The organism is Streptomyces sp. NPDC019443 (genome assembly GCF_044389785.1).
Taxonomy (GTDB): Bacteria; Actinomycetota; Actinomycetes; order Streptomycetales; family Streptomycetaceae; genus Streptomyces.
The window spans coordinates 512,109-569,779 of record NZ_JBIRYJ010000003.1 but is presented as its reverse complement, the minus strand read 5'-3'; the positions used below and the strand labels follow the sequence as shown (position 1 = coordinate 569,779).

The 57,671-nt window shown below is 69.0% G+C and carries 43 protein-coding genes and 1 pseudogene (2 of these 44 cut by a window edge); 22 read left to right on the top strand and 22 right to left on the bottom strand.

The genetic code is table 11. The features are described from left to right. Both ACH492_RS12955 and ACH492_RS12950 read right to left on the bottom strand, forming a co-directional pair. A protein-coding gene (locus ACH492_RS12955; RefSeq protein ID WP_398985710.1) for a TAXI family TRAP transporter solute-binding subunit crosses the window boundary here: on the bottom strand, positions 1-123 show its 5' end (the start). The gene continues 882 nt to the left of window position 1, outside the view; 123 of the gene's 1,005 nt are visible here — the first part of the coding sequence; its start codon is at positions 121-123; the stop codon falls past the left edge of the window. Then, on the bottom strand, positions 120-2,222 hold the full coding sequence (locus tag ACH492_RS12950) for a TRAP transporter permease (protein ID WP_398985708.1): 2,103 nt from the start codon (positions 2,220-2,222) through the stop codon (positions 120-122). The genes ACH492_RS12955 and ACH492_RS12950 overlap by 4 nt, the downstream gene beginning before the upstream one ends. Positions 2,223-2,436: 214 nt before the next feature. Here ACH492_RS12950 and ACH492_RS12945 point away from each other — a divergent pair, with 214 nt between their 5' ends. Continuing rightward, positions 2,437-3,117, top strand: a complete 681-nt coding sequence (locus ACH492_RS12945) for a response regulator transcription factor (protein WP_398985706.1) — start codon at positions 2,437-2,439, stop codon at positions 3,115-3,117. 9 nt (positions 3,118-3,126) lie between these two features. Beyond that, complete coding sequence (locus ACH492_RS12940) at positions 3,127-4,563, top strand: ATP-binding protein (protein ID WP_398985704.1); 1,437 nt, start codon at positions 3,127-3,129, stop codon at positions 4,561-4,563. A 5-nt stretch (positions 4,564-4,568) separates the two neighbouring features. Here the strand turns inward: ACH492_RS12940 and ACH492_RS12935 are convergent, their stop codons facing one another. Continuing rightward, positions 4,569-5,528, bottom strand: coding sequence for a TAXI family TRAP transporter solute-binding subunit (locus ACH492_RS12935; RefSeq protein WP_398985702.1), 960 nt, complete (start codon positions 5,526-5,528; stop codon positions 4,569-4,571). Between the two features lie 293 nt (positions 5,529-5,821). On the opposite strand from ACH492_RS12935, the gene ACH492_RS12930 reads away from it, so the two are divergent. From ACH492_RS12930 to ACH492_RS12920, 3 genes are read left to right on the top strand one after another with little or no spacing between them, the layout of a single operon-like run. Continuing rightward, positions 5,822-6,052 carry a hypothetical protein gene (locus ACH492_RS12930; RefSeq protein WP_398986239.1) on the top strand — a complete coding sequence of 77 codons (231 nt, stop codon included), beginning with the start codon at positions 5,822-5,824 and terminating at the stop codon, positions 6,050-6,052. Next, a complete protein-coding gene (locus tag ACH492_RS12925) occupies positions 6,049-6,285 on the top strand; it encodes a DUF6186 family protein (RefSeq protein ID WP_398985700.1) in 237 nt (78 codons plus the stop codon). The genes ACH492_RS12930 and ACH492_RS12925 overlap by 4 nt, the downstream gene beginning before the upstream one ends. A gap of 24 nt (positions 6,286-6,309) precedes the next feature. Next, positions 6,310-6,669 carry a DUF6256 family protein gene (locus tag ACH492_RS12920; RefSeq protein ID WP_398985698.1) on the top strand — a complete coding sequence of 120 codons (360 nt, stop codon included), beginning with the start codon at positions 6,310-6,312 and terminating at the stop codon, positions 6,667-6,669. Between the two features lie 181 nt (positions 6,670-6,850). On the opposite strand, the gene ACH492_RS12915 is transcribed toward ACH492_RS12920, so the two are convergent. Together ACH492_RS12915 and ACH492_RS12910 are read right to left on the bottom strand one after the other, a co-directional pair. Then, on the bottom strand, positions 6,851-7,885 hold the full coding sequence (locus ACH492_RS12915) for an SAM-dependent methyltransferase (RefSeq protein WP_398985696.1): 1,035 nt from the start codon (positions 7,883-7,885) through the stop codon (positions 6,851-6,853). Positions 7,886-8,347: 462 nt separating this feature from the next. Beyond that, positions 8,348-9,701, bottom strand: a pseudogene (locus ACH492_RS12910) (L-serine ammonia-lyase). Positions 9,702-9,877: 176 nt separating this feature from the next. Between ACH492_RS12910 and ACH492_RS12905 the strand changes: the two are divergent. The 3 genes from ACH492_RS12905 to ACH492_RS12895 all read left to right on the top strand — a co-directional run bounded on the left by ACH492_RS12905 (position 9,878) and on the right by ACH492_RS12895 (position 12,661). Beyond that, positions 9,878-10,240: a bifunctional 3-phenylpropionate/cinnamic acid dioxygenase ferredoxin subunit gene (locus tag ACH492_RS12905; RefSeq protein ID WP_398985694.1), complete on the top strand. Its 363-nt coding sequence runs from the start codon at positions 9,878-9,880 to the stop codon at positions 10,238-10,240. Then, positions 10,237-11,400, top strand: a complete 1,164-nt coding sequence (locus tag ACH492_RS12900; RefSeq protein WP_398985692.1) for an NAD(P)/FAD-dependent oxidoreductase — start codon at positions 10,237-10,239, stop codon at positions 11,398-11,400. The genes ACH492_RS12905 and ACH492_RS12900 overlap by 4 nt, the downstream gene beginning before the upstream one ends. A gap of 127 nt (positions 11,401-11,527) precedes the next feature. Continuing rightward, on the top strand, positions 11,528-12,661 hold the full coding sequence (locus ACH492_RS12895) for an aromatic ring-hydroxylating dioxygenase subunit alpha (RefSeq protein ID WP_398985690.1): 1,134 nt from the start codon (positions 11,528-11,530) through the stop codon (positions 12,659-12,661). Positions 12,662-12,739: 78 nt separating this feature from the next. Here ACH492_RS12895 and ACH492_RS12890 read toward each other — a convergent pair whose 3' ends face one another. Beyond that, complete coding sequence (locus ACH492_RS12890) at positions 12,740-13,537, bottom strand: IclR family transcriptional regulator (protein ID WP_398985688.1); 798 nt, start codon at positions 13,535-13,537, stop codon at positions 12,740-12,742. Positions 13,538-13,681: 144 nt separating this feature from the next. On the opposite strand from ACH492_RS12890, the gene betA reads away from it, so the two are divergent. Then, positions 13,682-15,340, top strand: a complete 1,659-nt coding sequence (gene betA / locus ACH492_RS12885; protein ID WP_398985686.1) for a choline dehydrogenase — start codon at positions 13,682-13,684, stop codon at positions 15,338-15,340. Then, positions 15,337-16,161, top strand: a complete 825-nt coding sequence (locus ACH492_RS12880; protein WP_398985684.1) for a 5,10-methylenetetrahydrofolate reductase — start codon at positions 15,337-15,339, stop codon at positions 16,159-16,161. The genes betA and ACH492_RS12880 overlap by 4 nt, the downstream gene beginning before the upstream one ends. A 201-nt stretch (positions 16,162-16,362) precedes the next feature. Here ACH492_RS12880 and purU read toward each other — a convergent pair whose 3' ends face one another. Beyond that, complete coding sequence (gene purU, locus ACH492_RS12875) at positions 16,363-17,235, bottom strand: formyltetrahydrofolate deformylase (RefSeq protein WP_398985682.1); 873 nt, start codon at positions 17,233-17,235, stop codon at positions 16,363-16,365. 219 nt (positions 17,236-17,454) lie between these two features. Between purU and ACH492_RS12870 the strand changes: the two genes are divergently transcribed. The 10 genes from ACH492_RS12870 (at position 17,455) to ACH492_RS12825 (ending at position 33,015) form a co-directional block, all read left to right on the top strand. Next, a complete protein-coding gene (locus ACH492_RS12870) occupies positions 17,455-18,924 on the top strand; it encodes an aldehyde dehydrogenase family protein (RefSeq protein WP_398985680.1) in 1,470 nt (489 codons plus the stop codon). Positions 18,925-18,944: 20 nt separating this feature from the next. Next, positions 18,945-20,033 carry a glycine betaine/L-proline ABC transporter ATP-binding protein gene (locus tag ACH492_RS12865; protein WP_398985679.1) on the top strand — a complete coding sequence of 363 codons (1,089 nt, stop codon included), beginning with the start codon at positions 18,945-18,947 and terminating at the stop codon, positions 20,031-20,033. Then, entirely contained in the window at positions 20,033-22,024 is a 1,992-nt protein-coding gene (locus ACH492_RS12860; protein WP_398985677.1) for an ABC transporter permease, read from the top strand. The genes ACH492_RS12865 and ACH492_RS12860 overlap by 1 nt, the downstream gene beginning before the upstream one ends. Before the next feature lie 44 nt (positions 22,025-22,068). Beyond that, positions 22,069-23,067 carry an ABC transporter substrate-binding protein gene (locus tag ACH492_RS12855; RefSeq protein ID WP_398985675.1) on the top strand — a complete coding sequence of 333 codons (999 nt, stop codon included), beginning with the start codon at positions 22,069-22,071 and terminating at the stop codon, positions 23,065-23,067. A 221-nt stretch (positions 23,068-23,288) separates the two neighbouring features. Next, positions 23,289-25,727, top strand: coding sequence for an FAD-dependent oxidoreductase (locus ACH492_RS12850; RefSeq protein ID WP_398985673.1), 2,439 nt, complete (start codon positions 23,289-23,291; stop codon positions 25,725-25,727). Between the two features lie 29 nt (positions 25,728-25,756). Beyond that, positions 25,757-26,608 carry a bifunctional methylenetetrahydrofolate dehydrogenase/methenyltetrahydrofolate cyclohydrolase gene (locus ACH492_RS12845; protein WP_398985671.1) on the top strand — a complete coding sequence of 284 codons (852 nt, stop codon included), beginning with the start codon at positions 25,757-25,759 and terminating at the stop codon, positions 26,606-26,608. After that, complete coding sequence (gene glyA / locus ACH492_RS12840) at positions 26,605-27,882, top strand: serine hydroxymethyltransferase (protein WP_398985669.1); 1,278 nt, start codon at positions 26,605-26,607, stop codon at positions 27,880-27,882. Before ACH492_RS12845 ends, glyA begins: the two co-directional genes overlap by 4 nt. Then, positions 27,879-29,111 carry a sarcosine oxidase subunit beta family protein gene (locus tag ACH492_RS12835; protein WP_398985666.1) on the top strand — a complete coding sequence of 411 codons (1,233 nt, stop codon included), beginning with the start codon at positions 27,879-27,881 and terminating at the stop codon, positions 29,109-29,111. The genes glyA and ACH492_RS12835 overlap by 4 nt, the downstream gene beginning before the upstream one ends. Positions 29,112-29,123: 12 nt before the next feature. Further along, the gene (locus tag ACH492_RS12830; RefSeq protein ID WP_398985664.1) at positions 29,124-32,429 is read left to right on the top strand and encodes a sarcosine oxidase subunit delta family protein; all 3,306 of its coding nucleotides are present in this window, start codon (positions 29,124-29,126) and stop codon (positions 32,427-32,429) included. Next, positions 32,422-33,015 carry a sarcosine oxidase subunit gamma gene (locus tag ACH492_RS12825; protein WP_398985661.1) on the top strand — a complete coding sequence of 198 codons (594 nt, stop codon included), beginning with the start codon at positions 32,422-32,424 and terminating at the stop codon, positions 33,013-33,015. The genes ACH492_RS12830 and ACH492_RS12825 overlap by 8 nt, the downstream gene beginning before the upstream one ends. 239 nt (positions 33,016-33,254) lie before the next feature. On the opposite strand, the gene sbnA is transcribed toward ACH492_RS12825, so the two are convergent. The 7 genes from sbnA to ACH492_RS12790 form a co-directional block, all read right to left on the bottom strand. Further along, a complete protein-coding gene (gene sbnA, locus ACH492_RS12820) occupies positions 33,255-34,325 on the bottom strand; it encodes a 2,3-diaminopropionate biosynthesis protein SbnA (RefSeq protein ID WP_398985659.1) in 1,071 nt (356 codons plus the stop codon). A gap of 140 nt (positions 34,326-34,465) precedes the next feature. Continuing rightward, positions 34,466-35,536 (bottom strand): 2,3-diaminopropionate biosynthesis protein SbnB, encoded by a 1,071-nt coding sequence (sbnB, locus tag ACH492_RS12815; protein WP_398985657.1) that lies wholly within the window; start codon positions 35,534-35,536, stop codon positions 34,466-34,468. Continuing rightward, on the bottom strand, positions 35,533-36,537 hold the full coding sequence (locus tag ACH492_RS12810) for a TauD/TfdA family dioxygenase (protein ID WP_398985655.1): 1,005 nt from the start codon (positions 36,535-36,537) through the stop codon (positions 35,533-35,535). Before ACH492_RS12810 ends, sbnB begins: the two co-directional genes overlap by 4 nt. A 23-nt stretch (positions 36,538-36,560) precedes the next feature. Further along, the gene (locus ACH492_RS12805) at positions 36,561-39,815 is read right to left on the bottom strand and encodes an amino acid adenylation domain-containing protein (protein WP_398986215.1); all 3,255 of its coding nucleotides are present in this window, start codon (positions 39,813-39,815) and stop codon (positions 36,561-36,563) included. 2 nt (positions 39,816-39,817) lie between these two features. Beyond that, the gene (locus tag ACH492_RS12800; RefSeq protein ID WP_398985653.1) at positions 39,818-42,406 is read right to left on the bottom strand and encodes a Pls/PosA family non-ribosomal peptide synthetase; all 2,589 of its coding nucleotides are present in this window, start codon (positions 42,404-42,406) and stop codon (positions 39,818-39,820) included. Positions 42,407-42,770: 364 nt separating this feature from the next. Then, positions 42,771-44,279 carry a glutamate synthase subunit beta gene (locus ACH492_RS12795; RefSeq protein WP_398985651.1) on the bottom strand — a complete coding sequence of 503 codons (1,509 nt, stop codon included), beginning with the start codon at positions 44,277-44,279 and terminating at the stop codon, positions 42,771-42,773. A gap of 135 nt (positions 44,280-44,414) precedes the next feature. Next, positions 44,415-46,157 (bottom strand): FAD-dependent monooxygenase, encoded by a 1,743-nt coding sequence (locus ACH492_RS12790; protein WP_398985649.1) that lies wholly within the window; start codon positions 46,155-46,157, stop codon positions 44,415-44,417. A 271-nt stretch (positions 46,158-46,428) separates the two neighbouring features. Here ACH492_RS12790 and ACH492_RS12785 point away from each other — a divergent pair, with 271 nt between their 5' ends. Both ACH492_RS12785 and bla read left to right on the top strand, forming a co-directional pair. Next, entirely contained in the window at positions 46,429-46,719 is a 291-nt protein-coding gene (locus ACH492_RS12785) for a DUF1232 domain-containing protein (protein WP_398985647.1), read from the top strand. 188 nt (positions 46,720-46,907) lie between these two features. Then, positions 46,908-47,825, top strand: coding sequence for a class A beta-lactamase (gene bla, locus ACH492_RS12780; protein WP_398985645.1), 918 nt, complete (start codon positions 46,908-46,910; stop codon positions 47,823-47,825). 52 nt (positions 47,826-47,877) lie between these two features. Here bla and ACH492_RS12775 read toward each other — a convergent pair whose 3' ends face one another. The 8 genes from ACH492_RS12775 to ACH492_RS12740 all read right to left on the bottom strand — a co-directional run. After that, complete coding sequence (locus ACH492_RS12775; RefSeq protein ID WP_398985643.1) at positions 47,878-50,001, bottom strand: SpoIIE family protein phosphatase; 2,124 nt, start codon at positions 49,999-50,001, stop codon at positions 47,878-47,880. A gap of 202 nt (positions 50,002-50,203) precedes the next feature. Next, a complete protein-coding gene (locus tag ACH492_RS12770; RefSeq protein WP_398985641.1) occupies positions 50,204-51,628 on the bottom strand; it encodes an NADH-quinone oxidoreductase subunit N in 1,425 nt (474 codons plus the stop codon). Next, a complete protein-coding gene (locus ACH492_RS12765; protein WP_398985639.1) occupies positions 51,625-53,130 on the bottom strand; it encodes a NuoM family protein in 1,506 nt (501 codons plus the stop codon). Before ACH492_RS12765 ends, ACH492_RS12770 begins: the two co-directional genes overlap by 4 nt. Positions 53,131-53,134: 4 nt before the next feature. Further along, positions 53,135-54,982: an NADH-quinone oxidoreductase subunit L gene (locus ACH492_RS12760; RefSeq protein WP_398985637.1), complete on the bottom strand. Its 1,848-nt coding sequence runs from the start codon at positions 54,980-54,982 to the stop codon at positions 53,135-53,137. Further along, the gene (gene nuoK / locus ACH492_RS12755; RefSeq protein WP_398985635.1) at positions 54,979-55,284 is read right to left on the bottom strand and encodes an NADH-quinone oxidoreductase subunit NuoK; all 306 of its coding nucleotides are present in this window, start codon (positions 55,282-55,284) and stop codon (positions 54,979-54,981) included. Before nuoK ends, ACH492_RS12760 begins: the two co-directional genes overlap by 4 nt. Then, positions 55,281-55,841 (bottom strand): NADH-quinone oxidoreductase subunit J, encoded by a 561-nt coding sequence (locus ACH492_RS12750; RefSeq protein WP_398985633.1) that lies wholly within the window; start codon positions 55,839-55,841, stop codon positions 55,281-55,283. Before ACH492_RS12750 ends, nuoK begins: the two co-directional genes overlap by 4 nt. 22 nt (positions 55,842-55,863) lie before the next feature. Continuing rightward, positions 55,864-56,769: an NADH-quinone oxidoreductase subunit H gene (locus tag ACH492_RS12745; protein ID WP_398985631.1), complete on the bottom strand. Its 906-nt coding sequence runs from the start codon at positions 56,767-56,769 to the stop codon at positions 55,864-55,866. Further along, positions 56,762-57,671: the 3' portion of a hypothetical protein gene (locus ACH492_RS12740; RefSeq protein WP_398985629.1), read on the bottom strand. The gene runs 290 nt beyond the window's last position; 910 of the gene's 1,200 nt are visible here — the last part of the coding sequence; its start codon lies beyond the right edge, outside the window — the gene reads right to left on this strand; it ends in the stop codon at positions 56,762-56,764. The genes ACH492_RS12745 and ACH492_RS12740 overlap by 8 nt, the downstream gene beginning before the upstream one ends.

Sequence of the window (57,671 nt, the reverse complement as noted above, 5' to 3'; positions counted from 1 at the left end):
CTTGCCGCCGCTGGCGGCCGTGTTCTCGGTCTGCTTCCCGCCGCCGCAGGCGGTGGCGGTGGCGGAGAGAGTGACGACGAGGGCGGCGACGGCGAGGCGCACGCTGCGCATTCGGTGCTTCATGACGAGAGCTTTCCTTCCGAGATGGTTTCCACTGGGCGGTCCTCACCGGCAGCGGGGACCGTGTGGGTGTGCTGCCTGCGACGCACCAGGCGGACGCCGACGGCGAGTGCGAGTGCCGCGAAGCCCGCGGTGATCGCTGCGGGTTCGAGGTAGAGGAGGCAGAGTGCGGCGACGGCGCAGAGCGCCCGCACCGCAGGGCCTGCCGGCCCGAACAGCCGGCCCCCGGTGGCCGCGGCCAGCGCGGCGACCGCCACGGCGGAGACCGCGGTGGTCCATACGACGCCCGACAGGCTTCCCTTGCCGAGCAGTTGGGACCCGTTGTCGGTGAGTACGAAAGCGAACGGCACCAGGAACGCGGGGAGGGAGTACTTCCAGGTCGCGACCATGGTGCGCATCGGGTTGCCCCCGGTGATGGCGGCGGAGGCCGCCGCCGCCATCGCCGTCGGCGGGCTCACCTCGGAGAGCACGGCGTAGTAGAAGATGAACATGTACGCCTCGTGGGTGGCGACCCCGAGGGAGAGCAGGGCCGGCGCGATGATCACGGCGGCGATGATGAAGGAGGCGGTGACCGGGACGGCGAGCCCGAGGACGGATACCGAGACCGCCGCGAAGAGCACCGTCAGGACCAGTTCCGTGGTCGCGTTGTCACCGAACACCCCCGCCGCGTCCACGATGACCGAGGCCAGGTTCAGGCCGAGCCCGGTCTGGGAGACGACGGCGACGATGATGCCCGCCGCGGCGCAGGTGGCGACCACCGGGAGCACCGATCTGCTGCCCTCGGCGAGCGCCGCGTACAGCCGCTGCGGAGTCATCCGGTGCCGAGGGTCGAGGAACGACAGCACGAACTGCAGGGCCGTCGCATAGACCACCGCCTTGAACGGGGGCAGTCCCATCGCCATGAAGCCGACGATCATGAAGAGGGGGAGGAAGTGGTAGCCGAACCTGCCCAGCAGCCTCAGCGCCGATGTCCGCTCCTCGGCCACCACGGGCTGCGCGTGGTGCTTGCGGGCGTCGATCTCGACCGCGAGGAGGATGCCCAGGTAGTACAGGAGCGTGGGCACGAGGGCGTACAGCAGGACGGTGAGGTAACTCTCCTTGAGGTACTCGGCGATGATGAACGCCGCGGCGCCCAGGGTGGGCGGGGAGAGGATCGCGCCGATGCCCGCGGCCGCGAGCACGCCGCCGCCCTGCTCCTTGCTGTAGCCGGCCCGGCGCAGCACGGGCCAGGCGACCGACCCGAGGCTGACCGCGGTCGCGGTGCCGGAACCGGAGACCGTGCCGAGCAGGAAACCGGCAGCCGTCACCGTGCGCCCGGGGGCGCTGCGGGAACCGCGGAAGGCAGCGAACGACAGGTCGATGAAGAACTTGCCGGCACCGGAGATGTCGAGGACGGCGCCGAAGATGGTGAACAGGACGATGTAGGTGCCGGCCACATTGAGCGGTACGCCGTAGACGCCGTCGGTACCCATGAAGAAGTGGGCCGCGATGGCGTCGACGTCGAAGCCGCCGTGCGCCAGTGACCAGTCGTACGGGAGCAGCCCGCCGTAGTAGGCGTAGAGCAGGAAGGTGGCGCAGAAGGCGGGAAGGACCCAGCCGGTGGTGCGCCGGCACGCCTCCAGGACCAAAAGGATTATGACGATGCCAACTGCCGTGTCCAGGGCGGTGGGCAGCTGTCGCCGCTCGATGAAGGCGTCGAACTCCAGCAGGGGGTAGATGCACACGGCAAGCGCCGCCGCGGCGAGCAGCCAGTCGATCCACCCGGGATTGTCGTGGCGGACGGCCGTCCTCCCGGCGGCCGTGGTGCGGTCGCCGCGCCGCCACGGGAGCAGCAGCGCGGGTACGCGCACCGTTCCGCGGTGGGTCAGGAAGATCAGTGGCAGCGTCCCGGCAAGGAAGATCGCCAAGTAGTACTGGGTGCCCTTGGCCACCGGGAAGAAAATCGCGTAGAGCGCGAACACCGACAGCGAGGCGCACACGGCGGATACGGCCGCGGACACTCCAGGGGAGAGTTTGCGGGCCGGCCTTTCCTGGTCGAACTCGGCCACCAGTTCCTCGGTTGATCGCTGCCTCGGCTCGGACGGCGCCATTGCCATGCTCATCGGGGCCTCTCCTGGGACTGGGTGCTTCCTCTTGCCCCCAGACCGTGGCAGCCGTTACAAGCAGGCAACAGAGAACTCCCGAGGTCTTAACGTAGGTTTAGGGTTCAGTGACGGGGGTCACTTCCCGATCGTCGCGACGGCTGTGACCTGCGCTGCCTCGGCATACATGCCGCCGGGCCCATGGGCCCGGCGGATCCATCAACCGGGAGACCGCGTGCGGATACTTCTCGTCGAGGACGACAACCGGGTCGCCGACGCCCTGACCGGTGCCCTGCGGCGACACGGGTACGAGGTGCGCCGCGCCGCCAACGCCGCCGACGCCCTGGCCGCGCCTGCGGTCGATCTCGTCCTGCTCGACCTGGGCCTGCCGGACCGCGACGGCATCGAGGTGTGCCGGGAGCTGCGTGCCCGCGGAAGTGTTCCGGTGATCGCGGTGACCGCGCGAGGAGGCGAGCCCGACCGTGTCCGGGGACTGCGCAGCGGCGCCGACGACTACGTGGTGAAGCCGTTCGGCACGGCTGAGCTGCTCGCCCGGATCGAGGCGGTGCTCCGGCGCAGCGTGAGTCGACGCGCCCATGAGGACCGGCTCTTCGCCGTCGACGGCCTCGAGATGGACCTCGGGCGGCGCACGGTCACCGTGGACGGGCGGCCCGTGGCTCTCACCCGCAAGGAGTTCGAGGTCCTCGCTCTGCTGGCACGCGCGGGCGGGGCCGCGGTGCCCCGCGACCACATCGTGGTAGAAGTGTGGCAGACGACGTACGAGGGGATGTCACGCACCCTCGACGTCCATGTGGCCACCCTGCGCGGCAAGTTGGGGCGGGCCGGAAGCCTGGTGCAGACAATACGCGGTTTCGGCTACCGTCTCGCCGCCGCCCCGGCGGCGGCCGAAGGGTGAGGACACCGGATGCGCCGCCGACTCCTCGTCATCGTCTTCGTCCTGGTCGCGGGGCTGATCGTCGCGCTCAGCGTGCCCCTCGTACGAGCCACCGCGGAGCGTACGGTCCAGACCTCGTTCATCGGCCGGGTCGAGGACAGCGCCTGGTTCGCGGACATGGCAGCCACCGCCCTGGAGTCGGGGCGGACCGGCCGGCTGAAGGCCGCTGTCGACCGCTACGCGAGCCTCTACGACTCACGGGTCGCCGTGGTCGACGCCGACAGTGAGACCGTCGTCGCGCGGCGCCCCGTCGATCTTCAGGAACCGCAGGTGCGGTCGGCGCTGCTGCTCGCCCTGGCCGACCGGCCCCCTGAGCAGCCGAGCGTCGTGTGGCCCTGGGACGACCGCCCGTTCGTGCTGGCCGAGCCGGTCAGGCGCGACGGCCGGGTGCTGGGCGCCGTGCTGATCGTCTCGCCGACCGACCGGGCGCGTTCGGAGGTCGCCGACCATCTGACACTGGTGGCGCTGGGCAGCCTCACCGCGCTTGCCCTCGTGGTGATCGCGGTCGCGACTCCGGTGGTCCGCTGGGTGCTCCGCCCGGTCCACGATCTGGATCGCGCCACACACGAGGTCGCCCTCGGGCGCCTGAAGACCCGGGTCTCGGAGCGGGTGGGCGCACCGGAACTGCGCCGTCTCGCCAACAGCTTCAATGTGATGGCGGACAGCATGCACGCCTCCCAGGAGCAGCAGCGGGCGTTCGTGGCGCAGGCCTCCCACCAGCTGCGCAATCCGCTGACCGCGCTCCGGCTGCGGGTGGAGAACCTCGAGGATTTCGTGAACGACTCGGACGGGCTGAACGAACTGCACTGCGCGGTCGAGGAGGCCGACCGGTTCGGCGAGATTCTCGACGGGCTGCTGCGGCTGGCCAGGGCGGAGGCGTCGGTGGCGGAACGCGGACCCGTCGACGTCTCCGCCGTGGTGACGCACCGGGCCGATGCCTGGCGAACGGCCTTCGCCAGCGCCGGGGTCCGGCTCACCACAGAGGTTCCGGAAAGTGTGAGCGCGCTGTCCCTGCCCGACTGCCTCGACCACGCACTCGACACCCTGCTCGACAACGCGCTCAAGTTCGGCGGCGGCACACAGGTCGATGTCCTGGTCAGCCGCACCGCGGCCGGCGACGGCGATGAATGCGGGGACCGTGGCGGGGCGGCCGCGGGCGTGGTGGAGGTGACGGTACGGGACGCGGGCCCCGGCTTGACCGAAGAGGAACTCTCCCAGGCAGGAGGGAGGTTCTGGCGCAGCGCGCGCCACCAGAACGTCCGCGGTACGGGGCTCGGCCTCGCGCTCACCCGCACGCTGGTGGAGGCGGGCGGCGGCGAGCTGCGCCTGTCGGCCGCACAGCCCCACGGACTGGCCGCCACCGTACGGTTGCCTGCCGCCCCCGCGCTCCCCGCAGAGCGGGTGTGACGGGGTCAGGGATGTGACTCGCGATACCACCGGGCGGCGCCCGGGTGCAGCTCCAGCGGATGGGTCGCGATCGCCATACGCCGGTCGAGGCGGCGGGCCTCCGGGTGCGCGCGGATGAGCCGGGGCTGCCCCTCGAACAGCAGCCGCGTCAGCCAGTACGCCTCCGAGTCCGGCATGTCCCGCCGCACCACCAGGAAGTTCGGCACGCTCACCGTGGTCACCGCGCTCTGCGCCGCCCCGTAGACGACGGCGGGCACGGTGGTCTCGGTGTAGAGCTCGCCGTAGGACCGGGTGAGTTCCCCGACCACGTCGCCGAGGTCGACCAGGCGGACCGTGGTGCTCCGGCGGAGGTCGGTGATCGCCCCCGTCGGCAGACCACCGCTCCAGAAGAAGGCGTCGATCCGCCCCGCCGCCAGGGCGGTCGCCGATTGGCGCACGTCCAGTCGCAGCGAGGTCACGTCGTCATCGGGGGACAACCCGGCGACCTTCAGGATGCGTTCGGCGATCAGAGCGGTGCCGGAACCCTCGGCACCCACGGAGACCCGAAGGCCGCGCAGCGCCTTCGCACCGCGGACCGGGCTGTCCGCGCGGACCACCAGCTGTACGTAGTTGTCGTAGAGCGCGGCGAGTGCCACGACGGGCAGCTGACGGGAAAAGGGCGGGCGCCCGGCGACGGCGTCGGCGGCGGAATCGGCGAGCGCGAAGCCTGCCTTAGCCTGTCCGGTGTCCACCCGGCGTAGGTTGTCCACGCTGCCCCCGGTGTGCAGTACCCGCGCCGAGGCGTCGGGCAGCCGGCGCTCGATGAGGTCTGCATAGCCGGCCCCGTAGTCCGCGTAGACGCCGCCCACGTTGCCGGTGGCCAAAGTGATCCGACCGGACGGGCGGGGCGGCTCGTCGCTCCCGCCGCACCCGGCGAGCAGCAGCGCCACGGCAACAGCGGTGGCGAGTACGCGTGCCACCCGCATGCGGACCCTCCCTCGATGTGGCGAGCTGCGTACGGGCTGCCCGTGCCCGGCCGTGGGACGCGCTCCGACGGCTCGACTCGATCAGACTAACCGCCTCGGGAGACGGCGGCCGTGACCAGGAGGCCGGCGGCCGCGATCGCCGATCTCAGTGGTCGTCAGCGGCGGTGCTGCCATACGGCCAGCCAGCCAGCCAGCTCCGGCGGCCGGAAGCGGCCCCGGCACTTTCATGGTCGCCTGCGTCCGGTCCGGGTGGATGACCAGCGGAAACGCTGTGGAGCGAAGCGCGCCCGGGCATGCCGGGCGACCAGGCGCTCGGCTACACCGTCACCCTCAACCCGATGGAAGCCGCGGCCCGACCGGCCAGGCCGGACACCCGACGGCTCTACGACCGTCGGGCACCCAACCCTGCCCACACCCCTGATCTGCGGCTCGTCGTCAGCCGCTTCACCGCGGTGCCCTTCGCCTTCGCTGCCATTCTCTTCTACAGCACCTACAAGCTCCTCAAGAACTGGGAGACACAGTGACAGAGCATCCGGTGATCGGCTACCTCGTCTGGGCCCTGCTTTTCGGCGCCATCTTCGCCTGGGAAGGCATCGGCCTGCTGCGGCCGCACGACGGCTTTCCCACCCTCAGCGACGCAACCAGGGCCGTCATGAGCTACCCCGTCGGCCGCTGGGCCCTGTTCGCCCTGTGGCTGTGGTTCGGCTGGCACACCTTCGTCCGCGGCTGGCACTTCCTTCTCCAAGACCCCTCCTGAAAGCGATCACGCCAGGAGCCGGCCATGCTGCCCGTGTCCCTCAACATCACGCTCATGCTGACCGGTTATCTCCTGGTCATGGGCTACCTCGGCCTCGGCCTGCTCATCATGCGACGCCACCCGACCGGACCCTGGACCCTTGCGCGACGGCTCGCGCCAGAACCCGCCAGGCGCGGCTGGCCCGCACTGGTCCGCCAAGTCGCGGGCACCGCGCTCGGCGGATACATGATGCTTGTGGCCGTGGCGGTCGGCTACTACCACGGCGTCGCTCACCTGGGGGGCCGATTCCTCTCGAGCGCGGTCACGGGCCCAGCGCTGCTGGTCGGCATCACCCTGCCCGCGTTCTTTCTCACCTCATGGGTCGCCACACGCCGGCGCAGATGAGACCCGGCCACCGGCGTGCAGTGGTAAATCCGCGGTCTCTGTCCCACGGCCCACTGCATCGATGACCTCATCGGCTCCGCTCCAGCGTCGGGCGTGAGCGTGTGGTGGGCCGAGAGCTCGCCCCAGCGATCCAGAGCGCCGCGTGCGAACGAGCCCGGCCGCGGCAGTCGAGGAACGCGACTCACACCTTCTCGAAGACCATACGAACGACGGTGAAGCGGCCTTCGCGCATGAACCGGAGTGCGGTCTTCTGCTCCCTGATGATGTCGGACACCGCGCTCTCACCGATGAGTTCCGCGCCGCGTCTCCGGTTGGCCTCAGCCCGCTCCAACCAGCTCTCCACCGTGGACACGCCGTCGCTCGGGTCGTTTCGCGTCTCCACCATGCGGAACAGGCCGCGGCCGGCTTCGGTCAGTTCGTCCCGGGTCGGCAGGAAGCACTCGGGGAACACCTTCCGCGACGCGTGAAGACCTTCGCGTACGTTCTTGACACCGCCGTAGACGCCCTTGAGGCCGAGGCGTTCCTTGGCGACATGACTCCCGCCGTGCGGGGCCAGTTGCTGGGGAGGAAGCACCAGGGAAGCAAGCCAGCCGCGGTCGTTCCAGGCGTTGGCCTGCAACGACAGACGCCCGGCCGGCCGCAGCCAGGAATGGCAGCGCTGAAAGAACTCCCGGTATCGGGCGACACGCTTCGACCGCCACATGGTATTCCCGGCGAAATGCTCGATTGCCTCGATAGCGATGATGGCGTCATAGGACCCGCCTGGTTCATGATCGAACCAGTTCTCGAGCCGGACCTCGCAGCCCGGCCAGTGCTGGTCACGGGCCCACGCGGCCTGGGCGGGACTCATCGTGATCCCTACCGCGCGCTTGACGTGGTGGGTCTCCACCAGTCGGTGCAGGAGGCTGCCGTAGCCGCAGCCGACATCGAGCACCCGTTCCGCGCCCACGGCGTGCGCCGCTTCGGCGTGGTAGTCGAGCTTGCGCAGCTGGGCCGATTCGAGTGTGTCGCCCTCCTCCCACATGCCGTAGGAGAAGACGAGCTTGGGGCCCAGCGTCAGCCGGTAGAAGTCGCCCAGGAAATCGTACTGATGAAGGATCGCCTTCGACGACGTCCCCTTGTAAGAGGATCCCTTCTTGGCTCCGTGCGTCACGTTACCCACCAGTCCCTTTTCGGCGATGCAGGCCGGAAGGCCAGCGCAGGCCGCCCGTTCCACATAACCGTGTTCCAGGACCAAACCGGGGTCACACACCCGGCCTCGGACCTCAGCCCGCCCGATCGGATGCAAGTCTGACCAGCGGCGGCGGAACGGTGAACTGCTCCTTGCGGTCCCCGGGGTACTCAGGGCCCATGGGGATGGTCTCCCGGAATCGCACGGCTTCGTCCCCGGCCCCCGGGGCCGGTTCCATCGTCAGCGTGGCCTTGAACTTCCCCACCCATGCTCACGGGGCGTGGCCTGCAGCCCTTCCTGAGCGGCCAATTGCAGCTCCCCGCTCCGCAGGAGCTTCCGCCCTCCCTTCTCGCGCAGCGAGCGAGATCGCCGTGCAATCCGAGGCAGGGGCCTCGAACCTGCTGGTCGTCGTTCTTCCAGGGACTCTTCAGGGACGATCCGGCGTGCAGATGGAGAAGGCCGTGACAGAGATGAACGAGGAGAAATCCCTGATCAGGTGTGGTTTTCTCAGCACTCGATGACGTTGACCGCGAGGCCTCCGCGCGAGGTCTCCTTGTACTTCACCTTCATGTCGGCGCCGGTCTCGCGCATGGTCTTGATGACCTTGTCGAGCGAGACCACATGAGTGCCATCGCCGCGCAGCGCCATCCGCGCCGCATTGATCGCCTTGACCGAGGCGATGGCATTCCGCTCGATGCAGGGGATCTGGACCAGGCCCCCGACCGGGTCGCAGGTCAGTCCGAGGTTGTGCTCCATGCCGATCTCGGCCGCATTCTCGACCTGTTCCGGCGTGCCGCCGAGTGCCTCGGTAAGACCGGCCGCAGCCATGGAACAGGCCGACCCGACCTCGCCCTGGCAGCCCACCTCCGCCCCGGAGATCGAGGCGTTCTCCTTGAACAGTGCCCCCACCGCGCCGGCGGCGAGCAGAAAGCGGACGACTCCGTCCTCGTCGGCCCCGGGAACGAAGCGGGTGTAGTAGTGGAGCACCGCAGGCACGATCCCGGCGGCGCCGTTGGTGGGCGCCGTCACTATGCGGCCGCCCGAGGCGTTCTCCTCGTTCACGGCCAGGGCGAAGAGATTGACCCAGTCCATGACCTTCAGCGGGTCCGTGGACTGCGCGTCCTCGTCGAGGGTGCGCAGCAGCTGGGGAGCGCGACGTGGCACCTTCAGCCCCCCGGGCAGGGTGGTCTCGGTCCGTGAGCAGCCGCGGTCGACGCACTCCCGCATCACGGTCCAGATTCGCAGCAGGCCGGCTCGGACCTCGCTCTCGCTCCGCCAGGACAGTTCGTTGGCGAGCATCACTCCGCTGAGGGGCAGGCCGGACTCGTAGGCGCGCAGTAGGAGTTCGGACGCGGAGCGGAAGGGGAGGCGTACGGGCGTGTCGTGTCGCGCTCTCGTCGACGACGAAGCCCCCGCCCACCGAGTAGTACGTACGCGTCCTCAGCTCGCCGCCGTCGTCGTCCAGGGCCTGGAACCGCATGCCGTTGGGGTGGAAGGGAAGGGTGCGGCGGCGGTGCAGCACCAGGTGCTCGGGCTCGCTGAAGTCCACCTCCTTGACGCCCAGGAGTCGCAGCCGACCCGTCTCGCGGATCCGGTGCACGCGGTCGTCCACGGTGTCGGTGTCGACGGTTTCGGGGTCCTCGCCCTCCAGGCCCAGGAGTATCGCCTTGTCGCTGCCGTGACCGTGGCCGGTGGCGCCGAGGGATCCGAAGAGCTCTGCCCGCACCGAGACGGCGCGGGACAGCAGACCGTCCTCGTCCAGTGCGGTGACGAAGCGGCGGGCAGCCTTCATGGGCCCCACCGTGTGCGAGCTGGAGGGCCCGATACCCACTTTGAACAGGTCGAAGACGCTGATCGACACGTCGTTCCCTCCGGGTTCGAAGTTGTGTAGTACGCACAGCGTTGCGTAAAAAGAAACATGGAACAAGGGGTCGCCCGCCCGGAGGATGCCTTGACACGGGCTTTGGGGGACTTCAAACTGGCGTTGCGCTAACCGCAATCCGTTTCGCTATATGCACCCGAGTCACCCGAGGTGTCATGATGATTCCCGCGTGCCGTCTCGCGGATCTGCCGCGAGGCGAGGCCTGCCGGCTCGACATCGATCCGCCCGTCTCGGTGTTCCACACCGATGGCGGCGAGGTCTTCGCCATCGACGACACTTGCACCCACCAGGATGCGTCGCTCGCCGACGGCTGGCTGGAGGGCCGCGAGGTCGAATGCCCGCTGCATGCCTCGAAGTTCGACCTCCGGACGGGGGCCGTCGACTCACCGCCTGCCAAGCTCCCCGTCCGCACCCATCAGGTCCTGATCGAGGACGGCATGATCTACGTCCAGCCGTCCACGGCGGCTCCGAATCTTCCGCCCTGCATCGCGGCGCGGCTCGCCGGAGGTCTCGCGTGAGAACCGTGGCCGTGGTGGGCGCCTCGCTCGCCGGACTGTCGGCCGCACGTTCCCTGCGCAAGCAGGGCTACGACGGACGGCTCTTCTTGATCGGTGACGAGCCGCACCGCCCGTACGACAGGCCGCCGCTGTCCAAGGAGTTCCTCGCCGGCACGATCCGCGAAACGGATCTCGCGCTGGAGGCGGACGGCGAGGATCTGCAGGCGGAGTGGCTGCTCGGCGTGCGGGCCGCGGGATTCGACCCCGGTGACCACGCCGTGCGGCTTGCGGACGGCCGGTCCGTCCGGGCCGACGGGGTCGTCGTCGCCACGGGTGCGACCGCGCGCACGCTGCCGGGCGGCGAGGGCCTCACCGGGGTGCATACGCTGCGCACCCTGGACGACGCCCGTGCCCTGCGGGCCGACCTCGCCCGGGGCGGGCGGCTGGTGGTGATCGGCGGCGGGTTCATCGGCGCCGAGGTCGCCTCGACCGCGTACGGCCTGGGACTTGACGTGACGGTCGTCGAGGCGGCGCCTACTCCGCTGGCCGGACCGCTCGGCGAGGTCATGGGCGGCGTCGTCTCCACGCTCCATGCGGACCACGGCGTACGCCTGCTGTGCGGCGTCGGCGTCAAAGGGCTGAGCGGGGCGGCTCGTGTCGAGGCGGTCCTGCTCGAGGACGGCCGCAGCATCCCGGCCGACACGGTCGTCGTCGGCGTGGGCGCCCGCCCGTGCGTCGAGTGGCTGGAGGGATCCGGCGTCGTACTGGACGACGGCGTCAAGTGCGGCGTGGACGGCCGCGCAAGCGTGTCCGGTGTGGTCGCGGTCGGCGACTGCGCCTCCTGGTACGACCCGGTCGCCGGGATCCACCGTCGCGTCGAGCACTGGACCGGCGCGCGGGAACGGCCCGACGCGGCCGTGGCCGCGCTGCTGTCCGGCGGTGCGGCGACACCGGCGGTGCCCAAGCCGCCGTACTTCTGGTCGGACCAGTACGGCGTACGGATCCAGTTCGCCGGGCACTCCGCCGTGGCCGACAGTGTGACCGTCGAGGAGGGGCTCCCGGACGACCGCAGCTTCCTCGCGGTCTACAGGCGGTCGGGACATCCGGTCGCCGTTCTCGGGATGAACCAGCCGCGCCTGTTCACCCGCTGGCGCAAGCAGCTCGCCGTCGCCACGCTCTGACGCCACCCGTGCGGTGTCACCTGCTGTTGCTCATCACGCCATGTTTTGCATATCGCACCCGCCGTTCGGACTGCCTCGTCCCCGGCGCGACGACCGACCGACGACGTCACCCCGCGAGGAGTGCATTGTGACCTCGACCAGCCTGCCGGACAGCCTGATCGCCACGCTCCCCGGCTCCTATTACACCGATCCCGGGATCTTCGCCCAGGAGCAGGAGCGCATCTTCGAGGCGATGTGGTTCTGCGTCGCTCGCTCCTCCGACCTGGCCAGGCCCGGCGCCTTCCGGACCGTCGACGTGGGCCGCGAGAGCATCCTCGTCACCCGGGCCCGGGACAACTCCGTCCGAGCCTTCTTCAATGTCTGCCGGCACCGCGGCGCCAAGCTCTGCACGGAGGAGACCGGCGAGGTCAAGCGCGCCTTCCAGTGCCCGTACCACGCCTGGACGTACGACCTGACGGGCAAGCTCGTCGCGGCGCCCAACCTCACGAAGATGCCCGACATCGGCCGTGTCGAGTACGGCCTGGCGAATGTGGCCTCTCGCGAATGGCTGGGCTATGTCTGGGTCTGTCTGGCGGAGACCCCGCCCTCCTTCGAGGAACAGGTCATCGGTGAGGTCGTCGCGCGGCTCGGCGATGTGGAGTCGATCGAGCGCTACGACATGGAATGCCTCGAAGTCGGCAGGCGGATCGTCTACGACGTGAAGGCGAACTGGAAGCTCATCATCGAGAACTTCATGGAGTGCTACCACTGCGCCACGATCCACCCGGAGCTCACCGAGGTTCTGCCGGAGTTCGCCGACGGCTATGCCGCGCAGTACTACGTCGGCCACGGCGCCGAATTCGGCGCGGAGATACAGGGCTTCACCGTGGACGGCTCCGAAGGCCTGGACCGCATCCCGGGGGTCTCCGAGGACCAGGACCGCCGCTACTACGCGATCACCGTCCCGCCGCAGGTGTTCATCAATCTCGTCCCCGACCACGTGATCTTCCACCGGATGTACCCGGTCGCCGTCGACCGCACGATCGTCGAGTGCGACTGGCTCTACCTCAAGGACGTGGTGGACAGCGGCAGGGATGTCAGCCGGTCCGTGGAGCTCTTCGACCGGGTCAACCGGCAGGACTTCGACGCCTGCGAGCGCTGCCAGCCCGCGATGAGCTCCCGCCTGTACGCCAAGGGCGGGGTACTCGTACCCAGCGAGCACCACATCGGCGCGTTCCACGACTGGATCCACGAGCGCCTCGGCACCCGGCAGGCGGAGTAGTGCGGCAAGACCTGGGCCGCCGGGAATCCCCGCGGTGACCCACGCCCTACCTGCGGATCCGGCTCTACCGCGCCCGGGTCAGCCCAGGTAGCCCATTCGGTGACTGATCTCCTCGGCCCCCTTGATCAGCAGCGGGGCGACCTCGCGCATGCGCTCCTCGGTAAAGCGGTACGAGGGTCCTGAGGCGCTGAGCGCCGCGATGACCTCTCCGTCCCGGGAGCGGACCGGCGCGGCCATCGCGTGCAGTCCGAGCTCCAGTTCCCCCAGGGTCCAGGAGTAGCCGTGTTCTCTGACCTCGGCGAGGTTCTTCTCGAGCTTTGTCTTCGCGGTCAGGGTGCGCGGGGTCATCTTCTTCAGGCCCGCCTCCGACAGGAGCTCGGCACGCTCCTTGGCGGGCAGGTGGGCCAGCAGGATCTTTCCGCTGGAGGTGGCGTGCAGCGGGGTCAGCTGGCCGACCCAGTTGTGCGCCCCCACCGCCGCAGGTCCGCGCACCTGGAAGAGGTTGATCGCGAAGTGCTCCTGTCTGACGGCGACGTTGACGGTCTCGCCGATCTCCTCTGCGAGGCGCTCGCAGACCGGGCGGCCCTGCTGCGTGATGTCGATGCGGCCCGTGACCGCGCCGGCCAGGCGCACGATGCCGAAGCCGAGGCGGTACTTGCCGCGCTCGCCCGCCTGCTCCACCAGACCGCGCGCCTCCAGCGCGCCGAGCAGGCGGAATGCGGTGGATTTATGGACCTCGATCTCGGCTGCCACGTCACTGACGCCCGCTTCACCGTGTTGGGCAAGGATTTCCAGCACGCTGATCGCGCGGTCGACGGACTGGACCCCGCCGGGCTGCGAACCGGTCGTTTCGGTATCTGGACTGTAGTTGCTCACAACGAAACTATACGCGCAGTAAACAACAGCTGCGCAGAGGTCCGCACGTCTCGGTAAGTTGCGTGGCTCGCAACCTGGTGCGTATGGCGCTACTCGTACTAGCATGCCGGGCGTATCGAACGGCGCGAGCGAGACGAGGCAGCCATGGCTCCCCTGCAATACGACTTCGTCATCGTCGGCGGCGGATCGGCCGGCAGCGCACTGGCGAACCGGCTCTCCGCTGATCCGGGCAACCGCGTGCTGGTGCTGGAGGCCGGCCGGTCCGACTATCCGTGGGACGTGTTCATCCACATGCCGGCGGCGCTGACCTACCCCATCGGCAGCCGCTTCTACGACTGGAAGTACGAATCCGAGCCCGAGCCCCACATGGGCGGCCGGCGCGTCTACCACGCCCGCGGCAAGGTGCTCGGCGGCTCCAGCAGCATCAACGGCATGATCTTCCAGCGCGGCAACCCCATGGACTATGAGCGGTGGGCGGCCGACCCGGGCATGGAGGCCTGGGACTACGCCCACTGCCTGCCGTACTTCCAGCGCATGGAGAACTGCCTGGCGGCCGACCCCGACGACGAGTTCCGCGGCCACGACGGCCCCCTCGTCCTCGAACGCGGCCCGGCCTCCAGCCCGCTCTTCCCCGCCTTCCTCGAGGCCGTCCAGGAAGCCGGCTACCCCCGCACCGACGACGTCAACGGCTACCGGCAGGAAGGCTTCGCCCCCTTCGACCGCAACGTCCACCGCGGACGCCGTCTGTCGGCATCGAAGGCCTACCTCAAGCCCGTGAAGAGGCGGCCGAATCTTGACGTCAAGACCCGTGCCCTGGTCACCCGCGTGCTCTTCGAGGGCAAGCGCGCCGTCGGCGTCGAGTACCGGCGCGGCCGCGGCAAGCCCCAGCAGGTCCGCGCCCGCGAGGTCATCCTCTGCGGCGGCGCGATCAACTCCCCGCAGCTGCTGCAGCTCTCCGGCGTCGGCAACGCCGAGGAGCTGAGCACGCTCGGCATCGACGTCGTCCATGACCTCCCGGGCGTCGGCGAGAACATGCAGGACCATCTGGAGGTGTACGTCCAGTACGCCTGCAAGCAGCCTGTCTCCATGCAGCCGTACATGGCGAAGTGGCGCGCCCCGTTCATCGGCCTCCAGTGGCTCTTCCGCAAGGGCCCGGCCGCGACCAACCACTTCGAGGCCGGCGGCTTCGCACGCAGCAACGAGGACGTGGACTACCCCAACCTGATGTTCCACTTCCTGCCCATTGCGGTCCGCTACGACGGCTCCTCGCCGTCGGGCGGGCACGGCTACCAGGTGCACGTCGGACCCATGTACTCCGACGCCCTCGGCTCCGTGAAGATCAAGAGCAAGGACCCGCGCGAGCACCCGGCCCTGCGCTTCAACTATCTGTCCACCGAACAGGACCGCCGCGAGTGGGCCGAGGCGATCCGGGTGACCCGCAAGCTCCTCAACCAGCCCGCGCTCGCCCCGTACAACGACGGAGAGATCTCACCCGGGCCGTCCGTGGAGAGCGACGAGGAGATCCTTGCCTGGGTCGCGAAGGAGGGCGAGACGGCTCTGCACCCGTCCTGCACCTGCAAGATGGGCACCGACGAGATGGCCGTGGTCGACCCGGAGAGCATGCGGGTGCACGGCGTGGAGGGGCTGCGCGTCGTGGACGCCTCCGTGATGCCGTACGTCACCAACGGGAACATCTACGCACCCGTGATGATGATCGCCGAGAAGGCCGCCGACCTAATCCTCGGCAAGGAGCCGCTTCCGCCCTCCAAGGCCCAGTACTACCGGCACCGCGACCCACGGTGAGAACACTGCTGAAGAGCGTCCGCTACGAGGTCCTGCCGGCGAAGTCCACGCAGGACAAGGTGCTCGCCCATGTGCCGCGCGACGTGGTGGTCACGGTCACCGCGTCGCCGGTCAAGGGTCTTGAGCCGACCCTTGACCTCGCGACCCGGCTGGCGGCGCACGGCTACCGCGTCGTGCCGCACGTGCCCGCGCGGCTGCTGCGGGACGGCACCCACGTGGCGGAGGTCGTCCACCGGCTGCGCGAGGCAGGCGTGGACGACGTCTTCGTACCTGCAGGGGACGCCGATCCGCCCGCAGGCCCGTACGAGGGCGCACTGCCCGTGCTTCGGCACCTCGCCGAGCTGGGCAGCCCCTTCGCCAGGGTCGGCATCACCGGCTACCCGGAGAGTCATCCGCTCATCGACGACGACGTCACCATCCAGGCGATGTGGGACAAGCACGCCCATGCGACGTACATAGTCAGCAACCTGTGCTTCGACTCGCGTGTGCTGGGGGAGTGGGTGACGCGGGTACGGCGGCGCGATGTCACGCTCCCGGTGTACGTGGGCGTGGCCGGGCCCGTCGAGCGTACGAAGCTGCTTGCGATGGCGGCGAAGATCGGCGTGGGGGAGTCGGCGCGCTTCCTGGCCCGGCACGCCTCCTGGTTCGTGCGCTTCGCGGTGCCGGGCGGCTACGCGCCGGAGCGGCTGCTGCGGCGCAGTGCGCCCGTGCTGACCGCGCCTTCGGCGGCGGTGGCGGGCCTGCACGTGTTCACGTTCAACCAGATCGCCGAGACGGAGCGTTGGAGGCAGGCCATGCTGGACCGCCTCGACGGGTGTTAGCCCGCCCCCACCCCGCCCCTTCCCGCTGTATCGATGTGCGGCTCCGCCCCGTGGGGGGCGCCGCCCCAGACCCCGGTACACCCTTCGGGCGTTGTCCTCAATCTCCCCCCGGACTTCGTCCGGGGGCCCCAACGGGCTCCATTGGAGCCCCTCCGGCGATTGAGGAGCGGGGGTCCGGGGGCGGAGCCCCCGGTTACAGGCTCAGCGGAAAACCACCGTACGGTTCCCGTCGATCATGACGCGGCTCTCGCTGTGCCACTTCACCGCATGCGCCAGCACCTGCGCCTCCACGTCCCGCCCCACCGTGACCAGCTCGTCCGGGTCGAGCGAGTGATCCACGCGGACCACGTCCTGCTCGATGATCTGCCCCTCGTCCAGGTCCGGCGTCACATAGTGCGCCGTGGCGCCGACGAGCTTCACGCCGCGGTCGTACGCCTGCCCGTACGGGCGTGCGCCCTTGAAACTCGGCAGGAAGGAGTGATGGATGTTGATGGCCCGGCCCTCGAGCTGCTTGCACAGGTCGTCGGAGAGGATCTGCATGTAGCGGGCGAGCACCACCAGGTCGATGTCCAGCTCACGCACCAGCTCCAGAAGACGTGCCTCGGCGTCGGCCTTGGTGTCCCTGGTCACCGGGATGTGGTGGAAGGGGATGCCGTAGGTCCCGGCCAGTTCCTCGAACTCCTCGTGGTTGGAGACGATGGCCGGGATTTCGATGTTGAGCGCGCCGGTGCGCCGGCGGAAGAGCAGGTCGTTCAGGCAGTGGCCGAATTTCGACACCATGATGAGCGTGCGGGTCGGGGTCGAGGCGTCCTGGAGGGTCCACGAGATCCGGTAGGCCTCGGCGACGGGGCCGAATCGGTCACGCAGGTGTTTCACATCGGTGTCGGGGTCGGACACACCGAAGTGGACCCTCATGAAGAAACGGTCCTGAAGCCGGTCGTCGAACTGCTGGCTCTCCAGGATGTTGCCGGAGTTCCTGACCAGGTAGCCGCTCACGGCGTGCACCAGTCCGGGCTGGTCCGGGCACGAGAGCGTGAGGACGTATTCGCGGCCAGGTTGCGGTCGAGGGGACATACATGGCCTCCGTTGGTGCGTATTGCACAACACGGTGAGTGATACGCAACATGGTCAGCCCCTTGTGGGCCGTGGTCAAGAGAGTCGGGACAACTGGGTCTCGGGGAGGAATCGGCCTGTCTCGTCCTCTTGACGCGGGTCACACGTTCGGCCATGGTGTTCCACCACAAGCAATGCGGTGCATGATGCGCAACGAACTTCGGTCGAAGGGCTCCGCTCGTGGCAGATCTGTATCTGGACGGAGAATGGCGCGATCCGGTGGCCGGAGGCCGCCGGGAGATCCTCTGCCCCGCAGATGGCACGCTTGCGGCGGTCGTGTCCGAAGGGACGCGGGCCGACAGCGAGGCCGCGATCGCAGCGGCCCGCCGGGCTTTCGACGAAGGCTCCTGGCCGCGAACCCCCGAGCGGGAGCGTGGCGCGCTGCTGCTGCGCACCGCCGATCTGATCGAGCGCGACGCCAAGGAGTTCGCCCGCGCCGAATCGCTGGACACCGGCAAGCGACTGGTGGAGAGCGAGTACGACATCGCCGATGTGGTCTCCTGCTTCCGCTACTACGGCGGGATCGCGGGCACCAGCACCGGCCGGGTGGTCGACACCGGACGCGACGACGCCGTCAGCCGTGTCACGTATGAACCGGTCGGCGTGTGCGGGTTGATCACCCCGTGGAACTACCCGCTGCTCCAGGCGTCGTGGAAGGTCGCCCCCGCTCTTGTGGCCGGCAACACGATCGTTGTGAAGCCGAGCGAGCTCACCCCCTCCACAACCATCCTGCTGATGCGGGCACTGGAGGAGGCCGGTCTGCCGGCCGGTGCCGCCAACCTTGTGCTGGGCTCCGGTCCCGAGGTGGGCGCACCGCTGTCGGAAGACCCTGCCGTCGACATGATCTCCTTCACCGGGGGCCTGGACACCGGCCGAAGGATCATGGCCACTGCCGCCGCGACCGTGAAGAAGGTCGCCCTCGAACTGGGCGGCAAGAACCCCAACGTCGTCTTCGCCGACGCCAATTTCGAGACCGCGGTGGACTTCGCTCTCACGGCCGTCTTCCTGCATTCGGGGCAGGTCTGCTCGGCTGGCGCCCGCCTCATCGTCGAGGACTCCCTCCACGACGCCTTCGTCGACGAGGTCGTGCGGCGCGCCGGGCGCATCCGTCTGGGCGGCCCCTTCGATCCCGAGGCCGATACGGGACCGCTGGTCTCTGCACAGCACCGGGAGAAGGTCGAAGCCTATGTCGCGGCGGGCCTGGCCGAGGGCGCCGTACTTCGCTGCGGAGGCACGCGCCCCGAGGACCGCGCGCTCGGGAACGGCTACTACTACCCGCCGACCGTGCTCGACGAGTGCCGCCAGGACATGCGCGTGGTGCATGAGGAGTCCTTCGGACCCGTGCTCACCGTCGAGCGCTTCAGCGGCGAGGACGACGCCGTACGTATCGCCAATGACACCGAGTACGGACTCGCCGGAGCCGTATGGACGCAGGACGCCGGCAAGGCCCAGCGGGTCGCGCGGCGGCTGCGCCACGGCACCGTGTGGATCAACGACTACCACCCCTATGTACCGCAGGCGGAATGGGGTGGCTTCGGGCACTCGGGCGTGGGCCGGGAACTGGGGCCGACGGGCCTGGACGAATACCGCGAGCCCAAGCACATCTGGCAGAACATCCAACCCCGGCCGCAGCACTGGTTCCGCGGCTGAACGCCGAAGAGAGGTCGATCGTGACCCCAACGCAGACTGAAATGCCGCAGCGGCGCGGCATGTCCAAGGACCAGGACCGGCCACCGGTCATCTCCGTGCGCGGGCTGTGGAAGGTGTTCGGACCGAAGGCCGACCAGGTGCCGGATTCCGAGGAGCTGTGCGGACTTACGCGCCGCGAGCTCATGGACCGCACGGGATGCACCGCCGCCGTACGGGATGTGAACTTCGACGTGTCGCCCGGCGAGGTCTTCGTCGTCATGGGCCTGTCCGGCTCCGGCAAGTCCACATTGGTGCGATGTCTCACCCGGCTGATCGAACCCACCGCGGGCGAAGTCAACTTCGAGGGCGAGGACATCCGCGGCGCGGACGCCAAACGGCTGCGCGAGCTGCGGCGCCGCAAGTTCTCCATGGTCTTCCAGCACTTCGGACTGCTGCCGCACCGCAGGGTTGTCGACAACGTCTCGTACGGCCTGGAGATACGCGGCATGGGCAAGGCCGAGCGCGCCAAGCGGGCCCTGGAGGTCGTCGAACTGGTCGGCCTGGCCGGATACGAGAACTCCTACCCCGATCAGCTCTCCGGCGGGATGCAGCAGCGCGTCGGTCTCGCCCGGGCGCTCGCCGGTGACCCGGACGTGCTCTTCTTCGACGAGCCGTTCTCCGCGCTCGACCCGATGATCCGGCGCGACATGCAGAACGAGGTCATCCGCCTGCACCACGAGGTCGGCAAGACCATGGTGTTCATCACCCACGACCTGTCCGAGGCGCTCAAGCTCGGCGATCGCATCCTCATCATGCGCGACGGCAAGATGGTCCAGTGCGGCACCGGTGACGAGCTGGTCGGCGCGCCCGCCGACGACTATGTCCGCGAGTTCGTCAAGGATGTGTCCCGCGCCGAAGTCCTTACCCTGCGCTGGATCATGCGGGACCCCGAGCCCGGAGACGCCCTCGACGGCCCGGAGCTGGGGCCGGACGTCGTGGTGCGCGAGGCGACGCGGGCGGTGCTCGCCGCCGACAGGCCGGTCAAGGTCGTCGAGGGCGGGCGGCTGCTGGGCATCGTCGGCGACGAGGAGATCCTCGCGGTCGTGGCCGGGCAGGAAGGCGGCGCGTGATGGCCGTCGTCGTCAAAACAGCCGCACCTGTCGCCTCCGTACGCCGGGTCAGCCGCCGCGTCGTGGTGGCCGCGATCGTGATCGCCTGGCTGGTGCTGTTTGCCGCCCTGCGCGGGCGGCAGACCCTGGCGCTGGCGGCGGCCGACCTGACGGACCTGCACCGCTGGTTCAACTCGGTCAACGACAGTATCGGGGCGAACCGCAACAGCAACCCGCTCTTCCTCTACTTCTTCAACGAGATCCGACTGGTCATCGACAATCTCGTCACCTTCGTCCAGTCGCTGATCTCCCAGCCGCAGGACGGGCGTCCGGTCCCCGTCATCGGCTGGCTGGGCGTTGTCGCCCTCGCCGGCTATGTCTCCTGGGCGTTCGGGAACATCCGCGTCGCGGCACTGGCCGTGGCCGGGTTCGTCTTCCTCGGGCTGCAGGGGCTGTGGCAGGAGAGCATGGACACGCTGGCCCTGACCCTGTCGGCGGTCTTCGTCTCTCTGCTCATCGGCATCCCGCTCGGCATCTGGGCCGGGCTCTCCGACCGGGTGAACCGCGCCATCACGCCGTTCCTGGACTTCATGCAGACGATGCCGACCTTCGTCTATCTGGCACCACTCACCCTGTTCTTCCTCATCGGCCCGGCATCCGCCACGATCGCCACGCTCATCTACGCCGCGCCTCCCGCCATCCGCATCACCGCGCACGCCATCCGCTCGGTGCCCGCCACCACGGTCGAGGCCGCCGAGTCGCTGGGATCCACCCGGCGGCAGACGCTCACCAAGGTGCTGCTGCCCATGTCCAAGCGGACCGTCGTGATGGGCGTGAACCAGACCATCATGGCCGCGCTGTCCATGGTCACCATCGCCGCTCTGATCGACGCGCCCGGTCTGGGCAAGACCGTCGTCAAGGCGCTGCAGACCCTCGACGTCGGTGTCGCCTTCAACGCCGGCCTCGCCATCGTCGTCATGGCCATCGTGCTGGACCGGGTGACGACCGCGGCAGGGGAGCGCGTAGAGGCCGCGAGGAAGCGTGGCGCCGGCCGCTTCACGAAGTGGCGCCGTCCCCTGCTGCTGGCCGGCGGCGTGGCGGCCGCTGTGTGCGTGTGGCTGTCCCACACCTATGTATGGGCAGCCCAGTTCCCCGGCGACGCCGGAGTCGGCGGCGCGATCGCGCGCACGGCGGACTCGGTCACGCTATGGACGCAGGACACCTTCGGCGGACTGACCAACGGAACCAGGGACCTGATCACCACAGCGCTGCTCAACCCCTTCGAGACGCTGCTCACCGAGTCACCCTGGTGGCTGGTCGGCGTCGTCCTCGTCGCCGTCGGCTCAGTGCTCGGCGGGTGGCGCGCGGGTGTCACGGCGGCGGTCTGTGTGGCTCTGCTCGTCGGGACCGGGGTGTGGTCGGACAGCATGACGACGCTGGCCTCCACGGCGGTGGCCACCCTGATCGTCATGTTGCTCGGCGTCGTGGTCGGTGTCTGGATGGGCCGCAGTGCGCTGGTCGACCGGTTGATCAGACCCAGCCTCGACGCGGGCCAGACCATGCCCTCGTTCGTGTACTTGGTGCCGTTCCTGGCGCTGTTCGGTGCGACGCGCTTCACGGCGATCATCGCCGCGGTCGTCTTCGCGGCCCCCGTGACGATCAAGATCATCGCGGACGGTGTGCGAGCGGTGCCACAGACCACGGTGGAGGCTGCCACGGCAGCCGGCTCCAGCACCTGGCAGATCATCACCAAGGTCCAGCTCCCCATGTCACGCAGCGCCCTGACACTCGCGACCAACCAGGGACTGATCTACGTCCTGTCCATGGTGGTCGTGGGCGGTCTCGTCGGTGCGGGCGCCCTGGGCTACGACGTCGTAGCCGGTTTCTCCCAGGGCCAGTTGTACGGCAAGGGCCTCGCGGCAGGACTCGCCATCGTTCTGCTCGGGGTCATGTTCGACCGGATAACCCAGGCAGCGGCACGGCGCACGACGCGAATGCCCGGCGCCCGCTAAGCCGGCCACAACCAGCGGCCACAGGAAAGCACAGGAGGCAGCACATGTCAGGGAACTTCATCACGCAGTCGCGGCCCGCGAGACGGCGGGCCGTGGCGGCCGGGCTGGCGCTGGGCCTGGCCGCGCTCACCGGCTGCGGCGGCGCCAAGGTCGGCGAGTCGGGATCGGACAAGGCGGGGGGCGACTCCGGGAAGTGCGGCACGTTCAACCTCGCGATCAACCCCTGGGTCGGATACGAGGCAAACGCGGCGGTCATCGCGTATGTCGCCGAGCAGGACCTGAAGTGTCAGGTCACCAAGAAGGACCTCAAGGAAGAGGTCGCCTGGCAGGGCTTCGGCACCGGCGAGGTGGACGCCGTAGTCGAGAACTGGGGCCACGACGACCTGAAGAAGAAGTACATCACCGACCAGAAGACCGCCGTTCAGGCCGGTACGACCGGCAACAAGGGCGTCATCGGCTGGTTCGTGCCGCCATGGCTGGCCAAGAAGCACCCGGACATCACCGACTGGAAGAACCTCAACAAGTACGCCGCCAACTTCAAGACGTCGGAGTCGGGCGCCAAGGGCCAGTTCCTCGACGGCGACCCGTCGTTCGTCACGAACGACGCGGCACTGGTGAAGAATCTCAAGCTTGACTACAAGGTTGTCTACGGCGGCAGCGAGGCTGCGCTCATCCAGGCGTTCCGACAGGCCGAGGCGAAGAAGACCTGGGTGATCGGGTACTTCTACGAGCCACAGTGGTTCCTCTCGGAGGTCGACCTGGTGAAGGTGAGTCTGCCGAAGTACGCGCCCGGCTGTGACGCCGACGCGGAGAAGATCGCCTGCGACTACCCCGAGTATCAGCTGGACAAGATCGTCAGCAAGAAGTTCGCCGAATCGGGCAGCCCTGCCTATGACCTCGTGAAGAACTTCACCTGGACCAACGACGACCAGAACCTCGTGGCGAAGTACATCGCCGAGGACAAGATGACACCGGAGGCGGCGGCCAAGAAGTGGGTGGACGCCAACCGCGACAAGGTCGACGCCTGGCTCAAGAAGAGCTGATCCACCGGCTCGGCACGAGCTGATCCACAAGAGGGACCGGGACGCACAGCCGTGCCCGGCGGGCTGCCGTGACAGCCCGCCGGGCACGGCTCTTTTTTGCCCCGGTTACGGCCGTGAAGGCCCCTTGACACCCACCCTCGGCGACCGGCATCGTGAGTTGCGCAACCTGAAGCATGTTGCGCTGACAGCAACTGGACTGCTTAAAAGGCGGAGGTGCGGCGATGGCGGGACCCCGAGTGGTCATCATCGGAGCGGGCGTCGTGGGAGCGGCGCTTGCCGACGAACTGTCCTCCGCAGGCTGGAGCGACATCACGGTCGTCGACCAGGGGCCCCTCCCCGCCACCGGCGGGTCCTCGTCCCATGCTCCGGGGCTGGTCTTCCAGACGAACTCCTCGAAGACCATGACCGAGCTCGCCCGCTACACCGTCGAGAAGTTCTGCAGCCTCGACGTCGACGGACAGCCCTGCTTCCTGCAGGTCGGGGGCCTCGAGGTGGCCACCACCCCCGAACGCCTCACCGAGCTGCACCGCCGCCACGGCTGGGTCACCGCCTGGGGCATCGAGTCCCGGCTGCTGAGCCCCGAGGAGTGCATCGAACTGCACCCGCTGGTGGACGGCGGGCGCGTCCTCGGCGGCCTCCTGGTCCCCACCGACGGCCTGGCCAAGGCGGTGCTCGCCGTCGAGGCCCAGATCCGGCGGGCCACCGGGCGCGGCGTACGCTTCCTCGCCCGCCACGAAGTCCTCGACGTCGTCCAGGACGAGGGCAAGGTCAGCGGGGTCGTCACCGACCGGGGAGAGATTCCCGCGGACATCGTCGTGTGCTGTGCCGGCATCTGGGGCCCGAAGATCGCCCGCATGGTCGGCATGAACCTGCCGCTGACCCCGCTCGCTCACCAGCTCGCCTGGACCGGCCCCGTCCCCGCGCTGGAGGGCCAGGCCGAGGAGGCCGTCCGGCCGATCCTGCGCCACCAGGACGCGGACCTGTACTACCGCGACCGCTTCGACCGCATCGGCATCGGCTACTACGGCCACCGGCCCATGCCCGTCGACCCGGAGGACATCGCCTCGGTGGACGAGGCCGAGCTTATGCCCTCGGTCCTGAAGTTCACCGAGGACGACTTCGCCGACGCCTGGGCCGAGACTCAGGCCCTGCTGCCGGCGACGCGCGACGCCAAGATCGAAGAGGGCATCAACGGCCTGTTCTCCTTCACCACCGACGGCCTGCCGCTGCTGGGTGAATCACCGGAAGTCAAGGGCTTCTGGGTCGCCGAGGCCGTGTGGGTCACCCACTCCGCCGGTGTCGCCCGCGCGGTGGCCGAATGGCTCGTGGACGGCCACTGTTCGTCCTTCGATCTGCACGAGTGCGACGTCAACCGCTTCGAGCCGCACCAGCTCTCGCCGGAGTACGTCCTGGCCCGCGACTGCCAGAACTTCGTCGAGGTCTACGACATCCTCCACCCCCTCCAGCCGGCCGGCGCGCCACGGCCACTGCGCACCAGCCCCTTCTACGCCCGCCAGCAGGAACTGGGCGCCTTCTTCCTGGAGGCCACCGGCTGGGAACGGCCCCAGTGGTACGAAGCGAACGAGCACCTGGCAACCGGGCGTTCCATTCCCACTCCCAACGACTGGGCAGCGCGCTACTGGTCGCCCATCGTCGGCGCGGAGGCCCAGACCACCCGCGAGACCGTCGCGATGTACGACATGACGGCACTCAAGCGCCTGGAAGTCACCGGTCGCGGCGCCGCCGCCTTCCTCCAGCGGCTGTCAACCGGCAACGTCGACAAGTCGGTCGGCTCGGTGACGTACACCCTGCTCCTCGACGAGGACGGCGGCATCCGCAGCGACATCACCGTCGCCCGTCTCGGCCGCGACCACTTCCAGGTCGGCGCCAACGGCAGCCTGGACCTCGACTGGTTCGGCCGGCACCTGCCGGCGGACGGGTCGGTCCAGGTACGCGACATCACCGCAGGCACCTGCTGCATCGGCCTGTGGGGCCCGCTGGCCCGCGAGGTCCTCCAGCCCCTCGCCGACTCGGACTTCTCCAACGACGGTCTGAAGTACTTCCGCGCCAAGCGCGCCCACATCGGCTCCGTCCCCGTCACCGCGATGCGCCTGTCGTACGTCGGCGAACGCGGCTGGGAGCTGTACACCACCGCGGACATGGGCGTGAAACTGTGGGACACCCTGTGGCAGGCCGCCCAGCCCCTCGGCGGTATCGCCGCCGGCCGCGGCGCCTTCAACAGCCTCCGGCTGGAGAAGGGCTACCGCTCCTTCGGCACAGACATGACCTATGAGCACGACCCCTACGAGGCGGGTGTCGGCTTCGCCGTCAAGCTCGACAAGGACGACTTCATCGGCAAGGCAGCGCTTGAACGGCGCAAGGCCGATGTGCGGCGCCGCCTTACCTGTCTGACCATCGACGACCCGCAGGCCGTGGTCATGGGCAAGGAGCCGGTGTACGACGGCGACCGCCCCGTCGGCTACGTCACCAGTGCCGCGTACGGCTACACGATCGGCAAGGGCATCGCCTATGCGTGGCTGCCCGCCGAACTTGCCACCACCGGCACCGCCGTGCAGATCGGCTACTTCGACCGGCGCGTCGAGGCCGTCGTCGCCGACGAGCCGCTGTTCGACCCGTCCATGTCCCGCCTGCGCGGCTGAGCCCGCACCGCCCAAGAATGAGGAGCGATGTGAACGCACGGATTCTGGACGGCAAGCGGACCGCGGCCGCGATCCGCACCGAGCTCGCCGAGCGCGTCGCCAAGCTGGCCGCGCGGGGAATCACGCCGGGCCTCGGCACCGTACTGGTCGGCGACGACCCCGGCAGCCACGCGTACGTCGCCGGGAAGCACCGCGACTGCGAACAGGCCGGGATCGCCTCCATCCGGCGCGAACTGCCCGCCGACGCTACGCAGGGGCAGGTGGAGGCCGTCATCGACGAGCTCAACGCCGACCCCGCCTGCACCGGCTACATCGTCCAACTGCCGCTGCCGCGGGGCCTCGACGCCAACGCAGTACTGGAGCGCATGGACCCGGCCAAGGACGCCGACGGCCTGCACCCCGTCAGCCTCGGCCGCCTCGCGCTCGGCGTCGAGGCCCCGCTGCCCTGCACCCCGCGCGGCATCGTGGAACTGCTGCGCCGCCACGATGTCCCCCTCGCCGGAGCGCGGGTGTGCGTCATCGGGCGAGGCATCACCGTCGGCCGGCCGATCGGGATGCTGCTCACCCGCAGGTCCGAGAACGCCACCGTGACCCTGTGCCACACCGGGACCAAGGGTTTGGCCTGGCACGTACGCGAGGCGGACATCGTCATCGCGGCCGCCGGATCACCCGGACTGATCACCCCCGAGATGCTCCGGCCCGGTGCCGTCGTCCTCGACGTCGGAATCACCCGCACCGACGAAGGGCTGATCGGCGACGTCCACCCCGACGCCGCCACGGTCGCCGGATGGATCGCGCCCATGCCCGGCGGCGTAGGACCCATGACGCGGGCGATGCTGCTCGCCAATGTCGTTGAGGCCGCCGAGAGGAACGCCGCATGAACACGCTGAACGCGCCACTCGCCGAGCTGGACCCGGAGGTCCACGCCGCCGTCGCCGCGGAGCTGGACCGCCAGCAGTCCACCCTCGAAATGATCGCGTCGGAGAACTTCGCCCCCTCGGCGGTCATGGAGGCCCAGGGTTCGGTCCTGACGAACAAGTACGCCGAGGGCTACCCGGGTCGCCGCTACTACGGCGGCTGTGAACACGTCGACGTGACCGAGCGGCTGGCCATCGAGCGGATCAAGTCCCTCTTCGGCGCCGGGTTCGCCAATGTGCAGCCGCACTCCGGCGCCCAGGCGAACACCGCCGTCTTCTTCGCTCTGCTCAGGCCCGGTGACACCGTCCTCGGCCTCGACCTCGCGCACGGCGGGCACCTCACCCACGGCATGCGCATCAACTACAGCGGCAAGATGCTCAATGTCGTGCCCTATCACGTGGACGAGACCGACAACCTGGTCGACATGGACGAGGTCGAGCGGCTCGCCAAGGAGCACAGCCCCAAGATGATCATCGCGGGCTGGTCGGCCTATCCCCGGCAGCTGGACTTCGCGGCCTTCCGGCGGATCGCCGACGAGGTGGGCGCGTATCTGATGGTCGACATGGCCCACTTCGCGGGCCTCGTGGCCGCCGGGCTGCACCCCAATCCCGTACCGCACGCCCATGTCACCACCACGACCACCCACAAGACGCTCGGCGGCCCGCGCGGCGGCGTCATCCTCACCAATGAGGCCGACCTCGCCAAAAAGATCAACTCGGCGGTGTTCCCCGGTATGCAGGGCGGACCGCTGGAGCATGTCATCGCCGCGAAGGCGGTGTCGTTCAGGCTCGCCGCGTCGCCGGAGTTCGCCGAACGGCAGGCCCGCACGCTCGCCGGGTCCCGCATCCTCGCCGAACGGCTCACGCAGCCCGACGCGACCGCGGCCGGAGTGAGTGTCCTCACCGGCGGCACTGACGTCCACCTGGTCCTGGTCGACCTCAGGGAGTCGGAACTGGACGGGAAGCAGGCGGAAGACCTGCTGCACGACATCGGCATCACGGTCAACCGCAACGCCGTCCCCTTCGATCCCCGCCCGCCCATGGTCACTTCAGGGCTGCGCATCGGCACCCCCGCTCTGGCCACGCGCGGCTTCACCGAAGAGGACTTCGCCGAAGTCGCCGATGTGATCGCGCTCGCGCTCCAGCCCGCCCCGGATGTCGCCGCGCTCCGCGCCCGTACGCAGGCGCTGGCCGCCAAGCACCCGCTCTACCCGCACCTTTCAGGAGACGCCCGATGAGCCCCCGCACCCCGGGTGCCGACCTCCCCGAGCACCCCGACTGGCTGTGGCGCACGCCCGAGCCGAAGCCGTCGTACGACGTGGTGATCGTGGGCGGCGGCGGACACGGTCTCGCGACCGCCCACTACCTGGCCAAGAACCACGGCATCACCAATGTGGCCGTGCTGGAGAAGGGCTGGCTCGCGGGCGGCAACATGGCCCGCAACACCACCATCATCCGTTCCAACTATCTGTGGGACGAGAGCGCCGGAATCTACGAGCACGCCCTCAAGCTGTGGGAGGGGCTGGCGGACGAACTCGACTACCCGATCCTCTTCTCCCAGCGCGGTGTGCTGAACCTTGCCCACAGCCTGCAAGACGTCCGCGAAAGCGTGCGCCGCGTCGAGGCCAACCGGCTCAACGGCGTCGATGCCGAATGGCTGGACCCGCGGCAGGTCAAGGACGTCTGCCCCATCGTCAACATCTCGCCCGACGTGCGGTATCCGGTGATGGGCGGCACCTACCAGCCGCGGGCCGGCATCGCCAAGCACGATCACGTCGCCTGGGGGCTGGCGCGTTCCGCCGACGCCGCCGGCATCGACATCATCCAGAACTGCGAAGTCACCGGCATCGACATCCAGGGCGGACGGGTCGTCGGCGTGCAGACCACGCTCGGCCCCATCGCCGCCGGCAAGGTGGCGCTCTGCTCGGCCGGTCACACCTCGGTGCTGGCCGCCATGGCGGGCTTCGAGCTGCCGCTGCAGAGCCACCCGCTCCAGGCGCTGGTCTCCGAGCTGCTCGAGCCCGTGCACCCCACCGTCGTGATGTCCAACGCGGTGCATGTGTACGTCAGCCAGGCCCACAAGGGCGAACTGGTGATGGGCGCGGGCATCGACGCGTACAACGCCTACACACAGCGCGGCGCCTTCCACATCATCGAGCACCAGATGTCCGCCGCCCTGGAACTCTTCCCGGTGTTCGCCCGTGCCCATGTGCTGCGTACCTGGGGCGGCATCGTCGACGTCAGCCCCGACGCCTCGCCGATCATCGGGCTCAGCCCGGTCGACAACCTCTACCTCAACTGCGGCTGGGGGACCGGCGGGTTCAAGGCCACCCCGGGCGTCGGCTGGGTCTACGCCCACACCATCGCCCACGACACCCCCCACCACCTCAACGCCCCCTTCTCGCTCGACCGATTCACCACCGGCGCGCTCGTCGACGAGCACGGCGCGGCCGCGGTGGCCCACTGAGGAGCCGAATCGATGCTGCTCATCCCATGCCCCTGGTGCGGGCCCCGTGACGAAGCCGAATTCCACTACGGCGGTCAGGCACACGTGCCCTATCCCGAGGACAGTGCTGCCCTGACCGACCAGGAGTGGGCGCGCTACCTCTTCTTCCGCGACAACCCCAAGGGGCCGTTCGCGGAGCGCTGGAGCCATGCGGCCGGATGCCGTCGTTGGTTCAACGCTGTGCGTAATACGGCGACGAACGAGATCCTGGCGGTGTACCGGACGGGCGAGCCGCGCCCGGCTCATCCAGCCCCTCCGGCGTTTGAAGAGCTGGGGGTCCCCCCACGCCCGCAGGGCGTAGGGGGCGGAGCCCCCAGCGGGGTCCGGGGCGAAGCCCCGGTCTCGGGACGGGGGTACCTCCCCGTCGAAGCTCTGGGGGAGGGCGGGGTGGGGGAGAACCTGCCGCCCACCGGCCCGCACCCGGCGACGAAACCCCAGGCACCCGAGGCTGCAGGCACGGGCACTCAGTCCTTCCGCCTCACCACAGGCGGTCGCCCCGCCCGGGACGAACGGCTCACCTTCACCTTCGACGGCACGACGTACGAAGGCTTCCGCGGCGACACCCTCGCCTCCGCCCTCCTCGCCAACGGCATCATCCAGGCCGGCACCAGCATCAAGCTCGGCCGCCCGCGCGGCATCTTCTCCGCCGGAGTCGAGGAGCCCAACGCCGTCGTCCAGATCGAGGAGCCGTTCCCCGAGCCCATGCTGCCCGCGACGGCCGTGGAACTGTACGACGGGCTCGTCGCGAGCAGCCTCCCCGGCCAAGGACGGCTCGCCACCGAGCCCGACCCCGCGCGCTACGACGCCGTCCACGCCCACTGCGACCTGCTCGTCGTCGGCGCAGGACCGGCCGGACTCGCGGCCGCGTCCGCCGCCGCCGGCAGCGGGGCGCGCGTCATCCTCGCCGACGACCAGCCCGAGCTGGGCGGAAGCCTTCTCGGCACAGGCCAACTCCTGGACTGGGCAGGTCAGTTGGGTGAGCGGCTCGCTACCGAGCCCGAGGTGCGCGTGCTGCGCCGCACCACCGTCTTCGGCTACTACGACGACAATCACGTCCTCGCCGTCGAGCGCCGCACCAACCATCTCGGCGGCGAAGCCCCCGAGTACGTCTCCCGCGAGCGCGTCTGGCGCATCCGCGCCCGCCGCGTCGTCCTGGCCACCGGAGCGCACGAGCGGTCGCTGGCCTTCGCCGACAACGACCGCCCCGGCGTCATGCTGGCGGCATCGGCCCGTACGTACGCCAATCGCTATGGCGTGGTGCCCGGCCGTCGCGCCGTTGTCTTCACCACCAATGACAGTGCCTATGCGGCCGCGCTCGACCTGGCGGCGGCGGGCGTGGAGATCGCGGCGGTCGTCGACACCCGCCCCGAACCGGGGGAGTGGGCGCGACACGCCCAGGACGCCGGGATCGAGGTGCTCGCCGGGCATGCCGTCACGGGTACCGAGGGCGGTGCGCGCCTCACGGCGGTGACTGTCGCTCCGTACGGAGAGTCCGCGGGGAACCGCGAGTTCGCCGTCGACCTGCTGCTGGTCTCCGGTGGATGGAACCCCGTCGCGCATCTGTTCAGCCAGGCGGGCGGAAAGCTGCGCTACGACGAGACGCTCGGCACGTTCGTCCCGGACACCTGCGGTCAGGCGGTTGAGGCCGCAGGCTCCGTTGCCGGTGTCTTCGACCTGCCCGGCGTCCTCGCGCAGGGCGCCGCGGCGGGCACCCGAGCGATCGAGGCCGAGGGCTATGTGGCCGGCGTACCCCAACTCCCGGTCACGGCCGAGGAACCCCAGTCCCCGTCCATGCAGGTCTTCGTCGTCCCCGGCGCCGCAGACGCGCCCCGCTTCATCGACCTTCAGCGTGATGTCACCGTCGACGACCTCGCCCGCGCGACCGGCGCCGGTATGCGCTCGGTCGAGCACACCAAGCGCTACACCACCGCGGGCACCGCCAACGACCAGGGCAAGACCTCCGGTGTCCTCGCCAGCGGCACCGTCGCCCAGCTCCTTGGCGTGGACATCTCCGCCCTCGGCACTACGACGTTTCGCCCTCCCTACACCCCCGTCTCCTTCACCACCCTCGCGGGCCGCGACCGCGGCGCGCTCCATGACCCCGTGCGCGTGACCGCCCTGCACGACTGGCACGTTGAGCATGGCGCGCTCTTCGAGAACGTCGGTCAGTGGAAGCGGCCCTGGTACTACCCTCAGGACGGCGAGGACATGAAGGCCGCCGTGCTCCGTGAATGCGGTGCGGCCCGCGAGGGCGTCGCCTTCATGGACGCCTCCACCCTCGGCAAGATCGATGTGCAGGGGCCGGACGCCGCCGTGTTCCTCGACCGGCTCTACACCAACATGATGAGCACCCTCAAGGTCGGCATGATCCGCTACGGCGTCATGTGCCGCCTCGACGGCATGGTCTTCGACGACGGCACCGTCATCCGCCTCGCCCAGGACCGTTTCCTTGTCACCACCACGACCGGCAACGCGGCCGCCGTCCTGGACTGGATGGAGGAGTGGCTGCAGACCGAGTGGCCCGAACTACGCGTCCACTGCACCTCCGTCACCGAGCAGTGGGCCACCGTCGCCCTCGTCGGCCCCCGCTCCCGCGACGTACTGGTCGCCCTCGCACCGGACCTCGCCGTGGACAACGACAGTTTCCCGTTCATGGCATGGCGCGAGTCGGCCGTCGCCGGAATCCCGGCCCGTGTCTGCCGGATCAGCTTCTCCGGCGAACTGGCCTACGAGATCAACGTGTCGCCGTGGGAAGCCCGCGCGCTGTGGGAGGCGCTCTACGAGGCGGGGAGCCGATTCGGCATCACCCCGTACGGCACCGAGACCATGCACGTCCTGCGCGCCGAGAAGGGCTATCCGATCATCGGCCAGGACACCGACGGCACCGTCACCCCTCAGGACCTCGGCATGAGCTGGGCGGTGTCCAAGAAGAAGCCCGATTTCGTCGGCAAGCGTTCCCACGCACGCGCCGACACCACGCGTGGCGACCGCAAGCACCTCGTCGGCCTGTTCCCGGAAGACCCCGACTCGTTCCTCCCCGAGGGCACCCACCTGGTCGCCGACAGCGTGCTCCCCGAGCCACCGGTGCCGATGCTCGGTCATGTCACATCGAGCTACCACAGCGCGGCGCTCGGCCGGACGTTCGCACTGGCCTTGATCAAGGGCGGCCGGGACCGCATCGGCGAGCGGCTGTTTGCACCTGTGGGCGACCGTCTGGTCCCAGTGACCGTCGCAAGTCCCGTTCTCTACGACCCAGAGGGAGCCCGCCGCGATGGCTGACACCGCTACCCGCCACAGCCCCCTGGCGCACGCCGCCGGCCGCTTCGCCGCGGCCACGCGGGCCTCGGGCGGCGACCTGCGCCTGGCCGAACTGCCTTTCCTCGCCCAGGTCAACGTCCGGCTCGACCCCAAGGGGCCGGCTGCCGACGCCGTCGGGCTTGCTCTAGGTCTCCAACTGCCCCTCGAACCCAACACCGTCGTACACGCCGGTGACCGCTCTGCCCTCTGGCTCGGCCCCGACGAATGGCTCGTCGTCGGCCCGCCCGGCAGTCAGGCGGGCCTGGAGCACCAGATCCGGGCTGCCGCCGGCGACGAGCCGGCAGCGGTCACGGACGTCTCCGCCCAGCGCACCACCCTGCTCGTCGCGGGCCCTCGCGCCCGCGACCTGTTGGCCCATGGCTGCCCGCTGGACCTGCACCCGCGTTCCTTCGGTCCTGGGCGCTGCGCCCAGACCACCCTGGCCCGCGCGCAGGTCGTGCTGGTTGCACGCGACGAGGCCCGGGCCGGGTTCTGGCTACTGGTCCGTTCGTCCTTCGCCGGGTATATGGCGGACTGGCTGTTGGATGCCGCGTCGGAGTACGTCTGAGTCCGAGTCGAGAATCAGGCCGACGATGAGCACGAGGAATACCAGGGCCAGCTGCCCCAGCGCGGATCCGTCGAGACCAAGTGGCACTGTGGCAAGGACGGCTGTCGCGGTGCCAAGCCGCAGCCAAGGACCGCCGAGATGCAGTGTGCGGCGGAACCAAGCGTGTCGCACAGGTAGACGGCTACGCCGCAGGCAACGACGACCCCGCACTCCCTGTTGATCGGTCATGCGGACATGTCCTAGGTCTTACGACCCTGGAGCTGATGGCGCCGGTCGCCGGTCTGCAGGTCCGGCCGCCGGCCCGACCGCGTCGGTGGCGCGGGGGAGGGTGCCCAGGAACCGGCGGACACCTCGTCGGAGTTGAGCACGTCCTCGCCGTACAGATCCTGCAGCCAGTTGGCCTGGTAAATGGTGTCGAGGTAGCGATCGCCCAGATCCGGGGCGATGGCCACCGCGGTGATTTCACGCGCGTCATGCTGCGTCAACCAGCCCATCGCGCCGCTGACCACCGTGCCGGTGGAGCCGCCGAACAGGAATCCGTGCCTGGCCAGACGATGGCACGTACGGATGGTGTCCGCCTCCTCGACGCGTATCACCTCATCCACATAGGACTCGTCGAGCAGCGGCGGACGGATGCTCATCCCCAGGCCGGGAATCATCCGGCGGCCCGGCGCACCACCGAAGGCCACCGAACCCACGCTGTCCAGTGCGATGATCCGCACCGGCCGGTGCCACTCTCGGAAGTAGCGCGCGCAGCCCATCAGGGTCCCGGTAGTGCCGGCTCCGACGAACAGCACGTCCAGCCCCGGGAACTGGCGGGCGATCTCCGGCGCTGTCTTGCCGTAGTGCGCCTTCCAGTTGCTCGGATTGGTGTACTGGCTGAGCCACACGTAGCGGTCATCGGAGGCGCACAGTGCGCGGACGTAGTCGAGCCGCGCGCCCAGGAAGCCGCCGTATGCCTCCTGTCCGGCGACGATGTGCACCTGGCTGCCCAACGCCTCCATCATCAACCTGGTCGACAGGTTGCAGCGGGAGTCCGTCACGCACAGGAAGCGGTAGCCCTTGCTCGCCGCGATCATGCTCAGCGCCACGCCGAGGTTTCCGGAAGAGGACTCGACCAGGATCGAATCCGGCGTCAGGACTCCATCCCGCTCAGCGGTCTCCACCATCTCGGTCGCGGCCTTCAGCTTGATGGAGCCGGCGAAGTTGAAGCCCTCACACTTCAGGAATAGCGAGTGCCCGAAGATCGACCGAAGGTCGACATAGAGCTCTTCTTCATTGAAGGCGTAAGGAACGGATATGACGGGCACGATGGTCTCCTCACCTGCAGCAGAGCATGGGGGAGCCCTGCGTCAGCGGCCGCGGTCCAGTACGCCCTGATCTGCGGCGACTTGACCGGCGATCTCTCCTGGGATTACTCCTGCATAGGCCTCCTGGGCTCTCGGCCGGCTCATCCGTACCGGCTCAGTTCGTGGAAGAAGTCATTGACGACGTGCAACTCCCCGGAGCGGACCACCTCGTCGTAGACGTACTTGCCGACCGCGAGGTCGAGCACCCCGAGGCCGAAGGGCGAGAACACCAGCGGCCGGTCCGCCGGCAGCGTCACCCGCCCGGCCATCACGTCGTCCAACGTGCCGTGCAGGAACTCCCGGTTGCCCGTGAGCTGCTCCGCCAGATGCGGCGAGGTGTTGGCCTTCAAGCAGTGCTCGACGTCATCGACGATGTTCGTCGAGGCGAGCACGATCTCCGGCGAGAGGTCGCGCAGCGACACGTGCAGCACCAGTGGATTGTGTGCGAACCACGAGACGTCGCTGACGTACGGTTCACCGGCGACGGTGGCGAAGACCACCAGGTCGCTGAGGCGGATCAGTTGCTCGGCGCTGTCATGCACGGTGATCCGGCCGGCGATGCCGGACTGCTCCAGGTAGCACCGGAAGCCGGACGCGCTGTCGGCGGACAGGTCGTGCACGCCGATCTCGTCGAACGACCAGCCGGTGCCGGCCAGGAAGGTGTGGATGTAGCGGGCGATCAGGCCCGTCCCGATGAACCCCACGCGTGTCGGCCGCGGCCGGCCGTGGCTGAGGCATTCGGCCGCCGACGCCGCCGACGCGGCCGTCCTGCTGGCGCTGATGATCGAGCTTTCCAGACAGGCGAACGGGTAGCCGGTGTCATGGTCGTTGAGGATCAGTACGGCGGAGGCTCGCGGGATGCCTGCCGTCACGTTTTCCGGGAAGCTGGAGATCCACTTCAGGCCGTCCACCCGCACCTCCCCGCCGATCGAGGCGGGCAACGCGATGATCCGGGAGGAGGGGCGGTCGGGGAAACGCAGGAAGTAGGACGGGGGGTTCACCGAATGACCGGCGCTGTGCAGCCGGTAGGTGGCCTCGACCAACTCCACGATCTCTTTCTCGCGCCCCCGCAGCACGCGCTGAACCTGGGCACCGGAGATCACCGCGAACGGTGGCACAGTGATCGGCTCGGACATTGCGGACTCCGTAGCGGTGGAACGGACGGGGGTCATCCTGCGGTCACCTCGACGGTTGGCGAGCAGTCGGCCAGGCGCACCGCGTCGGCCATCGCCACGAGCACTTCGCGCGGTCCCTCGAAGGGCTCCCTGCTGTGCGCGGTGCGGATGTTGTCCACGAGCATCAGGTCGCCGGCCTGCCACGGCTCGCGCGCGGTGTTGTCCTCGTAGACCTTGTTGAGCAACTGCACGACGTCCTCGCCGATCGGGTCGCCTTCGCCGAAGCGGGTATTGAACGGCAGTCCGTCGGCGCCGTAGACGTCCACCAGGTACTCGCGCACCTCGGGGGCTATCGTCCACTCGTTGAGGAACGCGATCTGGTTGAACCAGCACCGCCGGCCGGTGACCGGGTGTCGCACCACGGCGCTGCGGCGTTGCCTGGTGCGCAGTCCACCGTCGGGCTGCCACTCGAACTCGATCGCGTTGGCACGGCAGTAGCTCTCGACGGCGCCCCGGTCCTCGGTGCCGAACGCCTCGGCCAAGGACGCGCCGATCTCGTCGTTGTAGCTGCGGGTGAGCAGCCAGCCCTCCCGCTCGAACCGCTGGATCAGCTCGGCGGGCAGCGCGTCGAGCACGGTCGGTGAGTCGGCCACCGCGGTAGCCCCGCCCTCGGTGGGCGCACTGAGGCACGCGAACAGCATCAGGCCGGGGAACTCGAGCCGGTAGCTCAGTTCGTGGTGCATGCACATCGGCTGGTTCGGCGGCCACTGCGATGAGGAGTACACGCCGTCGGCGTAGGCCCGCCGGGGCGCGAAGGCCTCCTTCTCGGTCATCAGCCCGGTGGTCAGCCTCGAGAAGACGGCACCGGTCTCGGCCGCGTCGCGCAGCCCGAGGCCGCGGGTCAGGATCGAACCGTGCTCGGCGACGACGGCGCGCAGCGCGTCCCGGTACTCGGCCGCCCAGCTCAGCGCGTCGCCGGTGGTCTCGACCCGCAGCATCGGCGGTTTGCCGGGTTGCAGCTCCAGGTCGAGCAGTGACGCCGGGGATGAGGACGACATCTCGTTTTCCTTTCGGTCGCGGCTCAGGAAGAAGTCAGCAATTCGGCGACGCGCAGCACGGCCTTGGCCGCCTCGGTCGGACGGGTGCGCAGGAAGTAGTGGCCGCCGTCGGCGAGTTCGTGCAGGTCGACGCGCTCGGCCAGGAGCTGCCAGTCGCGGTAGCGGCGTGGGAACTCCGCCGTGTGCGGGTCGTCCGCGGCAATGACCACGGTGACCGGCGCGGACAGCTTCACTGTCGGCGGTGCGTCCAGGGCGTCGGCGAAATAGCGGTGGGCGGCGACGCAGTCGTGCCGGTAGGCGGCACCGACATGCTCGGCATGCTGCGCATCCAGCTCACCGAGTTCGGTGTGGCCGCTGTCTGCGCCCAGCCTCGCGGCGATCTCGGCGTTGCTCCGCCCGGTCAGCTCGGTGATGGCGGCGCGCCGCTCGGTGGCGTCACCGAGCAACTGCGCGCCAAGGAACACCCGTGGGACGTCCACCCCGCGCTCCTGCAGCTGCCTGGCCGTCTCCACGGCCAACGCGGTGCCCGAGGAGTGGCCCCACAGCAGGACCCTGGTCAGGCCCCGTCGGGCGATCTCGGCGACGACCTGTTCGGCCACCTGTGCGATCGACGCGAACGGCTCGCTCTCGGCGGCCACGTCGTGACCGGGCAGCTCGACGGCGTAGACCGCCAGGCCGTCGGCCGGCAGTGCCCTGGCCATCGGCTGGAAGTTCACCGCGTTGCCGCCGGCGTGGGGGAAGCACACCAGGGCGGCGGCCTGCGCGCGGTCCGATTCCGACAGTGACTGCAGCAGCCCGGAGCGCTGCTCGGACCTGCCGTCGACCAGCTCGGCCAGATCAGCGAGGATCGGGTGACGGGTGACGTCCTTGAGGGTCACCGCACGGTCCAGGGTGATCGCCAGCTTCACCGCCGACAGAGACGTGCCGCCCCGGTCGAAGAAGTGGTCAAGCCGTCCGATCTGATGCTGCGGAATGCCGAGTACGTTCGCCCATGCGGCCGCCAGCCGCTCTTCCGTGGGCGTATTCGGCGCGCGGTAGTCGTCCTCGACGACGTCGAGCTCTCCGGCGAGCGCCCTCAGCGCCTTCCTGTCGATCTTGCTGTTGGCCGTCAGCGGCAGACTTTCCCGCCAGTGGAAGGCGGACGGGACCATGTACTCGGGCAGTGACGCACCCAGCCGGTCCGACAGGACGTCGGCGTCGAGTGGCTGCGGGCCGGAGTAGAAGGCCACCAGATGCTTGCTCTGGTCGGCCCGCTCGGCGACCACCACGGCACCGTCGCGGACACCGGGTACCCGCAGCAGGGTGTTCTCGATCTCGCCGATCTCGATCCGGAAGCCGCGAATCTTGACCTGGGTATCCCGGCGGCCGAGGAACTCCAGCTTGCCCTCGGGCTGCCAGCGACCGTAGTCGCCCCCTCGGTAGAGCCGCTGGCCCTCGCGGTGCGGATCGGCCATGAAGGCCAGCCGGGTGCGCTCGGGGTCGTTGACGTACCCGCGGCCGACGCAGACTCCGGAGAAGACGATCGCACCGGGGGCGCCGAGCGGCACCGGTGACAGGTGCTCGTCGACGACGTAGATGCGCACGTTGTTGACGGGGGGACCGAGCGGGACTCGTTCCCGGTCCGGCACGCGGTCCATGACCTCGTGGTTTGTGTCGTCCGAAGTCTCGGTCAGACCGTAGGCGTTGACCAGCTTGATCTCGGGCTCGGCCGCGAACCAGCGCTGCGTGAGCTCCTTCTTCAGCGCCTCGCCGGTGACCGACACGTACCGCAGGTCCGGCAGCTCGCGGGGGTGCTGCTCCAGACAGGACACGACGACTTCCAGGTAGGAGGGTACGACCTGGAGCACCGCGACCCCGCCGTCAATGATCTTGTCGACGAACTGTTGGACGTCCAGGATCACCTCCTGCTCGACCAGCAGGGTCCGTCCACCGACCAGGAGCGCGCAAACCAGTTGCCACAGCGAGATGTCGAAGCACTGAGGTGCGGTCTGGGCCACCACCTGCCCCTCGCCGATCTCCAGGTCGTCGATCTTGGCGTAGAGGTGGTTGAGCATGCCCGCGTGCTCGCACATCGCACCCTTGGGCTCACCTGTGGAGCCGGAGGTGAAGTAGATGTATGCGAGCTGGTCCGGCGCGACGCCGACGCCGAGATCACCGTCGGCATGGTCCTCCTCGTAGGCCGCGTCGACGAAGAGCGTCTGGACTCCGGACAGCGAGTCGAGGGCCTGGTCGAGCGTGGTGGTGCTGCCGGGTTCGGTCAGTACGAGCCCGCACTCGGCACGGGAGAGCGTGGTCCTGATGCGCTCGGCCGGGAAATGCGGCTCGATGGGCAGGTATACGCCACCGGCCTTGAAGACAGCGAGGACGGCGGCCATCCAGTCCAGGTTGCGCTCGGTCACCACCGCGACGACACCTTCACGGCGCAGCCCCCGCGCCAACAGGGCTCGTCCCAGCCGGTTGGCACGGCTGTTGAGCTCCCCGTAGGTCCACTGCCGCTCGCCGTGCACGGCTGCGACGGCGTCCGGGTGTGCACTCACCCGCTGCTCGAACAGTTCGTGGAACCGGCGGTCCGGCAGGTCCCGGCGCGGTCCGGCGAACCCTTCGAGCTGGAACTGGAGTTCCTCGGCGGAGAGCAGGCTCTGCCGCCCGTGCTCGGCATCCGGATCGGCGGCGATCAGTGCGAGTGCGGTGAGGTGATAGCCGGCGATCCTGGCGGCACAGTCCGCGTCGACTACGTCGGTGCGGTACCGCAACCGCAGCAGTAGTTGGCCTGCGTGCTGCGAGAATCCCACCCACAGCGCCGTGCTTTCGGCGAGATCGCCGCCGACGCCGGTCGGATCGAACACGGTCTCGAGCGACGGTTCGGTCAGGCCCAGCTCCGCCTTGAGACCATCGACCGCAAAGTCCTTGTGCGACAGCAGTTCCGACTCGACTTGATGGGTGTTCAGCAGCAGTGTCCGCCACGAGTCGGGTTCGGTCGTCAGCCGGCAGGGCAACGGTTGGCCGCCCTCCACGGCGACGTAGCCGGTCGCGACCTCGTGCTCGCCGGACAGGGCGGCGAGCACCTTGGCATGCGCCGCCAGCAGCACCGAGTTGAGCGGCACCGCCAGGTCCTTGGCCAGCCGGCACAACGCTCCCACGACGTCGTCCGGGATCGTCGCCTCGTGCTCGTCAACGCCCGTGAGCGGATTGAGCGTCCACCGCGGAATCGCGGTGAATCCACCGGCGACGAGCACACCGCGCCAGAACTCGCGGTCGGCTTCCACTTGCGCTCCCATCGTCATGCCCCTCGCCTCACGGTCGCCGCGGTGCTGTGGTCCGCCGAACGGGGCGGCGCCGCAGTCGTCGTTGGCTGATAGTGATCTCGCATCTCCGTGGCTGGGTTTCCTCCCCACCGTGCGTGCTGGGGGATCTCCTCGCCTTTCATGAGGAAGGAGTCGGCGGCGAGCACTGCGCCGTCGCCCATCGTCACGCCGTAGTGGACGTGGGCGCCGACCCCGAGCGTGCAGCCGGTGCTGAGCGTGCTGTGGTCGGACTTGAAGGTGCCGTCCTCCTGCGAGTGGCACTGGATCTTGCTCCCCGCGTTGAGGGTGCAGTCGTCCCCGATGGTGGTGAGCGTCCGCTCCGTCAGATAGCAGCCGTCGTCGAAGACCCGCTTGCCGATCCGAACACCCAGCAGCCGCCAGATCACGTTCTTGAAAGGGGTGCCGTTGAAGACGTTGAGGTACTCGTCGGGCACCTTCCAGAGGCGCTCGTGCCACCAGAAGTACGGGTCGTAGATGGAGCACAGCTGAGGGCGCAGCGCGCGGAATGCCGCGATCCCACGCTCCACCAGTACGAGGTAGAGAGCGGTGAACCCGAGCGTCAGCGCCAGGAACCCGGCGATCACCAGTTGCCCGAGAACGCCATACAGGTCGACGGCCGCGAGGCCAACCACCGTGAGCACGAAGACGTACAGCCACCGCATGAACAGGAAGAAGATCATCGAGCGGATGTTGTAGCGGTTCTTCGCGGCGAGGTGGCGGGGCAGTTCGTCCCCGGCCCGGAGATTGTCGAACCGGGAGTCGCGCTCCACCGACCTGGGAATCTCGAAGCACGGCGAGCCGAGCAGCCCCACCCCCTCGCGGACCTCGCCGTCGAGCGGAACCATCACCTTCGTCGCCAGGAGGCAGTTCTCACCTGTCCTGGCCCCCGAGGGGTACGCGATGTTGTTCCCAAGGAAGTTGTGTGCCCCGATCGACGCCCGGGACACACGGAAGGACGTGCTCGAGAAGTCGGCATTCACGATCGAGAGCCCGTCGGCGACCATCGTTCCGCTGCCGACAGAGCTCAGATACGGGGTCTCGTGCTGCACTTCCGTACCGAAGTTCGACCCGGTCTGTTCGACCCGGGACAGGTCGTATCCAAGGCCGCGCAGATAGTGAACGATGTAGGAGCTGTCACCGAACAGCCATTTGAAGAACTTGATGTTGGTCATGCGCGCGATCGCGCGGTGCACCGAGTAATGGAAGCCGTACAGCGGATAGACCTTGTCCGGCTTGATCACCAGGTTCAGCAGCCGCGGGACGGTGAACAATGCGGCGAGGCCCACGACGAGAAAGCCGAAGAACACCACGGTGGAGACGGCCAGCGCGTCGACGTAGAGCTGCGACGACGTGAACTCCTCCGTCCCCGGGGCCAGCAGTCTGCCCACCGACGGGATCCCGGTCAGCAGCATGTACGTACCGCCGATGGTCAGCGGTATGTACAGGAGGAACAGCTGGAGCAGGGTGACGAGGCCGTAGCTCGCCCGGCGCAGCGCACCGCAGTCGGCCGGAGCGACCCTCACATAGTCAAGTTCGGTGCGCTGTGCGGGGGACCCGTGCCACCGCTCACCGTCCGGCACCACCTGGCCGCTGTACAGCGCGGACGTGTGGCCGAGTTGCGCACCGTCGCCCATCGCCGTGTCGATGTCGAGCACGGTCTTCTCGCCGATGAACACGTCCCGGCCGAGGGTGACCGGGCCGGTCTGGATACGCCCGGTGTGCGCCCGGTAGCAGAGGAAGTACGCCTCTTTGCGGATCACCGTGTCGGCGCCGATCGTCAGCAGGTCGGTGCAGACCGGGACGGTGCGCGAGAGGATCGTGACACCCTTTCCGATCCGCGCGCCGAGGGCCCTGAGGTACAGCACGTACAGCGGATTGCCGACGAAGAAGATCATGGGGTTGGCGTGGACCAGCACCTTGACGGTCCAGAAGCGCAGATAGGTCAGACCCCAGACTGGGAACTCGCGGGGTTCCCAGCGACCGATGAGGATCCATTTGGCCACGATCGGGAACGTGCACAGGCCAACGAAGCCGGCGCCGCCGAAGAGGACCGACCGCAGGTAGATGTCGCTCAAACCTGAGCCGGCGGAGACCCACTCGTAGCCATTGGCGGTGACAATTCCGGCGAGGAAGCAATATCCGAGGAAAATCAGGAACTGCAGCGTTCCGCATAGGACGTACTGCAGCGTGCTGGCCGGTGTCACCACCTCGGTCGACGCCGGGACCGACGAATCGACAGGGGTGGGCGCTGTGTCCGCGAGCGCCGCCGCCAGGCTTCGGATCGTTGGGTTTTGGTAGACGTCCTTCATCGACACCGATGGCAGGTCCGCCTGCTTCCTCACCCGTGCACAGAAATGGGCCAACACCAGCGAATTGGCGCAGAGGTCATTGAAGTAGTGGCCGTCGACCGACACACGCTCGACGCCCACGACGTCGGCCAGCACCTCGGCCAGAATCTCCTCGAGGTTTTTCTCGATGCCGGTCTTCGGGCCGGTGTACCTGCGCTTGGTGATTGCAGATTCATCCGGCCCGGGCGTCAAAACCTCGACAGATTTATCTTCCATTTCAGCCCCTTGAAGAAATTTCTCCTGAGGAAATTTCGAACACGATGGGCCAGCGCGGCCGGCATCCGGTGCCCTCGCGCTCCTCGATGGCGGGAGCGGGCAATCCGGAAGCCACGAGCTCGTGAGCTCTCATCCGGTCACAAAACCGTCACCTGTAGTCTTCACCGTCCATCGCCGGGTTGCCACTCGAACTCGATCGGGTACCCGCTACCAAGACCTGCGGAGCGAAAATAGATTTTCGGGCACTGAGCGCCAAACTCGACCGATTACCGGTCAAACATCTCTGAGTACAGAGAGTTGAGGGACGGTCAGGCTTCGACGCACCCCTGTCGGCATCCCGCACAGGAAAGAATCGGCCGGCGGGTCACACCGTCAGGGGCCGGTCCGTCGGCGCGATCGGGGCCGGGAGGACGGTGGAACCGGTGAGATAGAGGTCGGTGGCCGCCGCTGCGGCCCGTCCCTCCGCGATGGCCCACACCACCAGCGATTGGCCGCGCCCCGAGTCGCCCGCGACGAACACGCCCTCCGCCTTGACGCGGTCTGTCTGCTTCGCCTGCGCTGCCACGGCCGCGAAGCCGGCGTCCCGCGCGAAATTTCCCCGCACATCCAGCGTAAGCCCGAGCTGCTCCATCACGCCGCTGCCCCGCTCGGGACCGGAGAAGCCGAGGGCGAGCAGCACCAGCTCGGCCGGGATCACCCGCTCGGTGCCCTGCCGCGGCCTTCTGGCCTCAGGCTCCACTTCCGTCAGGTGCACCGCGCGCACGTGGCCGGCCCGGTTCCCCTCGAAGCGGAAGGTGGCGGAGGAGAAGAGCCTCGGATCCGTACCTTCCCGCCCCCGGGCCTCTTCATGGGCATGGGAGATCCGGTAGACCCTCGGGTGGACGGTGGGCCAGGGCTCGCTGTCCGGCCGGGCGTCACCCGGCTCGGGGTTGATGTCCAGCTGCACCACGGAGGCCGCGCCCTGGCGCAGCACGGTGCCCAGGCAGTCCGATCCGGTGTCCCCGCCGCCGATGATCACCACGTGCTTGCCCTCGGCGGTGATGGGGGGTGAGGTGTAGTCACCCTCCGTGACCCGGTTGGCGAGGGTCAGGTAGTCCATTGCCTGATGGATGCCGCACAGCTCGCGTCCGGGTACAGAGATTTCCCGCCGCTCCGTGGCCCCGACAGCGACGACCACCGCGTCGTGGCGCCTCCTGAGCTCGGTGGCGTCCAGATCGCTGCCGACCTTCACACCCGTGCGGAACTTCGTGCCCTCTGCACGCATCTGCTCGATACGGCGGTCCAGGTGCCGCTTCTCCATCTTGAACTCGGGGATGCCGTAGCGCAGCAGCCCGCCGATGCGGTCGGCGCGCTCGTAGACGGCAACGGTGTGGCCGGTCCGGGTGAGCTGTTGCGCCGCCGCCAGCCCCGCGGGTCCGGAGCCGATGACGGCGACCGTCTTCCCGCTCAGCCGCTGCGGCGGCTGCGGTGGCGCGTACCCGCGCTCCCAGATCTGGTCGGCGATGGCCTGCTCGACGTTCTTGATCGTGACTGGATCAGCATTGATGGCCAGTACACAGGCATCCTCACACGGCGCCGGGCACAGTCGCCCGGTGAACTCGGGGAAGTTGTTGGTCGCGTGCAGCCGCTCGGCCGCGGCCCGCCAGTCGCCCCGCGCCGCGTACGCGTTCCACTCGGGGATGAGATTCCCCAGCGGGCAGCCGCTGTGGCAGAACGGTATGCCGCAGTCCATACAGCGCCCTGCCTGCTCGGAGACGAGTGGCAGCAGCGTCTGTCCTGTGTGGACCTCGTTCCAGTCGCTCAGCCGTTCCTCGACGGGGCGCGCCACACTGGGCCGACGGGGTGTCTTGAGGAAGCCGTGGGGGTCAGTCATGCGCCGCCTCCGTCGAAATCCGCGGTGCATTATCGGCGTTCTGGACAGGATACGCCCACTTTGTTGTGTTTTAACCTGAGCGGGTTTGAGTCCGGCTGTACGCGGTGCCGCTGCGCGGCCTGGAGCGGCAGGCGTTCATTCCTTGTCGGATCTGCCAGGGTGATCAGACAGGGCTGCGAGCAGCGTTTCGGCCTGCCCGACGGCGCCCGGGGCCCCGGTGCTCGCCGGCCCCTGTTCCGCGCCCTCCTTCATGCCGTTCCCGAACCCGAAGACGCCCGCGAGGTGGGCGGACAGCTCTGGCGCGGTCGCAGGGGTGAGACGTGCGCCCAGGTAGCCGTCGGGGCGTACGAGGAGCGCCGTGGTGCCCTGGGCGTGGTAGATCCGCTGGAAGTCTCCTCGGCTGTCGCGGAAGACCGGCAGTTGCGCCTCGTCAGCACCCGCATCGGCGGCGAGGACGATACAGGCATCGACCTGTCCATGGGTCAGGTTCCTTGCTACGGCGGCCAGTTCGTGGAATTCGGCCATCGGTGCGTTCGTGTCCGCGTAGAGCAGCAGCAGGTGGCCGCGGTCGCGGAGCAGGTCGTACAGCCGCATGGGGAAGGAGGCGATGGCGCCGGTGAGGCCGCCGCAGTCGGGGGCCCGGTCGCCGGCATCGGGGCCGTCCTGCCCCGGAGTGCCCGGTCCCACGATGGGGCTGTCGCGGTACGCGACGAGCAACTGGGCTTCTCGCAGCATCATTGTCCCGGGGTCGGCCGGGTCGGCCTGGATGCCCGCGGTGGCATGCCGGACGGTGCGTCCCACGACTTCCTCGCCGACGGGTCGGCGTTCGGCGTCGTAGCTGCCGAGTAGTCGGGGGTGCGCGTTGCCCGCTACGGCGAGGGCCAGCTTCCAGGCCAGGTTGTAAGCGTCCTGGATGCCGGTGTTCATGCCCTGGGCGCCCGTCGGCGGGTGGATGTGCGCGGCGTCGCCGGCGACGAAGGCCCGGCCGTTCGCGTAGTGGTTCACCATACGGTGGCTGATGCGGAAGACGGAGGACCAGCGCATGGCCGAGGCGGTGGTCGGCTGCGGCGAGAGCCGGTCGAGGACCGCCTGGATGTGTTCGAGCCCGGGTGCGCGGCCGCCTTCCAGTCCGTGGGCGACCTCGTCCCGGTCGTCCGGCTGTCCCTTGGTGGAGAGCTCGGGCGGGACCAGCATGGACATGCGGTAGCGGGAGCGTCCGGGCAGCGGGATGCAGACCAGCAGGTCGTCGGTGGCTCCGTCGACCTGGTGCATGGCGCGTACGCCGTAGCCCCGCGGCATGCTCCAGTCGACCTCCACGTCCGCGAGCATGTACTCGTCGGGGAATGCGCCGCCTTCGAAGGCGAGTCCGAGCGTCTTTCGGACGATGCTGTGCGCTCCGTCGCAGCCGATGAGGAAGCGGGACCGGAGTTCCTGCTCCTCGCCGGAGGATGTGGTGAGCCGGCTCCGGACCCCGTCGTCGTCCTGTGTGAACGACACCAGTTCGGTGCCGCGCTCGATCTGGGTGCCGAAGCGGGCCAAGTGCTCCTCGATGATGCGCTCGGTCTCGTACTGCGGCAGTGCAGCGAAGCCATAGGGGACGTCGGGCGGGAGCTTGAGTTCGATGCGTGCCTGTTCGGTACCGTTGAGGTAAATCAGCTGCCCGCGCATCGGCACAGCGGCCTCCAGGGCGGCGCGCACCAGGCCCATCCGGTCCCAGATCTCCAGTGTTCTGGGCTGGATTCCTACCGCCTTCGCGTATGGCAGCCGGGCCGGGAGCTTGTCGATGATGCGGCAGTCGACGCCGCGACATCGGAGTTCCGCGGCCGCGGTCAGTCCGACGGGGCCGGCGCCCACGACCAGTACATCGGTGTGCACCACGGGTATCTCCCACCGAGAGGCCACCTGTGCGGACCGCCCCGAGCCCCCTGCTCCCGGCGTTCTGCGCCAGGTTGTATCGCGTGCTGTGCCTTGTTCTCCATGGTCACCCGGCGGGGCACATCCAGCGACTTCGGTGTCCCTCCATGCCCGAGTCGGCCGCGGCTGCCACATCGCTCATGTCGCGCGGCATCCGCGCCACCCGTCTGACGGCACCTGGGTGAGCGACTTCGCCGCAGCGGGGTACTCCTTGTCCTGGGAGACGGGAGAAGTCATGCGTACCGAACTGTGGGTGGTGGTGGCGGTCGCCGCTGCCGTGATCGTCACCACCGTGGTGCTGGCCGGCATGCTCCTGGTCAGACTCGTGAGGGCACGGCGCCGGCTGCGGGACGCCGGAATTCCCGTCGAGAACAAGATGATTTTCTGGGGCGCCCTGATCTACCTGGCGAGTCCGGTCGACCTGCTGCCCGACCCGGTCCTCCTGGACGACATCGGCTTCCTGCTGCTCGCGGTGCGTTCGCTCCAGTCCGCGGCGGACAGCGCGGGCGTCGCCCGCAGACGCTGACGACCCTTGGCCGGTCTGTTCAGCCTCTGCCGGCTCTGCCGGCCGTTCGCCACGGTGGTGGTCCCACACAACAGCGGGATGATTACGCATAGTTGAGTGGTCCGCGAACTGCCGCGCCAACAGCTGTTCCACTGTTCCCTGGGGCCGGGTGAAACCTCCTGGCCGCAACAGAAGAGGAGAATTCGATCTTGGAGTCCTTAGAGGCACGCCCGACCCGCCGCGCGATATTGGCCATCGGTGCCGGGACAACACTGGCCGCCGCCATGTCCACGGGCGGGAGGGCATACGCTTCAGCGCCCGGCGGAGACGAGATCTCCAGGCAGCTGAGGGAGCTTGAGCAGGAGCATTCCGTTCGCCTCGGCGTGTTCGCCCGCAACACAGCCACGGGCAGAAGAGTGCTGTACCGCGCGGACGAACGCTTCCCCATCTGCTCGGTGTTCAAGACGCTCGCCACCGCGGCCGTCCTGCGGGACCTCGACCACAACGGCGAGTTCCTGGCCAAGCGCATCCGGTACACCGAAAAGGACGTCACGGACTCGGGATACGCCCCGATCACGGGTACTCCCGAGCATCTCGCCAACGGCATGACCGTCGCGGAACTGTGCGCCGCCACCATCTGCTACAGCGACAACGCCGCAGGAAACCTCCTGCTCCGCGAGCTGGGAGGCCCGACCGCCATCACCCGCTTCTGCCGCTCGGTCGGGGACGGTACAACCCGGCTCGACCGGTGGGAGCCCGAATTGAACTCGGCGGAGCCGTGGCGCGTGACTGACACCACCAGCCCCCGTGCCATAGGACAGACCTACGCGCGCCTCACTCTCGGCGATGCGCTCACACACCAGGACCGGGAACGGCTGACCGGGTGGCTGCTGGCCAACACGACCAGCGGCGAGCGCTTCCGGGCAGGCCTTCCTGCGGACTGGGCCCTGGCGGACAAGACCGGTGGCGGGAAGTACGGAACCAACAACGACGTGGGCATCACCTGGCCTCCGGACCGGCCACCGATCGTATTGGCCGTCCTCACGACCAAACACGAACCCGACGCGTCGGCGGACAATGCGCTTGTCGCCGAGGCCGCCGCACTTCTGGCGGCGGCACTCATCTGACCGGGCCCACGCAGCGAACAGGCAGTGGCCGTGCTGAAGAGACGGCACAGTCTCATTGGCGTGGGGCCCGGTCGCCCTGAGGGACCCGGTGGACGCGGGCGAGGACGAGAACCGTGTCGTCGGTGGGTGGGTCGGGCAGCAGGCTCGTGAGGATGCGGTCCGCCGTCGCCTCCAACGGCCCCGACGCTCGGCCCAGTTCGTCGCGCAACGCGTCCAGGCCGGCCTCGATGTCCCGGCTGCGGGCCTCGATGAGGCCGTCGGTGTACAGGGCGAGGGTTGCGTTCTCGGGGAGTTCAATCTCGGTCGTGCCGAAGGGGGAGCCGCCGACGCCGAGAGGGACTCCCAGAACGTCGTCGATGGTCTCGACGCTGCCGTCCCGGTGGAGTACCAGGGGCGGGGGGTGGCCGGCGCTGGCGATCCGGGCCCGGCCGGTCGTCGGGTCGTACACGATGTAGAGGCACGTCGCCAGCTCGATGCCTGCCTCCTGGGCGCACGCGTCGAGCTCGGCGAGCAAGTGGCCCGGTTCGTGGTCGTGCCTGGCCAGAGCCTTGGCTGTGATCCGGAGCCTGCCCATGGAGGCGGCGGCCGGCACTCCATGTCCCATCACGTCGCCCACCACCAGGACGACCCGGTCGCCGGGCAGGCCGATCACGTCGTACCAGTCGCCGCCGACTTCGGTGATGTGGCTGCCGGGTACGTACCGATGGGCAATCTCTACGTACGGGCTGGTCGCCAGTGCGCTGGGCAGCAGAGCGCGTTGGAGCGTGAGCGCGATGTCCTGTACTCGGCTGTACAGACGCGCGTTGTCCAGGCAGAGCGCGGCGCGTGAAGCGAGCTCACTGGCGAGGCTGAGATCCTCCTCGGTGAACGCCGGCCGGGCCGCGGACCGGCCGAACATCGCGAGTCCCTGAACGGTGCCCCTGGCAATGAGCGGGGCGACGAGGATGAAGGCCAGGCCGCTGTCGGCCAGCAGGCGTGCGCGCGCCTCGATGATGACGGTGCGGGCCACAAAGTCCTCGTCCACCACGGCGGAGATCGGACGGCCCGTTCGCAGCATGTCGTGGATCACGGAGCCGGGTGGATAGCTCACGGTCTCCACGCCGCTCACCAGCTCGGTGGCGGGAGGCGGCAGGATGGTCCCGGAGGCGATCCGGCGGGTGAACAGCGGCAGAGCCGGGTCGAATACCTCGGCCTCGTCCATCCACTCCACGACCTCTACGACAGCGCCGTCGGAGAAATCCGGAACCGCTGTTTCGACCAGCTCCTGGGCCGTGAGGTTCATGTCCAGGGTGGTGCCGATCCGCGCCGCGGCCCGGTCCAGCAGGGCCAGCCGCTGACGGCCGGCGGTGGCTTCCAGCATGGCCTGCTCCCGGTCGGTCACGTCCACCAGCAGCCCGCCCACGCCGGGCGGCGTGCCGACCGCCTGGCTCAGAGGGAAGAAGCTCACCGATCGCACCTGGTCACGGTCCCGACGACCCCGTGTGCGCATACCCACCAGCGTTCCCACGACGGGCAGGCCTCCCGCGGCAACGGAGCGGAGCATGCGCTGGTACTCGCCGCCGTCGGACGTGATCATGATCTCGTCCACGGGCCGCCCGAGGTGCTCCTCGATGGGGAGCCCATCCATGTCGGCGAGCGCCTGGTTGAGGTGGACGTACCGCAGGTCCTGGTCGAGCATGACCAGACCGATGGGGCAGGTTTCGAAGAGGGCGTCGAGGAAGGCCAGGTTGGTCTTGACCCGGTCGAGCTCGTCGCTGCGGCTCGCCAAGCCCATGACCACCGAACTTTCCCCGGCACCGGTCATGGGAAAGACCCGGAAGCCGCAGTCGAAGACCGTTCCGTCACGATGCCGTGCCGCCAGCCGGCCACGCCAGTACCCCAGAGTCCGGCCCCGCTCCACCAAAAGGGTGCACGAATCGGAGGCGCCTTGGGACGCGTCGGGGAAGAGAACGGCACCAGGCTTCGACAGAACCGCGGCGGAGTCGTACCCGAAAAGGTCGCGCGCGCCAGGCCCCCAATAACAGACCAGGTTGTCGTCGTCGATACCGAAGACAGCCACAGGCACGTGCTCCAGCAGCGCCCCTGGCTCGGACCAGAACGGGCCATGAGCCTTCTCGCCCCCTGGCCGATCAGATGGCACGAGACGTCCCCTTCCACCCGCCGCTCTCCTGTTCATTATGCGGAATTAAGGCAGTTCCGGTCGGTGGAGAGTTTGACGGGCGCCCCGTGGTCACGAGCAGTTTCCAGTCGCAAGCAGCAGGTCATCGACCATTGTCGAATATGAGCTCGATTGTGGGGCGCCCGCCGAGCCCACCGGTCACCGAGCCCGTCGAGGCGCCGCGGGGGAACGGTCGCGGTGCGCCACGCACGCAGCACTGCTACCCGGAGGCGGCGAGCGGACCGTCGAGGACCGCCAGGACCGGCCCCCCGGCCACGCCGAGCCCGATGGAGATGGCGGCGGCCGTGTATGCGATTCCGCGCGCCCCGCGGTCGCCGTCGTGGAGCTTGTCCCCGGTGCCGCGTGACAGGGCGGGCACGATCCAGCGCAGGTAGTAGAAGAGCGAAGCGACCGTGTTCACGGCGGCCAGCACGGCGAGCCAGGCGTAACCGCCGTCGAACGCGGCGGTGAACGCTTCGAGTTTGCCGACGAAGACCGCGGTGGGCGGCGTGCCGACGAGGCCCAGCAGGCAGATGACGAGACTGGCGGCGAGCAGCGGGCGCTGCCGCGCCAGGCCGCGGTAGTCGTCGATGCTCTCGGCTCGGGGGAGGGCGCAGACCACCGCGAAGGCGCCGAGATTGGTGACCGCGTACGCGGCTGCGTAGAACAGCAGCGCTTCCTGGGCGAGGTCCGAGCGCCCCGCCACGGCCACCGGCATCAGCAGATAGCCGACCTGACTGATCGTCGAGTAGGCCAGCAGACGTTTGACGTCCTGCTGGAAGAAGGCGGCGAGGTTTCCCAGGCTCATGGAGGCCGTGGCCACGACGGCGATCAACGCGGGCCACGGCAGCGTACTGCCGGAGAGGACGACATCGCCGAGGCGGAACAGCGCCGCCAGTGCGCCGATCTTCGGCAGCGTGGTGAGCAGCGCGGCGACCGGAGGGCTGCTTCCCTGGACGGCGTCCGGAACCCAGAAGTGGGCGGGCACGGCACCGGCCTTGAACAGGACCCCTGCGAGGAGCCCGATGGTTCCGGCGGCGACGAGCGCCTCGGGCGCGTCGCGCAGTGCCATGCCGAGTACCGGGTAGCCGGTGGAGCGCCCGGTCGCGTACAGGACGGTGATGCCGGTCAGCATGAGTACGCCGAGCAGGGCGCCGATGACGTAATACTTGAGCGCCGCCTCGGTGCCTGGGCCGTCCTTGCGGAAGCCGGCGAGCGTGTAGGCGGGGATGCTTGCGAGCAGGTACCCGGCGGCGAGCAGCAGCAGGTTCTGTGCCCCGGCCATGACCAGAGCTCCGAGGGCGGCGAGTTGGAGCAGCACGTAGAACTCGCTCTCCCGCGGATGGGCGTGAAGTGGTCCCGCGCTGAGGGCGAGTACCAGCAGGGTGCCGCCGAGGATCACGATCCGGGACGTGCTGGTGATGGGATCGACGGCGAACGCCTCGCCGAAGGCGGTCACGGCCGGGCGGCCGGCCGCCACAGCCGCGGACATGATCCCGGCCAAGCCGGCCACGGCCGCCGGCAGCCCCACGATCCACTGTCGTCTGCGGGGCAGCCAGGCCCCGAGTAGCAGTCCGAGGACGGCTGAGGCCGCAAGCAGGACCTCGGGGAGGATGTCGAGAGGGTTCTCGTTCATGTCGGTCATCGGCCGAGCAGCTCCAGTACGGCCCGGGAAGCGGGCTCGATGACGTCCAGCAGGAAACGCGGTGCCACTCCGAGGACCACGGCCAGCACCAGCAGCGGAACGACGGCGGCGCTCTCATGGGGGCGGATTTCGGGGAACGTGCGCGGAGTGCCCGGGGCGTCGGGCAGCCGGAGCGGCCCCGTGAAAATCTGCCGCAGCGCCCGGAGGAACAGCCCGGCCGTGAGCAGGATCCCGAGTACGGCGAGTGCGGTGGCCAGCGGCCGTGGGCCGAGGCTTCCGGTGAAGATCTGGAATTCCGCGATGAAGCCGGAGAAGCCCGGCAGTCCCAGCGAGGCGAACGCGGCCACGCCGGTCATGGCCGCGAATGCGGGCGCGACGGCGGCGACTCCGGAGTAGGCGCCCATGTCGTACGTACGCCCCCGCTCGTAGAGCACACCGGCGAGCAGGAACAGCGCGCCTGTGATCAGTCCGTGGCTGACCATCTGGGTGACCGATCCGGTGACTGCGAGGGAGCGTGCCTGTGTGGAGCTGTCGGCGGTCGCGGCGGCGGCGCCGACCGCGAGCACGATGTACCCCATGTGGTTCACGGAGGTGTACGCGATCATCCGTTTGAAGTCGGTCTGCGCGAGGGCGACCAGTGCGCCATGGAGGACCGAGATGACGCCGACGACGACGAGCACCAGGGCATAGCGGCGCCAGGCGCCCGGGAGCATGGGCATGGCGATGCGGAGGAAGCCGTACGTGCCCATCTTCAGGAGCACTCCGGCGAGGATCGCGGAACCGGCGGCCGGCGCCTCGGTGTGCGCCGGCGGCAGCCAGGTGTGGAACGGAACGGTGGGCGTTTTGACAGCCAGCCCAACCACGACGGCGAGCAGCACGAGGCCGCCGTAGACCGAGCGCCCGGCGAGCGGGTTCTGCCTCGTCAGCTCGACCATGTCGAACGTGTGCGGGGAAGCGGCCAGATACAGGCCGATGAAGCCGAGCAGCAGCGCGAGCGAGCCGATGAAGGTGTAGAGAAAGAACTTCAGCGCAGCCCGGGCCGCGTCCCGGTGACCCCAGCCCGCGATGATGAAGTACATCGCCACGATGGACAGGTCGAAGAAGACGAAGAACAGGATCAGGTCGAGGGAGACGAACAGCCCGAGACAGGTGGTCTGCAGAAACAGAAAGAGCGCGGCGAACTCGCGGATCCGTCTGTTCTCCCGCAGCGAGTAAAGGGCGCAGGCGAGGAACAGTACGCAGGTCATGGCGAGAAGCGGCAGCGACAGGCCGTCGATTCCGACGTGGTAGCCCACACCGGCGTTGGGGATCCAGCGAGCCCGTACCTCGTACTGCATGCCGTCGTCGGACCGGTAGGCGGCCCACAGGGCGATGGCAAGCGCGAGTTCGGCTGCGGTCACGGTCACCCAGACGGCACGGAACACCGACTGTGGGATGTGAAGCGGCAGGCCGAGGAGCAGCAACGCCACAGCAGTCGGGGCGAAGACGAGGGCGGTGAGCAAGGGGTCACCTCACGAGGACGAGCACGGCAGCGAGGACGGTGAAGGCCGCGACGGCCTGGGCGAGGTACTGGTGGAGCTGGCCGGTCTGCGGCCGGCGGGCCCCGCGGCCGAGAGCTCGAGCCGCCGCCGCGACCGCGCCGACTCCTCCGTCGACTGCCCGTTCAACGACGCTGTTCGTCCAACGGGCCAGGCCCAGCGCCCCTTTGGCCGTGCCGTCGACACCGCGGTCGAGAATCCGGTCGTCGAAAGCAGCCGCGGTACGGGCGGTCCACAGGACCGGCGAGACGACGAGAGCGTGGGCGGCACGCTCCAGGCCCAGCCATTCCCGGCACGCCGCCTTCGCCCGGCCCGGCAGCGGGAGAGGGCGGGATCCCCAGGCCCAGGCGGCGGCTGCGGCAACCAGGGCGAGAGCACCGGACAATGCCGGCTCCCAGGCGTGCGGCGCTGGTTGAGCGGAGGCGCCGAGGACACGCCCCAGCGCGTCACGGATCGGCGGGAACGCCAGGGGAGTCAGGGCAAGGCACGCCACGGCGAGAGCAGCCAGCGGCGGTACGACACCGCCGGGGATCCTTCGGCCATCATCACGCCGTGCGGCAGGACGCCATACGAACCACAGGACCTTCGCGCTGTAGACCGCGGACAGCACGGCAGCGGCAAGCCCGGCGGCGTACAGCCAGGGATCACGGGCAAGGGCCCCGGCGAGCAGAACGTCCTTTGCGGCCCACAACGACAGCGGAGGCAGCCCTGCCAGCGAGACGGCGCCCACGGTGCAGATCACGCCCACCGTCCGGTGATACCGGGCGGCTCCTCGCAGCGCGGTCAGCTGCTGGGTTCCCAGAGCCGTCAGCCAGACGCCTGCCACGAGGAACAGCAGGCTCTTCGCCGCCGCGTGCGCCATGAGTTGCAGCGTTCCTCCGGTGGTGGCGCCGACTCCGGCGGCGAGAACCATGAACCCGATCTGGGCGCAGGTGGACGCGGCGAGCAGTTGCTTGAAATCGGTCTGAGCCACCGCGACCAGCCCGAGACCGATGGCCGTCGCGGCCCCTGCCCAGGCCACCACGTCGCTGCCCCACCCCGAGGCGTCCAACAGAGTCCCGGTCCGCAGCAGCAGATACGCGCCGGCCACGACCATGGTCGCGGAATGCAGCAGAGCGGAGACCGGGCTGGGGCCCTGCATCGCCCGCGACAGCCAGAAACTGAAGGGGAGTTGAGCGGACTTGCCGAGCGCCGCCGCGACGATGCCTGCCGTGATGACCGACAGCCATGGCTCCCCTGCGTGTGCCAGGCCGTCGAGCGTGAGCGTGTCGTCACGGCCGCTTGCGAGGGCCGCGCCCGCGGCCAGGTAGAGGCCCAGGTCGGCGGTACGCGTGGTCAGGAACGCGGTGTTGGCGGCAGCGGTACGCTCCGGCTCCCGCCACCAGTAGCCGATCAGCGCCCAGGAGGTCGCGCCCATCATTTCCCAGCTCATGAGCAGAACGGGAAGGGTGACGGCGGTGACCGTGACCAGCATGCTGCCGGTGAAGAGCAGCATGAGTCCGAAGAACCGGGCGCGTGCCTCTTCGTCGCCGGACTCCGCCGCGCTGATGAGCAGAACGGCCAACGTGACCGCGGTGACGGTGACGACCAGGATCCCGGACAGTCCGTCCACCGCGAGCCGTATCGGAAGCTGCTCCAGCAAAGGCGCCTCGACGACCGGATGCCGCAGTGCGGCCGCAACCGCAAGGCCGAGGGCAGAGACGGCAACACCGACAGCCACGGCGGGCGCCACCCGGTCTGCGGCCCGTCCGGCCAGAGCGAGCAGCGCACCCGCGGCCAACGGCAGGGCGACGAGCGCCCACAGCAGGACGCTCACTCCTTCAACTCCGCCGCCATGTCGGTCATGTCGATTTCACGGGACCTGAAGAGGGCGGTGATCACGGCGAACCCCATCGCCATCTCCAGAGCCATCGCCGTGATCGCGACCACCACCAGCACCTGCCCGTCGGCCGCCGCGGGGGCGATGTAGCGCCAGGCCGAAGCGGCCGCGAGGATCACCCCGCCTAGCATCAACTCCAGGCCCATCATCAGCATCACGATCGACTGCTGGGTCAGAGCGCCGAACAGGCCGACGCAGAACAGTGCGGCGGCAAGGAGCAGGAACGGTTCCAGACTCACCGGCCGACACCGCCCCGTACCGGATCGTCGGCTCGTCGAGCCCGCAGATCGTCGCCGAACCGGTCGTAGCGACCGCGCCGGGTCGCCAGTACGACCGTGGCGACGATCGTCGCGAACAGAGCCATGCCCAGCGTCATCATCGTGAGCATCTGTGGCCCCATCAGGGACAACCCGAGGTCCTTTGTGGGGTCCGGGGGCGGTCTGCCTTGGCGGGCGGGCCAGGGTGCGAGCAGGACACCGGCGGCGAGCAGCACAAAGGCGACGACGCAGATGACCGCTGCGCCCTTCTTGTTGTGCACCATCGTCATGGGCATGAGTCCGGCCGGATTCATCATGAACATGATCATGAATACGGCCATGATGGCCATCTCGATGGTCATCATCAGCACGGTGACGATGCCCAGATAGCCGAGACCGAGCAGCAGGATCTCTCCGCCCACGCACAGCAGCGAGGTGAGCAGCGAGAACGTCGCGCGGGCCATGGAGTCGAACCGGAAGACCATGACTCCGCTGCCCACGGCCAGGACGGCCGGCAGCCAGAAGGCCACGTCACTCATCGCGCAGGGCACCTCCCTCCTGTCATCGGTTCAGCACCACCACAGCCACTACCAGGGCCTGCGCCACGGCCAGCGGCGTCAACACGACCCACGCCAGCTCCACATAGCGGTCCATCCGTACGGTCGGAACTCTCCGCCGAACCCAGACCAGAAAGGCCAGCACGACGGCCGTCTTCAGCAGCGTCCAGGCCCAGCCGGGCAGCAGCGGGCCGTGACCGCCGCCCAGGAAGAGCGGCACGCAGAACGCGGCCGCCACCACGAACAACAGCCGGCGCCCGCCCAGGAACACGATCCGGTCCACGCTCGACAGTTCGGCCGCCGCTCCTCCTGCCACATCGCGTCCGGCCGGCTGGTCGAACGGGCCCCAGAAGGACATCGCCAGTGCGCTGAGCAGATAGATCCCGAAAGCGGCCGGCATCCAGACCACGAACCACAATCCGGCCTGGGCGTCGACGACTTCGCCCACCCGCAGAGACCCGGCCCCGAGCGCGGCGGTGGTGATGGCCAGCATGTGGGGCAGTTCGTACGCCAGTCCTTGAGCCAGAAACCGATAGCCGCCAATCAGCGAGAGCGTCGAATTCGGGCCCCAGCCGGTCAGCCACACCGCCGCCCAGGCAAGCGCCTCCATCGCGTTGAACCAGACGATCCCGTCGGGGAGATCGCTCACCGACCGGAAACCGAGCGGCAGGACGACCGCGGCCAGGACGGCTGCCACCGGAAGCAGCGTGGTCCCCAGCCGAGTCAGCGGCACATCGGCCGCGCGTGTGCGCCGGGGTTGTTGCACGAGCAGTCGCAGCACCTCACGGCCCGGCCCCGCCGCCCGGGCTCCCGCCGCGAGCTTGGCGTCGAAGGAAGCCACCGCCAAGGCCGCAGCGGTCAGGACCGCAGGCAGTACGAGTACGGCCCACAGCGGAGTCGAATCAGTCATCGGGCCCCCGCGCAGCTCGGGGAGTCCAGTTGAACTCGTCGAGGTCGGGGTCGAGGCTCGCGACGATGAGTCGCGCACAGGCGAACTCAGCGCCCTCCAACAGACCTGGCAGTACCTCCATCAGGGCCTCAGACGGGGGCGTCGGGCCGTCGGTTCTTCCCCGCGGGGCGGTCAGGGCGGTTGCACCGAGTGCGCCGGGGTCGTCGCAGTCGCCCGCGCTGCGCTCGATTCCGTCCAGCCAGACGAGCATCCTGCTGTGTACGTCCCCGTCGGCCAGCAGCGCAGGACCGGTCACACCAAAGTGGTGCGCATGCTCGCTGGACAGTACGCCGAGTCCCGCTGTCAGCCACCGCAACGTCCGCGACCGGCGGACGCGCCGGATCAAGGGGCATAAGAACGACTGGAGTTCGGCGGTTGCGACACCGGTCAGCGCACGGTCACGTCCGTACCGCGCGCCGGCTGCCGCGTCGTCCCACCCGGCAACGGCGAGGAAGCGGCCGAGACTGTCCAGGTGAGCCGCACACAACCGCCGCGCCGCGTCACCTCGGGTCACGCCGTCGCCTGCTGACGCATGCAGCCATGGCTCGTTCCAGAACGGCGGACGAAGGCAGGCGGGGACGGCGATCCGTTCGACGGCGGCTCCCTGCACGACATCACCTTGAAGTTCCAGCCGCAACACGAGCCCCGCGGGCCAGTCGGGCAGGACCGGCCCCAGAGGTACGTGCAGTCGGTCGAGCCGAAGCCCGTCCCGGTCGTCCGCCCGGTCAGCCATGGGCAGCCCGGCCACGACGGCCATCTCATGACCGCCGTGCGAGTCGTGGTCGCCATGTGCAGATGGACCGGATTCCGCGGCAGGCCCCGGGTTTTGGTGATGCCCGTGCGGCCCGGTGACCAGGGCTGCA

Excerpts from the sequence above, each read along its gene's own strand:
- ACH492_RS12935 (WP_398985702.1), bottom strand. The coding sequence starts at position 5,528 with ATGCGGGTGGCACGCGTACTCGCCACCGCTGTTGCCGTGGCGCTGCTG.
- ACH492_RS12745 (WP_398985631.1), bottom strand. The coding sequence starts at position 56,769 with ATGACTGATTCGACTCCGCTGTGGGCCGTACTCGTACTGCCTGCGGTC.
- ACH492_RS12810 (WP_398985655.1), bottom strand. The coding sequence starts at position 36,537 with ATGTCGTCCTCATCCCCGGCGTCACTGCTCGACCTGGAGCTGCAACCC.
- ACH492_RS12800 (WP_398985653.1), bottom strand. The coding sequence starts at position 42,406 with ATGGAAGATAAATCTGTCGAGGTTTTGACGCCCGGGCCGGATGAATCT.
- glyA (WP_398985669.1), top strand. The coding sequence starts at position 26,605 with ATGAACACGCTGAACGCGCCACTCGCCGAGCTGGACCCGGAGGTCCAC.
- ACH492_RS12940 (WP_398985704.1), top strand. The coding sequence starts at position 3,127 with ATGCGCCGCCGACTCCTCGTCATCGTCTTCGTCCTGGTCGCGGGGCTG.
- ACH492_RS12830 (WP_398985664.1), top strand. The coding sequence starts at position 29,124 with ATGCTGCTCATCCCATGCCCCTGGTGCGGGCCCCGTGACGAAGCCGAA.
- purU (WP_398985682.1), bottom strand. The coding sequence starts at position 17,235 with ATGTCCCCTCGACCGCAACCTGGCCGCGAATACGTCCTCACGCTCTCG.
- sbnB (WP_398985657.1), bottom strand. The coding sequence starts at position 35,536 with ATGACCCCCGTCCGTTCCACCGCTACGGAGTCCGCAATGTCCGAGCCG.
- betA (WP_398985686.1), top strand. The coding sequence starts at position 13,682 with ATGGCTCCCCTGCAATACGACTTCGTCATCGTCGGCGGCGGATCGGCC.
- ACH492_RS12750 (WP_398985633.1), bottom strand. The coding sequence starts at position 55,841 with ATGAGTGACGTGGCCTTCTGGCTGCCGGCCGTCCTGGCCGTGGGCAGC.
- ACH492_RS12930 (WP_398986239.1), top strand. The coding sequence starts at position 5,822 with ATGCCGGGCGACCAGGCGCTCGGCTACACCGTCACCCTCAACCCGATG.
- ACH492_RS12905 (WP_398985694.1), top strand. The coding sequence starts at position 9,878 with ATGATGATTCCCGCGTGCCGTCTCGCGGATCTGCCGCGAGGCGAGGCC.
- ACH492_RS12770 (WP_398985641.1), bottom strand. The coding sequence starts at position 51,628 with ATGACCGACATGAACGAGAACCCTCTCGACATCCTCCCCGAGGTCCTG.
- ACH492_RS12805 (WP_398986215.1), bottom strand. The coding sequence starts at position 39,815 with ATGGGAGCGCAAGTGGAAGCCGACCGCGAGTTCTGGCGCGGTGTGCTC.
- ACH492_RS12860 (WP_398985677.1), top strand. The coding sequence starts at position 20,033 with ATGGCCGTCGTCGTCAAAACAGCCGCACCTGTCGCCTCCGTACGCCGG.
- ACH492_RS12850 (WP_398985673.1), top strand. The coding sequence starts at position 23,289 with ATGGCGGGACCCCGAGTGGTCATCATCGGAGCGGGCGTCGTGGGAGCG.
- ACH492_RS12795 (WP_398985651.1), bottom strand. The coding sequence starts at position 44,279 with ATGACTGACCCCCACGGCTTCCTCAAGACACCCCGTCGGCCCAGTGTG.
- ACH492_RS12835 (WP_398985666.1), top strand. The coding sequence starts at position 27,879 with ATGAGCCCCCGCACCCCGGGTGCCGACCTCCCCGAGCACCCCGACTGG.
- ACH492_RS12950 (WP_398985708.1), bottom strand. The coding sequence starts at position 2,222 with ATGAGCATGGCAATGGCGCCGTCCGAGCCGAGGCAGCGATCAACCGAG.
- ACH492_RS12855 (WP_398985675.1), top strand. The coding sequence starts at position 22,069 with ATGTCAGGGAACTTCATCACGCAGTCGCGGCCCGCGAGACGGCGGGCC.
- ACH492_RS12785 (WP_398985647.1), top strand. The coding sequence starts at position 46,429 with ATGCGTACCGAACTGTGGGTGGTGGTGGCGGTCGCCGCTGCCGTGATC.
- ACH492_RS12920 (WP_398985698.1), top strand. The coding sequence starts at position 6,310 with ATGCTGCCCGTGTCCCTCAACATCACGCTCATGCTGACCGGTTATCTC.
- ACH492_RS12775 (WP_398985643.1), bottom strand. The coding sequence starts at position 50,001 with ATGAACAGGAGAGCGGCGGGTGGAAGGGGACGTCTCGTGCCATCTGAT.
- ACH492_RS12825 (WP_398985661.1), top strand. The coding sequence starts at position 32,422 with ATGGCTGACACCGCTACCCGCCACAGCCCCCTGGCGCACGCCGCCGGC.